General features: G+C 70.5%; 57 protein-coding genes, 1 tRNA gene and 1 other RNA gene (1 of these 59 running past the window's edge). 31 read left to right on the forward strand and 28 right to left on the reverse strand.

Annotated elements, in window-relative coordinates; all coding sequences use genetic code 11:
* Positions 1-38: 38 nt before the first annotated feature.
* Genes AC5Y43_RS20340 through AC5Y43_RS20350 form a run of 3 tightly spaced genes read right to left on the reverse strand, consistent with a single transcriptional unit; the run spans position 39 to position 1,915 of the window.
* Positions 39-1,016, reverse strand: coding sequence for an SDR family NAD(P)-dependent oxidoreductase (locus AC5Y43_RS20340; RefSeq protein WP_499975404.1), 978 nt, complete (start codon positions 1,014-1,016; stop codon positions 39-41).
* 30 nt (positions 1,017-1,046) lie between these two features.
* Positions 1,047-1,745 carry a cutinase family protein gene (locus tag AC5Y43_RS20345; RefSeq protein WP_499975408.1) on the reverse strand — a complete coding sequence of 233 codons (699 nt, stop codon included), beginning with the start codon at positions 1,743-1,745 and terminating at the stop codon, positions 1,047-1,049.
* Positions 1,742-1,915, reverse strand: a complete 174-nt coding sequence (locus tag AC5Y43_RS20350) for a CsbD family protein (RefSeq protein WP_499975409.1) — start codon at positions 1,913-1,915, stop codon at positions 1,742-1,744. The genes AC5Y43_RS20345 and AC5Y43_RS20350 overlap by 4 nt, the downstream gene beginning before the upstream one ends.
* An 83-nt stretch (positions 1,916-1,998) precedes the next feature.
* Between AC5Y43_RS20350 and AC5Y43_RS20355 the strand changes: the two genes are divergently transcribed.
* Positions 1,999-2,151 (forward strand): hypothetical protein, encoded by a 153-nt coding sequence (locus tag AC5Y43_RS20355; protein WP_499975690.1) that lies wholly within the window; start codon positions 1,999-2,001, stop codon positions 2,149-2,151.
* 25 nt (positions 2,152-2,176) lie between these two features.
* Positions 2,177-3,442 (forward strand): esterase/beta-lactamase LipL, encoded by a 1,266-nt coding sequence (gene lipL, locus AC5Y43_RS20360; RefSeq protein ID WP_499975659.1) that lies wholly within the window; start codon positions 2,177-2,179, stop codon positions 3,440-3,442.
* A gap of 1 nt (position 3,443) precedes the next feature.
* Here the strand turns inward: lipL and AC5Y43_RS20365 are convergent, their stop codons facing one another.
* Genes AC5Y43_RS20365 through AC5Y43_RS20375 form a run of 3 tightly spaced genes read right to left on the reverse strand, consistent with a single transcriptional unit; the run spans position 3,444 to position 6,996 of the window.
* A complete protein-coding gene (locus tag AC5Y43_RS20365; RefSeq protein WP_499975411.1) occupies positions 3,444-4,499 on the reverse strand; it encodes an NAD(P)H-dependent amine dehydrogenase family protein in 1,056 nt (351 codons plus the stop codon).
* Between the two features lie 38 nt (positions 4,500-4,537).
* Complete coding sequence (locus AC5Y43_RS20370; RefSeq protein WP_499975412.1) at positions 4,538-5,680, reverse strand: hypothetical protein; 1,143 nt, start codon at positions 5,678-5,680, stop codon at positions 4,538-4,540.
* Positions 5,677-6,996, reverse strand: coding sequence for a hypothetical protein (locus AC5Y43_RS20375; protein ID WP_499975413.1), 1,320 nt, complete (start codon positions 6,994-6,996; stop codon positions 5,677-5,679). The genes AC5Y43_RS20370 and AC5Y43_RS20375 overlap by 4 nt, the downstream gene beginning before the upstream one ends.
* A gap of 83 nt (positions 6,997-7,079) precedes the next feature.
* Here AC5Y43_RS20375 and AC5Y43_RS20380 point away from each other — a divergent pair, with 83 nt between their 5' ends.
* Positions 7,080-7,400: a hypothetical protein gene (locus AC5Y43_RS20380; protein WP_499975415.1), complete on the forward strand. Its 321-nt coding sequence runs from the start codon at positions 7,080-7,082 to the stop codon at positions 7,398-7,400.
* Here the strand turns inward: AC5Y43_RS20380 and AC5Y43_RS20385 are convergent.
* From AC5Y43_RS20385 to AC5Y43_RS20395, 3 genes are all read right to left on the reverse strand, one after another.
* Positions 7,372-8,703 (reverse strand): CHAT domain-containing protein, encoded by a 1,332-nt coding sequence (locus AC5Y43_RS20385; RefSeq protein WP_499975417.1) that lies wholly within the window; start codon positions 8,701-8,703, stop codon positions 7,372-7,374. The two genes, AC5Y43_RS20380 and AC5Y43_RS20385, sit on opposite strands and share 29 nt — an antisense overlap.
* Positions 8,700-10,412 (reverse strand): ATP-binding protein, encoded by a 1,713-nt coding sequence (locus AC5Y43_RS20390; protein ID WP_499975418.1) that lies wholly within the window; start codon positions 10,410-10,412, stop codon positions 8,700-8,702. The genes AC5Y43_RS20385 and AC5Y43_RS20390 overlap by 4 nt, the downstream gene beginning before the upstream one ends.
* A 95-nt stretch (positions 10,413-10,507) precedes the next feature.
* Positions 10,508-10,987, reverse strand: coding sequence for a lipoprotein LpqH (locus tag AC5Y43_RS20395; protein WP_499975419.1), 480 nt, complete (start codon positions 10,985-10,987; stop codon positions 10,508-10,510).
* 129 nt (positions 10,988-11,116) lie between these two features.
* Between AC5Y43_RS20395 and AC5Y43_RS20400 the strand changes: the two genes are divergently transcribed.
* Positions 11,117-11,848 carry an enoyl-CoA hydratase/isomerase family protein gene (locus tag AC5Y43_RS20400; RefSeq protein ID WP_499975660.1) on the forward strand — a complete coding sequence of 244 codons (732 nt, stop codon included), beginning with the start codon at positions 11,117-11,119 and terminating at the stop codon, positions 11,846-11,848.
* 7 nt (positions 11,849-11,855) lie between these two features.
* Here the strand turns inward: AC5Y43_RS20400 and lucA are convergent, their stop codons facing one another.
* Positions 11,856-12,686: a lipid uptake coordinator LucA gene (gene lucA, locus AC5Y43_RS20405; RefSeq protein WP_499975420.1), complete on the reverse strand. Its 831-nt coding sequence runs from the start codon at positions 12,684-12,686 to the stop codon at positions 11,856-11,858.
* Positions 12,687-12,743: 57 nt separating this feature from the next.
* Positions 12,744-12,832 (reverse strand) — tRNA-Ser (locus tag AC5Y43_RS20410).
* Between the two features lie 53 nt (positions 12,833-12,885).
* Here AC5Y43_RS20410 and ffs point away from each other — a divergent pair.
* The 3 genes from ffs (at position 12,886) to AC5Y43_RS20425 (ending at position 16,257) form a co-directional block, all read left to right on the forward strand.
* An RNA gene (gene ffs, locus AC5Y43_RS20415) (signal recognition particle sRNA small type) lies at positions 12,886-12,980 on the forward strand.
* Between the two features lie 114 nt (positions 12,981-13,094).
* Entirely contained in the window at positions 13,095-14,393 is a 1,299-nt protein-coding gene (locus AC5Y43_RS20420; protein WP_499975422.1) for an aspartate aminotransferase type Ic, read from the forward strand.
* 100 nt (positions 14,394-14,493) lie between these two features.
* Positions 14,494-16,257, forward strand: a complete 1,764-nt coding sequence (locus tag AC5Y43_RS20425; RefSeq protein ID WP_499975423.1) for a DNA polymerase III subunits gamma/tau — start codon at positions 14,494-14,496, stop codon at positions 16,255-16,257.
* An 84-nt stretch (positions 16,258-16,341) separates the two neighbouring features.
* Here the strand turns inward: AC5Y43_RS20425 and AC5Y43_RS20430 are convergent, their stop codons facing one another.
* Both AC5Y43_RS20430 and AC5Y43_RS20435 read right to left on the reverse strand, forming a co-directional pair.
* Positions 16,342-17,661, reverse strand: a complete 1,320-nt coding sequence (locus AC5Y43_RS20430) for a class I SAM-dependent methyltransferase (protein WP_499975424.1) — start codon at positions 17,659-17,661, stop codon at positions 16,342-16,344.
* Positions 17,658-19,001, reverse strand: coding sequence for an FAD-binding oxidoreductase (locus AC5Y43_RS20435; protein WP_499975426.1), 1,344 nt, complete (start codon positions 18,999-19,001; stop codon positions 17,658-17,660). The genes AC5Y43_RS20430 and AC5Y43_RS20435 overlap by 4 nt, the downstream gene beginning before the upstream one ends.
* Before the next feature lie 127 nt (positions 19,002-19,128).
* Here AC5Y43_RS20435 and AC5Y43_RS20440 point away from each other — a divergent pair, with 127 nt between their 5' ends.
* On the forward strand, positions 19,129-19,566 hold the full coding sequence (locus AC5Y43_RS20440) for an SRPBCC family protein (RefSeq protein ID WP_499975427.1): 438 nt from the start codon (positions 19,129-19,131) through the stop codon (positions 19,564-19,566).
* Here the strand turns inward: AC5Y43_RS20440 and AC5Y43_RS20445 are convergent.
* On the reverse strand, positions 19,563-20,336 hold the full coding sequence (locus tag AC5Y43_RS20445; RefSeq protein ID WP_499975428.1) for an Rv3717 family N-acetylmuramoyl-L-alanine amidase: 774 nt from the start codon (positions 20,334-20,336) through the stop codon (positions 19,563-19,565). The genes AC5Y43_RS20440 and AC5Y43_RS20445 overlap by 4 nt on opposite strands.
* Before the next feature lie 98 nt (positions 20,337-20,434).
* Between AC5Y43_RS20445 and AC5Y43_RS20450 the strand changes: the two genes are divergently transcribed.
* Positions 20,435-20,788, forward strand: coding sequence for a YbaB/EbfC family nucleoid-associated protein (locus AC5Y43_RS20450; protein WP_499975429.1), 354 nt, complete (start codon positions 20,435-20,437; stop codon positions 20,786-20,788).
* Positions 20,789-20,801: 13 nt separating this feature from the next.
* Complete coding sequence (gene recR / locus AC5Y43_RS20455) at positions 20,802-21,413, forward strand: recombination mediator RecR (RefSeq protein ID WP_499975430.1); 612 nt, start codon at positions 20,802-20,804, stop codon at positions 21,411-21,413.
* Between the two features lie 6 nt (positions 21,414-21,419).
* On the opposite strand, the gene AC5Y43_RS20460 is transcribed toward recR, so the two are convergent.
* Genes AC5Y43_RS20460 through AC5Y43_RS20470 form a run of 3 tightly spaced genes read right to left on the reverse strand, consistent with a single transcriptional unit; the run spans position 21,420 to position 24,043 of the window.
* Positions 21,420-22,055, reverse strand: coding sequence for a C39 family peptidase (locus AC5Y43_RS20460; RefSeq protein ID WP_499975431.1), 636 nt, complete (start codon positions 22,053-22,055; stop codon positions 21,420-21,422).
* A 58-nt stretch (positions 22,056-22,113) separates the two neighbouring features.
* Positions 22,114-22,821: a type 1 glutamine amidotransferase gene (locus tag AC5Y43_RS20465; RefSeq protein WP_499975433.1), complete on the reverse strand. Its 708-nt coding sequence runs from the start codon at positions 22,819-22,821 to the stop codon at positions 22,114-22,116.
* Positions 22,814-24,043: a Mur ligase family protein gene (locus tag AC5Y43_RS20470; RefSeq protein WP_499975435.1), complete on the reverse strand. Its 1,230-nt coding sequence runs from the start codon at positions 24,041-24,043 to the stop codon at positions 22,814-22,816. Before AC5Y43_RS20470 ends, AC5Y43_RS20465 begins: the two co-directional genes overlap by 8 nt.
* Positions 24,044-24,130: 87 nt before the next feature.
* Here AC5Y43_RS20470 and AC5Y43_RS20475 point away from each other — a divergent pair, with 87 nt between their 5' ends.
* On the forward strand, positions 24,131-25,123 hold the full coding sequence (locus AC5Y43_RS20475) for a DEDDh family exonuclease (RefSeq protein ID WP_499975437.1): 993 nt from the start codon (positions 24,131-24,133) through the stop codon (positions 25,121-25,123).
* Between the two features lie 3 nt (positions 25,124-25,126).
* Here the strand turns inward: AC5Y43_RS20475 and leuA are convergent, their stop codons facing one another.
* Positions 25,127-26,926, reverse strand: coding sequence for a 2-isopropylmalate synthase (leuA, locus tag AC5Y43_RS20480; protein WP_499975663.1), 1,800 nt, complete (start codon positions 26,924-26,926; stop codon positions 25,127-25,129).
* Positions 26,927-27,267: 341 nt separating this feature from the next.
* Here leuA and AC5Y43_RS20485 point away from each other — a divergent pair, with 341 nt between their 5' ends.
* Genes AC5Y43_RS20485 through AC5Y43_RS20495 form a run of 3 tightly spaced genes read left to right on the forward strand, consistent with a single transcriptional unit; the run spans position 27,268 to position 30,704 of the window.
* Positions 27,268-28,533: an aspartate kinase gene (locus AC5Y43_RS20485; protein ID WP_499975438.1), complete on the forward strand. Its 1,266-nt coding sequence runs from the start codon at positions 27,268-27,270 to the stop codon at positions 28,531-28,533.
* Positions 28,534-29,565 (forward strand): aspartate-semialdehyde dehydrogenase, encoded by a 1,032-nt coding sequence (locus AC5Y43_RS20490; RefSeq protein ID WP_499975440.1) that lies wholly within the window; start codon positions 28,534-28,536, stop codon positions 29,563-29,565. It abuts the gene before it with no gap.
* 8 nt (positions 29,566-29,573) lie between these two features.
* Entirely contained in the window at positions 29,574-30,704 is a 1,131-nt protein-coding gene (locus AC5Y43_RS20495) for a DUF4185 domain-containing protein (protein WP_499975666.1), read from the forward strand.
* Here the strand turns inward: AC5Y43_RS20495 and AC5Y43_RS20500 are convergent.
* The gene (locus AC5Y43_RS20500) at positions 30,701-31,543 is read right to left on the reverse strand and encodes a class I SAM-dependent methyltransferase (protein ID WP_499975443.1); all 843 of its coding nucleotides are present in this window, start codon (positions 31,541-31,543) and stop codon (positions 30,701-30,703) included. The genes AC5Y43_RS20495 and AC5Y43_RS20500 overlap by 4 nt on opposite strands.
* Positions 31,544-32,080: 537 nt before the next feature.
* Between AC5Y43_RS20500 and AC5Y43_RS20505 the strand changes: the two genes are divergently transcribed.
* The 8 genes from AC5Y43_RS20505 (at position 32,081) to egtE (ending at position 39,397) form a co-directional block, all read left to right on the forward strand.
* Complete coding sequence (locus AC5Y43_RS20505; RefSeq protein ID WP_499975445.1) at positions 32,081-32,440, forward strand: hypothetical protein; 360 nt, start codon at positions 32,081-32,083, stop codon at positions 32,438-32,440.
* Positions 32,441-32,609: 169 nt separating this feature from the next.
* Positions 32,610-33,077 (forward strand): hypothetical protein, encoded by a 468-nt coding sequence (locus AC5Y43_RS20510; protein ID WP_499975447.1) that lies wholly within the window; start codon positions 32,610-32,612, stop codon positions 33,075-33,077.
* A gap of 74 nt (positions 33,078-33,151) precedes the next feature.
* Positions 33,152-33,799, forward strand: a complete 648-nt coding sequence (locus AC5Y43_RS20515; RefSeq protein WP_499975669.1) for a sensor domain-containing protein — start codon at positions 33,152-33,154, stop codon at positions 33,797-33,799.
* A 166-nt stretch (positions 33,800-33,965) separates the two neighbouring features.
* On the forward strand, positions 33,966-35,228 hold the full coding sequence (gene egtA, locus AC5Y43_RS20520) for an ergothioneine biosynthesis glutamate--cysteine ligase EgtA (RefSeq protein WP_499975448.1): 1,263 nt from the start codon (positions 33,966-33,968) through the stop codon (positions 35,226-35,228).
* Positions 35,229-35,272: 44 nt separating this feature from the next.
* The gene (gene egtB / locus AC5Y43_RS20525; protein WP_499975671.1) at positions 35,273-36,574 is read left to right on the forward strand and encodes an ergothioneine biosynthesis protein EgtB; all 1,302 of its coding nucleotides are present in this window, start codon (positions 35,273-35,275) and stop codon (positions 36,572-36,574) included.
* A complete protein-coding gene (gene egtC, locus AC5Y43_RS20530; RefSeq protein WP_499975450.1) occupies positions 36,574-37,275 on the forward strand; it encodes an ergothioneine biosynthesis protein EgtC in 702 nt (233 codons plus the stop codon). The genes egtB and egtC overlap by 1 nt, the downstream gene beginning before the upstream one ends.
* A gap of 17 nt (positions 37,276-37,292) precedes the next feature.
* On the forward strand, positions 37,293-38,258 hold the full coding sequence (egtD, locus tag AC5Y43_RS20535) for an L-histidine N(alpha)-methyltransferase (protein WP_499975452.1): 966 nt from the start codon (positions 37,293-37,295) through the stop codon (positions 38,256-38,258).
* Entirely contained in the window at positions 38,255-39,397 is a 1,143-nt protein-coding gene (gene egtE, locus AC5Y43_RS20540) for an ergothioneine biosynthesis PLP-dependent enzyme EgtE (RefSeq protein WP_499975454.1), read from the forward strand. Before egtD ends, egtE begins: the two co-directional genes overlap by 4 nt.
* On the opposite strand, the gene AC5Y43_RS20545 is transcribed toward egtE, so the two are convergent.
* Complete coding sequence (locus tag AC5Y43_RS20545; protein ID WP_499975456.1) at positions 39,394-40,080, reverse strand: class I SAM-dependent methyltransferase; 687 nt, start codon at positions 40,078-40,080, stop codon at positions 39,394-39,396. The two genes, egtE and AC5Y43_RS20545, sit on opposite strands and share 4 nt — an antisense overlap.
* 25 nt (positions 40,081-40,105) lie before the next feature.
* Positions 40,106-41,578, reverse strand: a complete 1,473-nt coding sequence (locus AC5Y43_RS20550) for a glutamate-cysteine ligase family protein (RefSeq protein ID WP_499975458.1) — start codon at positions 41,576-41,578, stop codon at positions 40,106-40,108.
* Between the two features lie 44 nt (positions 41,579-41,622).
* Between AC5Y43_RS20550 and glpK the strand changes: the two genes are divergently transcribed.
* On the forward strand, positions 41,623-43,182 hold the full coding sequence (gene glpK / locus AC5Y43_RS20555; RefSeq protein ID WP_499975674.1) for a glycerol kinase GlpK: 1,560 nt from the start codon (positions 41,623-41,625) through the stop codon (positions 43,180-43,182).
* A 73-nt stretch (positions 43,183-43,255) separates the two neighbouring features.
* Here the strand turns inward: glpK and AC5Y43_RS20560 are convergent, their stop codons facing one another.
* Entirely contained in the window at positions 43,256-43,993 is a 738-nt protein-coding gene (locus tag AC5Y43_RS20560) for a PadR family transcriptional regulator (protein WP_499975461.1), read from the reverse strand.
* Positions 43,994-44,181: 188 nt separating this feature from the next.
* Here AC5Y43_RS20560 and AC5Y43_RS20565 point away from each other — a divergent pair, with 188 nt between their 5' ends.
* On the forward strand, positions 44,182-44,586 hold the full coding sequence (locus tag AC5Y43_RS20565; protein WP_499975462.1) for a hypothetical protein: 405 nt from the start codon (positions 44,182-44,184) through the stop codon (positions 44,584-44,586).
* 19 nt (positions 44,587-44,605) lie between these two features.
* Here the strand turns inward: AC5Y43_RS20565 and AC5Y43_RS20570 are convergent, their stop codons facing one another.
* Complete coding sequence (locus AC5Y43_RS20570; protein ID WP_499975464.1) at positions 44,606-45,460, reverse strand: RDD family protein; 855 nt, start codon at positions 45,458-45,460, stop codon at positions 44,606-44,608.
* A gap of 50 nt (positions 45,461-45,510) precedes the next feature.
* On the opposite strand from AC5Y43_RS20570, the gene AC5Y43_RS20575 reads away from it, so the two are divergent.
* On the forward strand, positions 45,511-46,503 hold the full coding sequence (locus AC5Y43_RS20575) for a stage II sporulation protein M (RefSeq protein ID WP_499975466.1): 993 nt from the start codon (positions 45,511-45,513) through the stop codon (positions 46,501-46,503).
* A gap of 7 nt (positions 46,504-46,510) precedes the next feature.
* Here the strand turns inward: AC5Y43_RS20575 and AC5Y43_RS20580 are convergent, their stop codons facing one another.
* From AC5Y43_RS20580 to AC5Y43_RS20600, 5 genes are read right to left on the reverse strand one after another with little or no spacing between them, the layout of a single operon-like run.
* The gene (locus AC5Y43_RS20580) at positions 46,511-47,833 is read right to left on the reverse strand and encodes a DUF58 domain-containing protein (RefSeq protein WP_499975467.1); all 1,323 of its coding nucleotides are present in this window, start codon (positions 47,831-47,833) and stop codon (positions 46,511-46,513) included.
* Positions 47,833-48,810 (reverse strand): AAA family ATPase, encoded by a 978-nt coding sequence (locus tag AC5Y43_RS20585; RefSeq protein ID WP_499975469.1) that lies wholly within the window; start codon positions 48,808-48,810, stop codon positions 47,833-47,835. The genes AC5Y43_RS20580 and AC5Y43_RS20585 overlap by 1 nt, the downstream gene beginning before the upstream one ends.
* Positions 48,807-49,940 carry a DUF4350 domain-containing protein gene (locus AC5Y43_RS20590; RefSeq protein ID WP_499975677.1) on the reverse strand — a complete coding sequence of 378 codons (1,134 nt, stop codon included), beginning with the start codon at positions 49,938-49,940 and terminating at the stop codon, positions 48,807-48,809. Before AC5Y43_RS20590 ends, AC5Y43_RS20585 begins: the two co-directional genes overlap by 4 nt.
* Complete coding sequence (locus AC5Y43_RS20595) at positions 49,922-50,575, reverse strand: DUF4129 domain-containing protein (protein WP_499975471.1); 654 nt, start codon at positions 50,573-50,575, stop codon at positions 49,922-49,924. The genes AC5Y43_RS20590 and AC5Y43_RS20595 overlap by 19 nt, the downstream gene beginning before the upstream one ends.
* A 13-nt stretch (positions 50,576-50,588) precedes the next feature.
* Positions 50,589-51,728, reverse strand: a complete 1,140-nt coding sequence (locus tag AC5Y43_RS20600; RefSeq protein ID WP_499975472.1) for a DUF7847 domain-containing protein — start codon at positions 51,726-51,728, stop codon at positions 50,589-50,591.
* Positions 51,729-51,809: 81 nt separating this feature from the next.
* Between AC5Y43_RS20600 and AC5Y43_RS20605 the strand changes: the two genes are divergently transcribed.
* From AC5Y43_RS20605 to AC5Y43_RS20630, 6 genes are all read left to right on the forward strand, one after another.
* Complete coding sequence (locus tag AC5Y43_RS20605) at positions 51,810-52,274, forward strand: GatB/YqeY domain-containing protein (RefSeq protein ID WP_499975474.1); 465 nt, start codon at positions 51,810-51,812, stop codon at positions 52,272-52,274.
* 54 nt (positions 52,275-52,328) lie between these two features.
* On the forward strand, positions 52,329-53,315 hold the full coding sequence (locus AC5Y43_RS20610) for an LLM class F420-dependent oxidoreductase (protein ID WP_499975476.1): 987 nt from the start codon (positions 52,329-52,331) through the stop codon (positions 53,313-53,315).
* Between the two features lie 155 nt (positions 53,316-53,470).
* Positions 53,471-53,842, forward strand: a complete 372-nt coding sequence (locus AC5Y43_RS20615) for a malate dehydrogenase (protein ID WP_499975478.1) — start codon at positions 53,471-53,473, stop codon at positions 53,840-53,842.
* Positions 53,843-53,892: 50 nt separating this feature from the next.
* Positions 53,893-54,447: a type 1 glutamine amidotransferase domain-containing protein gene (locus AC5Y43_RS20620; RefSeq protein ID WP_499975481.1), complete on the forward strand. Its 555-nt coding sequence runs from the start codon at positions 53,893-53,895 to the stop codon at positions 54,445-54,447.
* Between the two features lie 101 nt (positions 54,448-54,548).
* Entirely contained in the window at positions 54,549-55,238 is a 690-nt protein-coding gene (locus AC5Y43_RS20625; protein ID WP_499975483.1) for a HemK2/MTQ2 family protein methyltransferase, read from the forward strand.
* Positions 55,235-55,325, forward strand: the 5' end (the start) of a protein-coding gene (locus AC5Y43_RS20630) for a CDGSH iron-sulfur domain-containing protein (RefSeq protein WP_499975485.1). It continues 152 nt past the right edge of the window; the window shows 91 of its 243 coding nt (coding positions 1-91); its start codon is at positions 55,235-55,237; the stop codon falls past the right edge of the window. Before AC5Y43_RS20625 ends, AC5Y43_RS20630 begins: the two co-directional genes overlap by 4 nt.

Below are 55,325 nucleotides of genomic sequence, written 5' to 3' on the forward strand. Positions count from 1 at the left end.
TCTCCCGAGTGGCGGCGTCGGCAGTTGCACTCTCGCGGCTAAAGATTGAGTGCCTCGAACGTGTCGGCCACGGTTTCGCGCGGGTCCCGATAGGTGATGCCGAGCTCGCGCTCGCTGGGCGAGTCGTCGGACGCCGGCATCTGCGTGTAGTACTGCATCCCCGCCGACGTGAACGGGGTGTCGAAGGGCAGGAATCGGCCCGCCCGGTCCAGCACCGCCCCCGCGACGCGCAGCGCGGTGTCGGGGATGGGCACCGCGACCATCGGCGTGCCGGCGACCTGGCCGAGCATGGTCGCGAGCTCGGCCGCGGGCACCCGGTGCCCGCCCGCGGTGTAGCGGCGCGGCCCGCGCCCCGGCTCCAGCAGCGCGGCGTGCAACGCGGCGAGGTCGCGGACGTCGACGACCAGCCATGCCGCGCTGCGCCCCGGGATCGCGTGCATCTGCAGCGCCGCCTTGACGCCCTCGCCGGCCTCCCCGAACTGGTCGCCGACCGGCGGGCCCAGCACCATGCCGGGGTAAGTGATGTTCACCGGCGCGCCCGCGTCCTGCAGGCCGCGGGCGTAGATCTCGACCTGCGCCTTGGACGTGCCGTACCCGTCGGCCCCGCCGACCACCGGCAGATCCGCCGTCAGCGTCTCGAGACCCGGGTGGAACAGCGCCGTGAAGCTCGACACGTGAACGATCGGGTCCAGGCCCAGCTCGACGGACTGCCCGAGGACGTTCTGCGCACCCTGCATGTTGGTGGTCAGCATCTCGTTGGTCTGGCGGGGGTCGACGGCGACCAGGGCGGCGCTGTGCACCACCGCGTCGCAGCCGCGCAGGGCCTCGCGCACCGACACGCGGTCCGTGATGTCGCCGACGGCGAAGTCGGAGACGTCGACGCCCAGCTTGGCCACGGAGGTCTGCAGCCGATCGGGATTTCGGACCAGAAACCGGATGGAGTGCCCGGCGTCGGCGATGGCCTTCGCGGTCCATCCGCCGACGAACCCGGTGCCACCCGTGACGAGAACGCGCATGCTGCGATTCTGCTGTATTTCGCCGAAGGACTACAGGTGGGTCGCCGCGTAGGTCGCGGCCTCGCCGGTCATGCCGTTGGCGACGTACGCGGTGTGCGCGGCGGGATTGCCGCCGTCACCGCAGATCGGGTCGCCGGCGGCGCACAGCTCAAGGGTCTTGGGCTGATACAGCGGGCCGATGACGAGCTGGGGCGCGTGGTATTTGTCTAGAAAATCACCCGACGGCGTCCCGAACAGCGTGACCGCGGCGACATGCTTCGCGACATCCGCCGGCATGGGCGGGGGCACCGCCGATGCGGGCACGCCCGGCGGTATCGACGCCGAGGTGACGAAGCCGGCCACGGCCGCGCCCTGCGAGTAGCCGCCGAGCACCTCCTTGGTGTTCGGGCAGTTCGCCGCCATGGATTCGATGTGATTGCCGGCGTCGCGGATGCCGTCGATGACGGTGACCGGGAAGTCCGGATTCTGGAAGTCGGCGCTGGCTTGATAGCTGACCGGATACACGCTCAGCGACCGGCCGCCGAGCTGCTCGCGCAACGCGTCGACGAACGCTCCGCCGATGCCGCCGACGCCGGGCGGCTCGCCGGTGCCGCGGGCGAACACCACCTCGACGTCGGGGCACGGCTCGGCGGACGCCGCGGGCACGCCGAATGGGGCGGCGGTGCACAACGTCCCCGTCACCGCCGCCGCCAATGCCGTCGCGAGCCGGCGCACCCCGTGCAGCCTCACTTCTTGAACGCGTCCTTCACCTTCTCGCCTGCGTCCTTGAGGCTGGACTTCGCCTGGTCCGCCCGGCCCTCGTTGCGGGTATCGGCGTCGCCGGTGGTCTTGCCGATGGCCTCCTTGGCCCGGCCGCCGAGGTCCTCGATCTTGTTCTTCACCTTGTCCGTGCCGCTCATGGCTCCTACCCTCCTGCCGGTTTGGTGTGCTGGATGTAACTACCCTCCGGCGGGCGATCGCGAAACCAGCCATGATGGATCCCGTGAGCACCGCGATTGTGGTGGCGGTAGTGGTGGTGCTGATGCTGCTGGGCCTGGCCATGGTGGCCAACCAGCTCATTCGGCTGAGGAAGTGGCTCAACGCCGCGCCCCCGGACCCGGCGCCCGGCGACGACGTCCCGCGGCCGCCGGACTGATAACTTCACTGTCGTGGCACCGAACATGCTGGTCACCGACGACGGCTTGCCACGCGGTGTGTCCGGGGCCGCCGACCCGCGGTTCGCCAACGTCGTCCGGCTGTTCTCGCGGCTGTTCCCCGGCCGCCGGTTCGGCGGCGGGGCGCTGAGCGTCTACATCGACGGCGTGCCCGTCGTCGATGTCTGGACTGGGTGGTCGGACCGCTCCGGCGCCCAGCGCTGGACCGCCGACACCGGCGCGATGGTGTTCTCGGCGACCAAGGGTGTCGCGTCGACGGTGATCCACCGGCTGGCCGATCGTGGCCTGCTGTCCTACGACGAACCGGTCGCCGCGTACTGGCCGGAATTCGCGGCCAACGGCAAGGAAGAGATCACGGTTCGCGACGTCCTGCGGCACCGATCGGGGTTGTCGCACCTGAAGGGCGTCACCAAGGCGGAGCTGATGGACCACCTCCTCATGGAGGAGCGCCTGGCCGCCGCGCCCGTCGACCACCTGCGCGGGGTGCAGGCCTATCACGCGCTGACCTACGGCTGGCTGCTGTCCGGGCTGGCCCGGGCGGTGACGGGCAAGGGCATGCGGGAGCTGATCCGTCAGGAAATCGCGCGCCCGCTGGGCACCGACGGCCTGCACCTGGGTCGTCCGCCCGAAGGCGCGCCGACGCGGGCGGCGCAGATCCTGATACCGCAGGGGAAGCTGCGCGCCCCGGTGTTCAACTTCATCGCGCCGAAGCTGGCCGGCCTGCCCTTCTCGGGCGCGATCGGGGCGATGTACTTCCCGGGCGTCATATCGCTCGTCAAGGGGGAGACCCCGTTTTTGGACGGCGAGGTGCCCGCGGCCAACGGCGTGGTGACCGGCCGCGGCCTGGCCAAGATGTATGCCGTGCTGGCCAACGGGGGCCGCATCGACGGCAAGAAGTATCTGTCGCCGGAGCTGGCCCGCGGGCTGACCGGGGAACCGCGACGCAAGTGGCCCGACGCAAACATGGTGGTGCCCATGCCTTTTCATCTGGGCTACCACGAGTCGCCGGTCCCGGGTCTGCTCAAGGGTTTCGGGCACGTCGGCCTGGGCGGCACCCTCGGCTGGGCCGATCCCGAAACCGGCAGCGCCTTCGGGTTCGTCCACAACCGGCTGCTGACCCCGCTGCTGTTCGACATGGGATCGTTCGCCGGCTTGGCCGGTCCGCTGCGCAACGCCATCGAGGCCGCCCGTCACCAGGGTCCGCTCGAGGTGCCGCGACTGGGCGCGCCGTATGCAAAACCCGCTCGGCGCGCCGCGCCCGCGCGGGGTTAGCTCACGTCTTGACGAAGCCGCGCGAGATCGTCAGCGGCAGATCGGCGTAGGTGGCGATGCCGGGCGCCGCGGCGACGACGGCCGGGATCGCGTTGATGGGCGGTATCGCCGTCATGATGTGACCGAGGTCCATGAACTCCTCGATCGTGGTGGCCTCGAAATACGGCGGCGGCAGGAAGCCGACCTTGGTGGTCACCGTGGGCTGCCCGTCGACCTGGATGACCCAGCCGTCCTGTTCGATCTTCCAGTCGGGGTCGAGCGTCTGCCCCTTGCGCCAACGGACATTGAGGTCGATGACGGTCTTGTCGCCGACGATTCCCTGCCAGCTGATGTAGGTGCCGGCCACGCAGCCCGCGGGGATGGTCCAGGACGCCATCTCGAGATCCGCGGTGGTTTGGGCGAACTCGGCCACGCACCGCACGTCGTCGAGCTCGACGCCCAGCGCGTCGGCCACCAGCCGGACGGCCTCGCCGAAGATCGCCGTCCCCTTGGCGGCCATCTGCGGCAGCTCGGGGTGGTCGATCGGCTGGCCGAAGCCGACGGGCTTCTCGGTTTCCGGTGAATCGTAGAAGGTGGTGTCGGCGGCCTCATTGACGGTGACCTTGTCGATCCGGTTGCACACCATGGCGGACACGATCGCCAGCAGCTCGGCGAAGCCGGGGCTGACGCCGGATCCGAAGATCGTCGAGCCGCCCTTCTGGCAGGCCTCGAGGATGCGGTCGCGGCCCTCGCCGAGGTTGTGTCCGGTGATGAACGACGCCGTGGTCACCACGTTGACGCCGGCGGACAGGATGCGCACCAGCTCGTCGACGTCGATCCACATCGGGTTGTAGACCACGCAGTCGGGTTTGAGGCCGAGCAGCTCGTCGACGTCGTTGGTCGCCGCCACCCCGGTGGGCGCGATCCCGACGAGCTCGCCGGCATCACGGCCGACCTTGTCGGGCGACCACGCGAAACATCCCACCAGTTCGAGGGTGGGGTTGGCGACGATCGATTTGAGGGAGCTCTTGCCGACGTTCCCGGTGTTCCACTGAACTACGCGATAGCTGTTTGGCACTCGCTCAGCATAGGGAATGACGCGGGTTCTTAGTAGGCCTAATAGGCAGATTCTGAGGCGAGGATCTCGGCCAGGAACGCGTCGTCGGCCGGGCGGTCCAGACGGGAGCGCGCCCACCGGCGGATCCGCCCCCGCGTTTCGCGGGCCTCGGAGGCCGGAGACGTTTGAGCGCCGACGACCACCTCGCAGGCCGCCGACCAATCGTGGTTCCACGCCGCCGCTTCCGTCACGGGCCGCTGCTGGCCGTCGACCAGGGGCAGGGTCGCGCGACCGTCGGAGTCCAGGGGGCCGGCGCCGCTGATGGCTCCGGCGCGCAGGCGCACCGCGACGCCGGTGGCCGGGTCGGGCCCGATGATCGCAACCCGCACGACGGCGGCGACCGCAGTGCCCGTCTTCTCGATGCTCCAGTCGACGGTGTCCTCAGCCGCGTCGAAGATGCCCGGCGGCACGGTGCTCCAGTCGATGGACGCGGTGCCCCGCGCGATCGGGACGGCGCCCCCGGGGTTCGCCGGCCCGCCGGCGGCCAGCGCGTAGTCGTCGCGCCGTCCGCCCGGGCGGGCCAGTTCGGTGACGTTTGCCGAATCGTCCACGGCCGCATGCAATTCCGGCCAGCCGGCGGCGTCCACACCGGCCTCGTCGGCGAGCCCGGCGCCGGCGCGCACCAGCTCGAGGACCCGGGGATCGGCGTCCCGCAGGTGCGCGGCCAGGGCTGCGGCGTGCGGCGCCAGCAGCTCTACCACGTCCGAATCCAGGGTGTCGTCGGTGAAATAGACCTGCGCGCCCGAGGTCAGCAGCGCGACCTCGGTGTCGAGCAGCGCAGGGTCCAGTCCCGCGATCCCGTCGCGCAGGCTGGCCGGCCACCACCGCCGCAGCCAGTGGCCGACGGCCAGCCGCCGCAGCGGACCGATCGCGTCCGGCACGATGTCGACGCCGGCGAGCTCGACGGCGCGTGGCGGTTCGGCTGCGAGCGCGGAGGTCAGCGCCACGTGGCCGGCTTCGCCGAACACACGCCAGAGCCAGTCCGCGCGTGCGTGATCGGTGAAGGTGATCGTGGGTGGGCCCGGTGGCTCGTCGATCGCCCAAGACAGCACGGCGCCGCTGACTTCCAGCACCGCGGCCAGCGGCGTCTCGGCGGCGGCGGGTCCGGTGGTCCAGAGTCCGGAGTCGGCGGCCAACCTCATCCGGCCACCTTCAATTCCAGCATCGACTTGATGCGTTGCCGGTGATCGAGGCTCACCGACCGCGCCACGCCCTCGAGCAGGGAGCGCACCTCGTCGACGTCGTCGCACGGCTCCTGCCAGACGTCGCGCCCGTGCAGCCGCGCCCACAGCCGGCTCAGGTAGGGCTGCGCGTATGCGGCGAGGTCGTCGACCACCTGCCGCTGGCGCGGGTGGACGGGCCCGCCGTCGGCCAGATAGCGCCGGGCATGCAGCACGTAGGCCTCCTTACGCAGCCGGGCCTGGATCTGCGCGGCCAGCGCGTAGCGGCTGGACGCGGTCGGGTCGAGCGGCGCGAGCTCGACGGCCACCTCGATGCCGGCCACCAGGGTGGCCTGTTTGTCCTCGCTCAGCAGACCCCAGGGCGCGGCGCAGCGGTCGACCTCCTCCTCGCAGAGCATCGGGATGTCGGGCAGCGCGTCACGGTCCAGCGCGCGCCGCAGCGTCGCGCGCACCCGGTCCACCACGCTGCGGTCCAGCGGGCGATCGCCGTCGGATCCGCCGGCGATGCCCGGCTGCCGTTGCGGTTCAACCGAACTCAGACCCAGGTGCATGATCGACCACGGCAGCCCGGCGGCCTGCATGCGTGCCGCCGCGCCCAGGTTGTACGGGGCCGCGTCGGCGACCGCGGCCGACCAGGCCCGCTGCCGGGCCACGGCGGCGCGATGGCCGTTGGCGGTCCCGAGCACCGTGGCGAGCTCGGTCAGGAAGGGGGCGGTGTCGGTCGTCCGGGCCGTCACGTCGCGCCAGCTGCGGTCGAGCTGGTCGGCCAGCCGGCCGACGACGTCCCGGCTCGCCACGTACCGGTGCAACACCTCGATCGCGGTGCGGTCGCGGCCTTGGTGGACGTCCGCGAGCACCGCGGCCGCCGTCTCGCTATCCTGTGGCGCCGGAGGGCCTTTCGTCACCGCGAGCTCGAAGCACACCGGGAAGTACAACTCCTGGGCGTTGCCGCTGCGGATCCGCTGCCTGCGGCGTTCGAGCTTGAGCGTGTCGAACCATGCTGCGGCGGAACGCAGTTCGTGCGCGCTCCCGACGATCAGGTCGCGCATCGCCGCCGCCGTCTCCGGTGCGACGACGGGCGCCGAATATTGCGGGTTGGATCGCAGCCGCAGCACCAGCGGGTCGATAATCCGTTTGACGGTGCGGGTCAAGGGGCCGCCGTCGTCACTGCTGAGCACCTCGACGCCGGGACCGATCGCGCGCCACGCCCGGTCGATCACCAGCCGGCGCGGGTGACCCACCGTTACGGCCGTCGCCACCTGCGAATCCGCGCTCATCGGGACAGAATAGGGGCATCGCCGGTAAATCGGGAGCCGAAAAGTTGGGTTCGGTAGCCGGTCCGCGGTTGCAGCCTGGTGGCATGAAGAAGCTCATCAAGCTGGCGTCGGGGGCCTCATTCGGGCGGCGTCAGGTCCCGGCCGGCCCGGCCGTCGGGGTCGGTACGGTGCGCACCGCCGGCACCGGGCGTCAGGTTGTCGTCGAGGTGGTCGCCGTCTCGGGCGAGACCTTCATCGGGAAACTGTCGCGTTTCGAGGACGATCCGGACGTGCCGCTACTGCGGCCCGGGCTCGTCGTCCTGGTGGTATTCGATCCCGCTGCCCCCGAGGAACTCTCGCTGCCCAGAGACGAGGAGGCCGTGCCGGCGGCGAGCGCTATCGCGCCCCGTCTACCGCGAAACTGACCAGGGCGCCCCAATACAGGGGACTGGCGGCGGCGTCACCGTCGCGCCAGCGCCGCAATTGGGCGCGCTGCCACCGATTCACCGCGCGTCCAGCGTCGGCGCCGTCGTGCGCGTCGTCCACGGCGACAACGACATCGGACATCGGATCGGCCTGGTCGCCCGCGAACCGGCCGTAGGCCGCCGCGGTGGGCAGCGACCACAGGGTGGCGGTCACCAGTTGCGCGCCGCCCAGGATCATCGCCGCCACCAGGCCGGTCGCCTCGTCGAATTGATAGTCACCGCCCGACCCGCACGCTAGCAGGGCGACCCGCGGCGGGATGGGCCATTGCGACGCCATCAGGTCCGACGCGGTCAGCGGGCGGTGATCGCCGAGCGCCTCGGGGATGCCCGGAATTCCGGCCGTGCAGGCCAGGTGCAGCGCGGCCCGGTCGGCCCGGCCGTGCGCGGAGCTGGCGTGCCCGACGTACAGCAGCCGGCTCGGGGCCTGCGCCAGCTGCTCGGCCAGCCAGATGCGGTCGGCATCGGCGCGGCGGAACAACTCGACCGCGTCACCGACCTGCGGCAGCACCGTGCGGCGCTCCATCAGCGCGCCGAAGTGCAGCGCCAATTGCGTTTGCGGGGAAGGCCTGCCGAGGACCGAGCCCAGCGCGGAGTCCGGGCGCTGGCCCGGCACCCGGGGGTCGAGGACCAGCACCGGTGGTCCGTCGCGGCGGGTCTCCCAGCTTGCGGGCGCGCGGCGGGAGTTCACGATATTGGCCGGCGCGACCATCAGCACGTCGACGAGTTCCATCAGCCGATGGCCGTCGGTCAACTCGCCCATATCGCCCAGCCGCCAGGGGATTTGGGCCGCCGCCCGGCCGCTGGCGGTGATCGCGTCCTGGCGGGCGCGCACCAGTTCCTCTTTGCTCGGACCGGATTTAGGCATCGCCAGCAGCCCCCACGGCACCCGCGCCAGCCGCGCGCTGGGCGAGACGAACAGCGACGCGCGCGGTGACGACGTGAACTCCGCCAGCAGCTGCCACCCGCGGGTGTCGATCAGCAGGACGCCGAGGATGTAGGCGATCGTGAGTTCGCTGTCCGGCGCCGCGAAAGGTCCTGTGGCCAAGGCGCGTTCGATGGCGTCACGCGGACTCTCCGAGCCGTGGGGCTCGGGCAGGGACGCCGCGAGTTCCTGCAGGGCGGCGAGTAGGATCGGCTCCTCTATCACCCAGTTGACGGTCTTCGACGGTTGGCCGACCACCCGCAGGCTGGCGTAGGTTGCGATGCCCAGGTCGGCGTACCGCAGCACCAAGGTCTCGGTCATGGCCAGGTGCGCCAGGCGGGTTCGGGGGAGGTGACGGCACGGCCGTAGCGTTCGAATGCCAGTTCGCGGTAGTGGCTCATGATGGGCGGGCTGTCGGGCTGCATCTGCAACGGCGGCAGCGGACCGAGCCGGGTCAGCGAACCGCCGGCGCGCGCCGGCGGGCCGCCCGCCGCCAGGGCCGGGGCCGGCTCTGTGGCCGGTTGCGAGTCGGCGTCGATGAGCACGGCCGCCGGGGCCGCGGACGCCCATTCGCCGATCGCGGGCCGCTGCAGCTCGGTGTCGAAAGTCCCGCGCGCGCTGTGGTATTCGACCAGCTCGCTGATCAGTTGGGTGTTCTCCCATTCCCACGCGACGGCGAAGGCACCGGCCAAGATCGGCGCCGAAATGCTTTTCGCCCACCGCGATCTCGCGTCGGCGTCGGCGATCGAATACCGCACCGAGTCGACCGCCAGCGCGGCCGGCACCTTGAGCTCGGCGGCCTGCTCGAGCTTGGTCATCGCGCGCCGGTACTCGGGCGTGCCGACCTCGCCGGTCAGGATGCCGAGCCCCTCCGCCTGCCGCGCCTCGGTTTCCTGCAGCGTCTCTTCGGGATCGCCCGAACTGTCGAAGCCGAGGTCCGCCAGGGCATCCGCGCGCCAGACGGTGCCGAGATGGCTGTCGAGCTGCGCGTACTGCAGCCAGCTGCTGCGCGGCGACGAGTCGAGGAGTTCCCGGGCCTGGGCGATCAGCTCGACGGCTTCGGCAAAGCGACTCCAAAATATCGCTATCCAGCTGCGCTGCAACAGTATCCGGTGCAGCGGCAACGGCTTGCCCAGCTCGCGCCAGAGCCGCTCGGCATGCTCCCAACACTCGTCGGCGGCTTCCAGCGCACCGGATCCCAGCCGGGTGAGTCCCAGAAACAGCCAGCAGCGAGCGGTGTCGTGCGCGCGGGCGTAGGCCGCGATGACGGGCTGGGCCTCGGACACCAGCTGCTCGGTCGTCGCGTGGTCGCCGACCGACCAGCACGCCGCCGCGCGCTCCAATTGCGTTCTCGCGTTTGCCAATTCCCAGCCCCGCGCCTGCGCCCTGGCCCCGGCGCGGCGCAACCAGAGGTCGGCCTCGGGCAATCGCCCGGTCTCGACGCAGAACCTGCCGTACGCGGTGCCCGCCGTCACCAGGAGGTGATCGGCGAGTTCGCCGCCTTGCCGGAACCGGTCCAGCCCGGCAAGCGCCTGCTCCCACAACGGGACCGAGTTGACGTGCAGGTCGTCGTCGCAGAGCGCGCTCGCGCACAAGACGCGGGCGGAGCCGCACAAATATGCGTGCTCGTCGGCGAGGTCGCCGGGCGCCGTGTCGGATTCGGCGTCGCACAATGCCGTCAGCGCGGCCGCGGCGCCCTCGTGATCGCCCAGCGCCGCGGCCAGGCCCACCTGGAGAAACTGTGCGCGTCGCGAGAATCGGTGGGTCATGTGCGCCGTGTCGGGGTCGGACACCATGCCCGCGTAGCGCTCCACGCAGTCGCGGATACGCCGGATGGATTCGCGCACCCCGTCGTACTGCCCGCGCGCGAGATAGATCTCGCCAAGCTGCGCAAGGACTTCCAGCATCAAGTCGTCGCGGTCTTCGCGCTCGATGCGCGGCACCAGCGACAGCAGCAGATCCCGGGCGTGCGCCTCGTCGGCGGCGAAAGCCAGCCGCCGGGCGTTGTCCAATTCGCCGGGGATCGACACGGCTGCATCATAAGTCGGCTGTCGTGCAGACGGAGACGAACCGCGGCGGCGGACGCGTGAGTGAAGGCACGCCCGCCGCCCCGGCGTTCGGTCGATCAACCGCAAGTCACCTTGATGTTGAAGTCCTTGGTGACCATTCCGGCCATCGGGTTCTTCAGGTCGGCGCCCTGCGCCTGGCCGGTGATGGTGTAGGTCTTGCCGTCCACCGTCACGTCGGCCGAACCGACTTTCGCGCCCATGCCGTTGCTGACCGACAAGGCGTTGCCGTCGACCACCAGGGCCAGCGACTCGACCTTCGGGGTGGGCTCGTCGGTCATGACCACGGCCAGCGCCTGCTGGGGTCCCGCGGCGCCGCTGCCGATGTCGATCTTGCCGCCGGTGCGGACGCAGGTCACCGAGGAGGGGTTCAGGCCCGCCAGGTCGTTGCCGCCCACCTTGACCTGCGCCGCCGTGCCACCCGCGGCGCTGGGCGCCGGGCTCGAAGCCGGGGCGGCCGTGTGGCCCCCGCTCGAGCAGCCCACCAGCGCCGCGGCGCAGCCGAGGGTTCCTATCGCACCCGCGAGGAGACGTTTCACTGCAGTTCCTTCCTTCATGCGCCGCCCCGGTGGCGCCGCCATGGGCGCAAGTACAGACCCGCCGCGCCGCTACCGATCCCAAACTTCGGCCAGCTCGGGTGGGGTCGTTATCGTGTCAGCGTGATCGAGATGGAGGCCGTCGGCGCGGTGCGGGTGCTGACACTGTCGTCCGGGCGCGTCAACGCCATGGATGTCGAGCTGTTGACCGAGCTGACCGACGCGATCGGCGAGCTGCGTCGCTCCGGGGCCGGCCCGCTCGTCGTCACCGGCGCCGGCCGCGCGTTGAGCGCGGGCGTGGAACTCAACCGCGTCGTCGACGGGGGCGCGGACTACACCGACCGGCTGGTGCCCGCGCTGTCCGCGGCGTTCGAGGCGGTGTTCACCTACCCGGGGCCGACGGTGGCCGCGATCAACGGGGCGGCCGTCGCGGGCGGCTGCGTGCTGGCCTGCGCCTGCGATCGGCGGCTGATCGGCGCCGAGGCGCAGATCGGGGCGTCGGAGGTCCGCGTCGGCGTGGCGTTTCCGGTCGCCGCGCTCGAGGTGATGCGCCACGCCTGCGGCGACCGCGCCGAGGAGGTGTTGCTGGGCGGCCGCCTCTACCGCGGGGACGAGGCGATCGCCCACGGGCTCGCCCACCGCGTCGTCGCCGACGACCTGGTAGGGGCGGCGGTGGCGGAGGCGGCCGACCTCGGGGGCATCCCGGCCGACGCGTATCGGCACACCAAAGGACAGCTGCGCGCCCCCGCGCTGGCGCGGATCCGCGAGGGCGGCACCATCGACGACGAGGTGCGCCGGCTGTGGGGTGCGGCCGAGACGCAGCGGCGCATCGCCGACTACGTCGAAAGCCTGCGGCGCCGCTGAATCCGGGTCACTCGTCGAGCGCGACGCCGCCTCGGGTGCGCCTGCGCCGCATCCGGTGTGAGCCCTTGCCCGTCGGGCGGCGGTTTTGCAGGCCGCCCCGGGCCTCGTCGGCGGCTTCGGTCGCCTCGGCGTCTTCTTCCGAGCTCGCCGTCGGCGCCTCTTCGGTCGGCGCCTCGGGCTCGGGCTCTTCCGCGACGACGGTCTCTCCGGTCTCTTCAGTCTCTTCGGGAGACTCTTCAGTCTCTTCGGGAGACTCTTCGGATTCCTCGGTCTTTTCTTCGGCCGCGGCGCCTTCCGGGGCCTCTTCGGCCGCGACTTCTTCGGCTTCTTCGCCCTCGTCGCCCTTCTTGCCGCGCAGGCCGCGCCGCTTGGGCTGTTTTTCCTTCTTCGGCTTGATCGGTTTCGGCGGCGGCGGGGGCAACTCGGCGACGAACGACAGATAAAACGCGAAGAACCCGAGCAGCCCGATCGCGGCGGCGGCGCCGTAGACGCCGAACAACCACTGCCCGAAGGTGTCCAGGCTGAGCCACAGCTCGCTGATCGCGGTGCCGATGATCAGCACCCCGGAAAGCACGTGGGCCACGATCGACCAGACCCGCATCGACAGGGCCAGCTGCGGGGTGCCCAGCTCGGGCTTGCGGGTGCGCAGCAGCGTGAACACCACGGGCAGCGCGGCCAGGCTCAGCAGCGCGCCCGCCACGATCCGCAGCGTCGTCCCCAACGAATGCTTGGTGTCACCCATCAGCTCAGGCCAGCGGGGCAACACGAACAAGAAGTAGAGGAAACCGGCGGCGATCGAGAACAACGCGTGCCAAGGTATGGCGACCTTGCGCCCCATACGCCTCCTCATGCTGGTGGTGAGCTGCCCGACGCGAGCCCGAACAAGCCCCCTGCTTGGCGGAGGATGCGGGATTTGAACCCGCGAGGGCTATTAACCCAACCCGCGTTCCAGGCGAGCGCCATAGGCCACTAGGCGAATCCTCCGTGGCCATGGTAACCGAGTGTCCAGCCGGCGCCGCCGGTTGCCGTACACTCGCCATGGACCCCGCGCGGCGTCTATCCTGTGAACTCCCCCAGGGCCGGAAGGCAGCAAGGGTCAATGGGCTCTGTCGGGTGCGCGGGGTCCCCTAGGTTGGATGGGTGGCGACCCGTTGCGCCCGGCACCGCCGGGCTTGCGATCGCCACCAGGTTAGGTTGGGGCCAGGCCGGCCCGGAATTCCGCAAACGTTCGACAGCGAGAGGGCCCATGGCGTCGTTCGATTCCCTCAGCCCGGACGAGCTGGCCGTGGCGCACGCCCGCAACCAGCAGGGCTACGCGGAGCTGCAATCCAAGAAGCTGGCGCTGGATCTGACTCGCGGCAAACCGGCCCCCGAACAGCTGGACCTGTCCAACGCGCTGCTGAGCCTGCCCGGCGACGCCTACCGCGACGCCGAGGGCACCGACACCCGCAACTACGGCGGCCTGCACGGCCTGCCGGAACTGCGGGCGATCTTCGGGGAGCTGCTGGGGATTCCGGTGCAAAACCTGATCGCCGGCAACAACTCCAGTCTCGAGCTGATGCACGATCTCGTCGTCTTCTCGCTGCTGTACGGCGGGGTGGACTCGCCGCGGCCCTGGAAAGACGAACCGACCGTCAAGTTCCTGTGCCCGGTGCCCGGCTACGACCGCCACTTCGCCATCACCGAGACGATGGGCATCGAGATGATCCCGGTCCCGACGCTGCCCGACGGGCCGGACGTCGACCTGATCGAAGAGCTCGTCGCCGCCGACCCGGCGATCAAGGGCATGTGGTCGGTGCCGGTGTTCGGCAACCCGACCGGCATCACCTACTCCTGGGAGACGACCCGCCGGCTCATGCAGATGCGGACCGCGGCGCCCGACTTCCGGCTGTTCTGGGACAACGCCTACGCGGTGCACACCCTGACGCACGACTTCATCCGCCAGGTCGACGTGCTCGGGCTGGCGGCCACGGCCGGCAACCCCAACCGGCCCTACATCCTCGCGTCCACCTCCAAAATCACCTTCGCCGGCGCGGGCGTCAGCTTCTTCGGCGGGTCGCTGGGCAACATCGCCTGGTACCTGCAATACGCGGCGAAGAAGTCGATCGGCCCGGACAAGGTCAACCAGCTGCGGCACCTGCGTTTGTTCGGCGACGCTGACGGGGTGCGCCTGCACATGCAGCGCCACCAGCAGATCCTGGCACCGAAGTTCGCGCTGACGGCCGAGATTCTGGACCAGCGGCTCGGCGACTCCAAGATCGCGTCGTGGACCGAGCCCAAGGGCGGCTACTTCATCAGCCTCGACGTGCTGCCCGGCACGGCGCGCCGGACCGTCGCTTTGGCCAAGGACGCCGGCATCGCGGTGACCGAGGCCGGCGCGACGTTCCCGTACCGAAAAGACCCGGACGACAAGAACATCCGGATCGCGCCCACCTTCCCGTCGCTGCCGGATCTGCGTGACGCGGTCGACGGGCTGGCGACCTGCGCGCTGCTCGCGGCATCGGAGTCGCTGCTGGCGTCCCCGGCGGCCGACGTTCGGGTTTGACTCTGCCCTGGTGGCGCGAAAGTGCGAGTGGCCCGCGCCCTGAGCGCAGAGTGAACGCCAGCCGCGCTCTCGTCACCGGTGCTGGGTAGCCTGGCTGACCGTGGCCCTCTACCGCAAATACCGACCGGCAACCTTCGCCGAGGTGGTGGGGCAGGAGCACGTCACCGAGCCGCTGTCGATCGCCCTGGAAGCCGGGCGGATCAACCACGCCTACCTGTTTTCCGGGCCCCGCGGCTGCGGGAAGACCTCGTCGGCGCGGATTCTGGCCCGCTCGCTGAACTGTGCGCAGGGGCCGACGGCCAGCCCGTGCGGGGTCTGCGAGTCCTGCGTCGCGCTGGCGCCCAACGCGCCCGGCAGCATCGACGTGGTGGAGCTCGACGCCGCCAGCCACGGCGGCGTGGACGACACCCGCGAGCTGCGCGACCGGGCGTTCTACGCGCCCGCGCAGTCGCGCTACCGGGTGTTCATCGTCGACGAGGCGCACATGGTGACCACCGCGGGGTTCAACGCGCTGCTCAAGATCGTCGAGGAACCGCCCGAGCACCTGATCTTCATCTTCGCCACCACCGAACCGGAGAAGGTGCTGCCGACGATCCGGTCGCGCACTCATCACTACCCGTTCCGGCTGCTGCCGCCGCGCACCATGCGGGCGCTGATCGGGCGCATCTGCGAGCAGGAGGGCGTCGACGTCGACGACGCGGTGTACCCGCTGGTGATCCGCGCCGGCGGGGGATCACCGCGCGACACCCTCTCGGTGCTGGACCAGCTGCTGGCCGGCTCCGAGGGCGGGCACGTGACCTACCAGCGCGCGCTGGGCCTGTTGGGCGCCACCGACGTCGCGCTGATCGACGACGCCGTCGACGCGCTGGCCGCATCGGATGCCGCAGCGTTGTTCGGTGCGATCGAATCGGTGATCGACGCCGGCCACGACCCACGGCGCTTCGCCACCGATCTGCTGGAGCGGTTCCGCGATCTCATTGTGCTGCAAGCGGTTCCGGATGCGGTGAGCCGCGGCGTGGTGGATGCGCCCGAGGACGTGCTGGACCGGATGCGCGAGCAGGCCGCGCGCATCGGCGCGGCCACGCTGACCCGCTACGCCGAGGTGGTGCAGGCGGGGCTGGGCGAGATGCGGGGCGCGACGGCGCCGCGCCTGCTGCTCGAAGTGGTCTGCGCGCGACTGTTGTTGCCGTCGGCCAGCGACGCCGAGTCGGCGCTGCTGCAGCGCGTCGAGCGGATCGAGGCCCGGCTGGGCGTGTCCCTCCCCGATAGCGACGCGCCCCCGCCACGGCCGGCCGCGGCCCCCGTGCGGCCCCGCCGCGAGGTGGCACCTAAGGTCGCCGAGCCCGAGCCCGAGCCCGAGCCCGCGCCCGCGCCGGAACCCGAAACGCCCGCTGCGCCAGGGGAACTCAACGCCGCGTCGGTTCGGAGCATGTGGCCGACCGTGCGCGACAAGGTGCGCCAGCGCAGCCGCACCACCGAGGTGATGCTGGCCGGCGCCACGGTCCGCGCGATCGACGGCGACACGCTGGTGCTGACCCACGCGTCGGCTCCGCTGGCCAAGCGGCTGTGCGAACAGCGCAACGCCGACGTCATCGCCGAGGCGCTCAAGGACGCGCTGGGGGTGAACTGGCGGGTGCGCTGTGAGGTCGGCGCGGGTGAGCCCGCCCCGATTACCCCGGCACCCGCCCGGCAGGAGGCGCCCCCGGACGAGCCGGCCGCCGACTCGGCTCGGCGGGACGAAGAGGAACACATGCTTGCCGAGGCCGGGCGCACCGAGGCGTCGGCTCCGCGGCGCGATCCCGAAGAGGTCGCACTCGAGCTGTTGCAGAACGAGTTGGGCGCGCGCCGTATCGACGGAGCCTGACCGGCCGCCGCGAGAGTGCATCTGCCGACGGCGCTTCTCGGGATACGTGTTGCCAGTTGCACTTTCGCGAATAGCCGGGCAGACCTACGGCGTCCACCACGGCCGCAGGGGCAGGCCGTCGTCGCCGCGGACGTCGACGTTCGCCGCCAGCACGTGATGCAGCTGCAGGTTGTTCTTCTCGAACGCCACCCGCGAGGCCGCCATGTACAAGCCCCACACCTTGGCCGTCGCCAGGCCGACCTCGCCGACCGCTTCCTCCCAGTGCTCGACCAGGTTGCGGCACCAGTCGCGCAGGGTCATCGCGTAGTGATGGCGGAAGTTCTCCTCGTGCAGCACCTCGAAACCGGCGTCCTGGATGTCGGTGACGATGCGGCCCGAGCCCGTCAGCTCCCCGTCCGGGAACACGTAGCGGTCGGTGAACCCGCCGGCGAACGGGGTCGACTTGTTGTCGTGGCGCGTGATGCAGTGGTTGAGCAGCAGGCCGCCGGTGCGCAGCTTGGACTTCAGGAAGCCGAAGTACCCCGGGTAGTTCTTGACGCCGATGTGCTCGGTCAGGCCGATGGAGGACACGGCGTCGAAGTCGGCCTCCGCGATGTCGCGATAGTCGGAGTGCCGCACCTCGGCAAGGCCGGTCAGTCCGTCGTCGGCGATCGCTTGGCGCGCCCAGGCCGCCTGCTCGGCCGACAGGGTGGCGCCGATCGCGCGGACGCCGCGCCGGGCCGCGTAACGCACCATGCCTCCCCAGCCGCAGCCGACGTCGAGCAGCCGGTCGCCGGGCTGCAGCCGCAGCTTGTCGAAGATCAGCCGGTACTTGTTCTCCTGGGCCTGCTCGAGGGTCGCTTCGGCGTCGGGATAGACCGCGCAGGTGTAGGTCATCGACGGGCCGAGCACCCATTCGTAGAAGGTGTTGGAGACGTCGTAGTGGTGGTGGATGGCCTCGGCGTCGCGGGTCTTGCTGTGCACGACGCCCGCGGCAACGCGCCGCCACCGCGGCGGGGCCTCCTCCGGGGGCGGGGCGACGGGCAGCAGATGCTCGAGGCCGATGGAGCGGACCACGCTGGCGAGCATCCGCGCCGACGGCCGCTTGAACTCGACCCGGTCGGTCAGCGTCTTGAGCAGCGGGTAGGGGTCGCCGGGGTGGACGCCGTACGTCTGCAGGTCACCCGAGACGTACGCGCGGGCCAGGCCGAGTTCGCCGGGTGCCGTGGCCAGGTAGGTGGCGCCGCGGGGGCTGCGCAGGTCCAGGCCCAGCGCGGCGTCCTCGCTGCCCGCGCAGCTGCCGTCGTATGCGGTGAACTTCAGCGGTTGCCGTCCGGTCGCGGTGAACAGCTCCAGGATCTCCGCCATACTCAACTTGCCGCCGGGGCGGGACGTCGCGTGATGGGGCTCTTTTACTACTGTCATCGCCGTTGCACCGCCTTCGCATAGAGGTCGAGGAGCCGAGAATCCGGGTCGTAGGTCTTCTTGGCCGTCTTGTAAGCCTCCCCGCCGTAGAGCTCGTCAAACTCCTCGCGGGTGTAGAAGGAGTCCGAGTACAGCGACTTGTGCCCGTCGAGTTCGCTCACCTTCGCCTCGATCGCCCGATTCGTGACGCCCTCAGAGCTACCCGCCGGCACCGATGACCAAAACCCGATGTTGACGTAGGTGTGGTCCGGACGCATCGGATACAGCGGCCAGCCGTCGTGATCGCGCAGCCGCAACGGGCACAACCAGATGGGTGTGATGGGCACGTTGTCCAGGAACCACTCCAAAAACGCGCAGGTCCGCTCGACCGGCACCTCGACGTCCTGGACTACCCTTTCGCGCGGCGGGCGGCCGTTCCGCTTCTCGATCCGGTCGGCGATGCCGAAACGGTGGTCGAGGGCGACGAGCTTCCAGTAGACGCTGCTGCGCCGGTAGCGGCGCGGCCACCAGCGCCGCAGCCGCGGGTCCTGCGCGCCGAACGCGCGCGAGCACCAAAACCAGTCGGTGTCCCAGCGCCACAGGTAGTCGTGGATCGTCAGCCGGTCGTCCTTGGCGGCCTCCGTGGCTTTCGGCCCGGCCGCCTCGTGCCGGATGGATTGGTAGTAAATGTTTTTCCCGGTGTAATCGCTGACCGGGCCCGGGTTGGCGGTGCGCCGGCCCACGCACAGGTAGCTTTCGTCGGCGCTGAACACCACGCCGTCCAGATAATCCACCGGGGTTCCGCCGTGCCCGCCGGTATCGATGATGCGCTCGGCCGCCGCAACCAGCTCGGGCACCGAATGGAACCGGACGTGGCGCAGTGCCACGAACGGCGCGACGGGCTCTAGCTCGATCCGAAGCCGCGTCGAATACCCCAGCGTCCCATAGGAATTGGGAAACGCACGGAACAGTTCGGGGTGCTCGGTGCGTGAGGCGGTGAGCAATTCCCCTGCGCCGGTGAGGATGTCCATCTCCAGCACCGACTCGTGTGGCAGGCCGTTGCGGAACGACGCCGACTCGATACCCAGGCCACTGACCGCACCGCCGAGCGTGATGGTCTTCAGCTGCGGGACCACCAACGGCGACAGGCCGTAGGGAAGGGTCGCGGCGACCAGGTCCTCGTAGGTGCACATGCCGGCGACGTCGGCGGTGCGCGCGTCGGGATCCACCGAGAGGACACCGGTCAGTCCGGACGTATCCAGCCCGCGCGCATCGTGTTTGGCGCGGGCGCGGAACAGGTTTGAGGTCGGCTTGGCGAGGCGAACGGCGGACGTTGCCGGAATGGATCGATAGCTCGCCATCAACCGGTCAACGCCCGCTGCATGAGCGGAGAGTGCAGATCCAGGGACAGGCACCACATATACCCTAGTCTTCGAAAACAGCCCGTGCACCCGCGCGCGGGGGGATCAACACGAGGAGTCGCGCCCGATGGGCCAGGTGAGCGCAGCCAGCACGATCTTGATCAACGCCGAGCCCGAGGCCACGCTCGCCGCGGTCGCGGACTATCAGCGCGTGCGCCCGAAGATCCTGTCCCAGCAGTACAGCGAGTACCAGGTGGTGCAGGGCGGGCAGGGGGCCGGGACGGTCGCCCGGTGGAAGCTGCAGGCCACCAAGTCGCGGGTGCGCGACGTGCGCGTCGACGTGGACGTGGCCGGCCACACCGTCATCGAAAAGGACGCGAACTCGTCCATGGTCACCAACTGGACCGTCGCGCCCGCCGGACCGGGCTCCAGCGTCACGGTGAAGACCACCTGGGCCGGGGCGGGCGGAGTCAAGGGCTTCTTCGAAAAGACCTTTGCGCCCTTGGGGCTGAAGAAGATTCAGTCCGAGGTGTTGGCGAACCTGAAGCAGGAACTGGAAAGTTAGCGCGCCTGGCCCTGGGTGGCCAGGAAGCCCGCGACGCCGCGGACGAGGGCGTCGGCGTATTTCTGCCGGCCCTCGGGTGACTCCATCAGCGCCGAGTCCGCGGGGTTCTTCATGTTGCCGCACTCGACGAGGACCGACGGATACTGTGCGAGGTTCAACCCGGCGAGGTCCGAACGGCCGTACAGGCCGCTCTGGCCGATGTAGTTGGCGGGCGGGATGCCCGAGGCCTGCATCTGGTCACGCATGATCCGGGCGTACTGCACCGAGGGTCCGGCCTGCGCCTGGTTGAGCGGTGGCGCCGAGTAGTTGACGTGGAATCCCCGCCCCGACGCCGGCCCGCCGTCGGCGTGGATGCTCAGGATCGCGTTGGGGCGCATCGCGTTGGCGGCGTTGGCGCGCGCGTCCACGCACGGCCCCAGCCCGGTGTCGTTGCCGCGCGCCATGGCGGTCCGCACGCCCAGGGCGTTCAGCTCGGCGCGGACCCGCAGGGCGGTGTCCCAGGTGAACGTGTGCTCGGGGTATCCGGCGTTGCTCGTCGTCCCGCTGGCCTGGCAGTCCTTGGTGCCGCCGCGCCCGGTGGGCACCTGACGGTTGATCGAGGCGTCGTTGGCGCCGTTGTGGCCGGGGTCGATGAACACGACCATGCCGGCGATGTTGGACGGGACCGCCCACGCTGCCGGGGCCGGCGTCGGCGCGATTGCCGTGGCAGCGGCGACCAGCGCACCGACCGCCAATTTGATTCCGACACGCGTGCTCGCTCGTAGGTCCACGGCGCAAAGGTAACGTCGCGCGGTCTACGCTGGGGGTTTCGAATCGCCCGGCACACACAGGCGAAACCAACTCGAGACCGAGATGCAAGGGGATTGTCATGCAACCCGGAGGCGACATGTCGGCGCTGCTCGCCCAGGCGCAGCAGATGCAGCAGAAGCTACTGGAAGCCCAGCACCAGCTCGCCAACTCCGAGGTTCATGGACAGGCCGGTGGCGGCCTGGTGGAGGTCGTCGTCAAGGGCAGCGGCGAGGTGGTCGCGGTGAAGATCGATCCCAAGGTCGTCGACCCCGGGGACATCGAAACGTTGCAGGACTTGATCGTCGGCGCCATGGGCGACGCGTCGTCGCAGGTCACGAAGATGGCGCAGGAGCGCCTCGGCGCCCTGGCCGGTGGCATGGGCGGCCCGCCGGCCCCACCGCCGGCGCCCCCGACGCAGATGCCGGGGCTGTAAACGTCAGGCCGACATGTTCGAGGGACCTGTCCAGGATCTGATCGACGAGCTCGGCAAGCTGCCGGGCATCGGACCCAAGAGCGCGCAGCGGATCGCGTTTCACTTGCTGTCGGTCGAGCCGCCCGACATCGACCGGCTGACCGCGGTGCTGGCGAAGGTCCGCGACGGCGTGCGGTTCTGCGCGGTGTGCGGCAACGTCTCCGACGACGAGCGGTGCCGCATCTGCGCCGATCCGCGCCGGGACGGGTCGTTGGTGTGTGTCGTCGAGGAGCCGAAGGACATCCAGGCCGTCGAGCGCACCCGCGAATTCCGCGGCCGCTACCACGTGCTGGGCGGCGCGCTGGACCCGCTGTCGGGGGTGGGTCCCGAACAGTTGCGCATCCGTGAACTGCTGAGCCGCATCGGTGAGCGCGTCGACGACGTGGACATCACCGAGGTCATCATCGCCACCGACCCCAACACCGAGGGCGAGGCGACCGCCACCTACCTGGTCCGGATGCTGCGCGACATCCCCGGGCTGACCGTGACCCGGATCGCGTCCGGGCTGCCGATGGGCGGCGACCTGGAATTCGCCGACGAGCTGACCCTGGGCCGAGCGCTGACCGGCCGCCGGGCGATGGTCTGACGCTCGTCACCGCGTCACCCTGGTTATCACGGCGAAGTTGTCGCTGGTTTTCCACGCCGCTTCGAAGGTGTCGATCCGAACCTGCTCGTCGCGGCCGGCCCTGATGCCGCTGTCGTTGAGGTGCACCACGCCGGCTCGGGCGTCGATGCCGATGACGACCACGAAGTGGTTCTCCCGGGAGCGGTCGCCGGGCTCGTCCCAGATGGTCTTGTCGTTGAGCCCGACGATCACCTTGCGCCCCTGGTCCAGATCCTGCGCGAGGGCGTCGAGGGTGGTGTGCACCCCGGCGGCAGCGACGCCGTAATGCGCGAGCAGCACCGGCAGGTCGGCGTTCTTGGTGTTGCCGGCGGGCCGGTAGATCGGCCCGGGGTGGCTCACGCTCGGGATGCCGGCAGCCACGCCGGTGATCTCCTCCTCGGTGGGCTCGTGGCCGGTGACCTGGCCGACGACATCGGCCACCGCCATCTCCCCGCAGTCCTTGTCCTGCTGTTGGTAGCGCCAAAACGGCGCGGCGGCGGCCGGGTCGCCGTGCATCCCGACGGCCGCGTCGGCCGTCGCCGCGAATCCCACCGCCGAGCCGACGGCCGCGCTCAGGAGCGCCGCGAGTCCCGCCGCGGCGACGATCGTTCTGCAATTGCCCATGGGCCAAAGGCTGGGCCCAGGCCCTCTGCGGATCCTTGACGAAACCTTGGCGCGCAGCTCAGCGGGCGGCGAGGCGCTCGCGGCGCAGTTGGTCCACCTCGGGCAGCTCCAGCGGCGGCAGCTCGCCGGCCACCTTGGCCAGCAGCAGGTCGGCCAGTTCCGGGTTGCGGGCCAGGCACGGGCCGTGCATGTAGGTCGCGACCACGCTGCCCTGCACCACGCCGTCGAATCCGTCCCCGGCCCGGTTGCCCGCGCCCTTGACCACCGCACTCAACGGCGCCGCCGCGGCTCCCAAAACGGTTCCGCCCCGGTGGTTTTCGAAGCCGGTGAGCCGCTGGGTCAGGCCGGGCAACAGCGGCTGGCCGACCAGCTCGCCGATGGCCCGCGCGTCCTGCGGGGACGTCGTCGCGTCCAGTATGCCGACGCCGTCGACGCGTTCCCCCGACGACGTCTCGTACCAGAGCCCCAGCACCTGTACGGCCGCGCAGATCGCCAGCACGGGCGCGCCGCGGTTCGCGGCGCGCTGCAGGCCAGGGTGGCGGATCAGGTGTCGGGTGGCCAGCCGCTGGGCGTAGTCCTCGGCCCCGCCCAGCGTGTACAGATCCAGCGACTCGGGCACCGGATCGGCCAGCGTGATCTCGACGATCTCGGCCGCGATGCCGCGCAGGCGCAGCCGTTGGCGCAGCACCACGGCGTTGCCGCCGTCGCCGTAGGTGCCCATCACGTCGGGCAACACCAGCCCGATCCGCACTGCCGACTCAGCCATGGCGCGCCAATGCCCGCTGCAACTGCAAAAACGCGGTGTAGTTGGCGACGACCTCCACCCGCCCGGGCGGGCACGACGCGATGGCCGCGACGGTGTCGTGCACCAGGGCGTGCTCGACTCCCGCGTAGCCGAGGCGCACCGCCAGGTCGGTGCCGCGCTCGCCGGCGGCCACCACGGTCGTGCCTTCGAAGTGCTCGAAGCGCACGTCCCACAGCCAGGACAGGTCCTCGCCGTCGGGCACCTGCCCGTTGACCGCGATGACCACCCCGGCCGCATCCTTGTTCACCATCGACAGCGCCTCGTGCCAGCCGGCCGGGTTCTTGGCCAGCAGGATCCGGGCCTCGTGCTGGCCCACGCGGACGCTGCGGTAGCGCCCCGCGACCTCGTCGACGCTGGACACGGCCGCCACGGCTTTCACCGGGTCCGCGCCGAGCGCGACGGCGGCGGCCACGGCCTGCGCGGCGTTGCCGCGGTTCACCGCGCCCGGCAGCGCCAGCCGCATCGGCAGGGCCAGCCCATCAGGCCCATACAGCGTGCGATCGTCGAACCACCACTGCGGGCTGGGCCGCTTGAAATCCGCGCCGGTGGAATACCAATGCTCCTGCTCGCGGACGATGACCTCGCCGCTGCGCGGGCAGCTGACCGAGTCGTTGGCCCAGGCGCCGCCCGCGGCCACCCACACCACGTGGGCGCTGTCGTAGGCGGCGGAGGTCATCAGAATGTCGTCGCAGTTGGCGACGACGACCGCGTTCGGATGCCGGGCCAGGCCGGCCCGCAGCGTGCGTTCGATGATGTTGATCTCGCCGACCCGGTCCAGCTGATCGCGCGACAGGTTGAGCAGGACGAGCACGCGGGGTTCGACGGCATCGGAGACGTGCGGCACGTGCATCTCGTCGACCTCCAGGGCCGCCAGATCGGCGCGCCGGCCGGCGGCCAGCGCGGCAACCAGGCCGGCGTCCATGTTGGCGCCCTCGGCGTTGGTCGCCACCGGTCCGAGCGTGCTCAGTGCGGCCGCGGTCATGCGGGTCGTGGTCGACTTGCCGTTGGTGCCGGTGACGATGACGGTGCGCCGGCCCGCCCCGAGCTGCCGAAGGACCGAGCGGTCCAGGGTCATCGCGACCAGCCCGCCGATCATCGCCCCGGCGCCGCGCCCGGTGACCCGCGACGCCCAGCGCGCGCTCGCGCCGGCGGCGAGTGCCAGACGCGCCCGGGTGGTAACCACCCGCGCAGTTTAAGGGGCATCGGGTTAAGTCCCGACACGACGCCGCAGCGACCCGGCGATGTCGGTCCGGCATGCCATCCTCAGCGTATGAACGCGGTGTCCTGGGGTCGTCCGGCCACCGAGCCGGGCGCGGGCTGGGCCGTCATCGACGTCGAGACCTCGGGCTTTCGCCCGGGCCAGGCCCGGATCATCAGCGTCGCGGCGCTCGGCCTCGACGCCAACGGCCGGGTCGAGCAGTCCGTGGTCAGCCTGCTCAACCCGGGCGTCGACCCCGGCCCCACCCACGTACACGGCCTGACCGCGGCCATGCTCGAGGATCAGCCGCAGTTCGCCGACATCGTCGACGACCTGGTCGAAGTGCTGCGCGGCCGCACGCTGGTGGCGCACAACGTCTCCTTCGACTACGCGTTTTTGGCCGCGGAGGCCGAGCTCGCCGAGGCCGTGCTGCCCATCGACGACGTGATGTGCACCGTCGAGCTGGCGCGGCGCCTGGACCTCGGGGTCGACAACCTGCGGCTCGAAACGCTCGCCGCACACTGGGGCGTGATCCAGGAGCGCCCGCACGACGCCTTCGACGACGCGCTCGTGCTGACCGGCGTGCTGGAGTCGGCGCTGCAGCGGGCGCGCGAGCGCGACATCTGGCTACCGGTGCATCCGGTGACGCGGCGCCAGTGGCCCAACGGGCGGATCACGCACGACGAGCTGCGCCCGCTGAAGGTGCTGGCCTCGCGGATGCCGTGCCCCTACCTCAACCCGGGGCCCTACGTCCGGGGCCGGCCGCTGATCCAGGGCATGCGGGTGGCGCTGGCCGCCGAGGTGCGGCGCACCCACGAGGAGCTCGTCGAGCGGATCCTGCACGCGGGGCTGGCCTACAGCGACGTCGTGGACGGCGAGACCTCGCTGGTGGTCTGCAACGAGTCCGCCCCCGGGCAGGGCAAGGGCTATCACGCCCTGCGGCTGGGGGTGCCGGTGGTCTCCGACGCGCAGTTCATGGACGGCGTCGGCACCGTCGCCGGCGGCACCAGCATGGAGGAATTCGCCGACGCAACGGCGGCGGACCAGCAGCTGGCGCTGTTCTGACCGCTATCGGGAGGCCCGGTTGACCGCCGACACCACCGCCCGCAGCGACGCGGCCGTGATCGACGGCGCGATGCCGACGCCCCATACCGTGCGCCCGCCGACCGACGCTTCGATGTAGGCCGCCGCCTGCGCGTCGTCGCCGGCGCTCATCGCGTGCTCGGAGTAATCCAGGACGGCGACCTCGAAGCCGACGTGGCCCAGCGCGTCGACGAACGCGGCGAGCGGGCCGTTGCCGGCGCCGCTGATTTCCGTCTCCGCGCCGTCGATCTTGACGGTCGCGGCGATGGTCGTGACGCCGTCGTCGTCCGAGGCGTCGACGCGCTGCTTGATCCGCTCGAGCGGGCGCACCGGGGCCAGGTACTCCTCGGAGAACGCGTCCCACATCTCCTTCGGCGAGACCTCGCCGCCCTCACCATCGGCGATCTTCTGGATCACCTGGGAGAACTCGATCTGCAGCCGTCGCGGCAGCGCCAGGCCGTGGTCGGCCTTCATGATGTAGGCCACCCCGCCCTTGCCCGACTGCGAGTTGACCCGGATCACCGCCTCGTAGGTGCGCCCGACGTCCTTGGGGTCGATCGGCAGGTACGGCACCTGCCAGAGCATGTCGTCCATGTCGGTGTCGGCGGCGTCGGCGTCGAACTTCATCGCGTCGAGGCCCTTGTTGATGGCGTCCTGGTGGCTGCCGGAGAACGCCGTGTAGACCAGGTCGCCGCCGTAGGGGTGACGCTCGGGCACCGGCAGCTGGTTGCAGTACTCGACGGTGCGGCGGATCTCGTCGATGTTGGAGAAGTCGATCTGGGGGTCCACGCCGCGGGAGAACAGGTTGAGCCCCAATGTCACCAGGCAGACGTTGCCGGTGCGCTCCCCGTTGCCGAACAGGCAGCCCTCGATCCGGTCGGCGCCGGCCTGGTAGCCCAATTCGGCTGCGGCGACAGCGGTTCCGCGGTCGTTGTGCGGGTGCAGGCTCAGGATGACCGACTCCCGGTTCGCCAGGTTGCGGCTCATCCATTCGATGGAGTCGGCGTAGACGTTGGGCGTCGCCATCTCCACGGTGGCGGGCAGGTTGAAGATGATCGGGTTGTCCGGGGTGGGCCCGATGATGTCGCCGACCGCGTCGCACACCTGCTTGGCGTATTCGAGTTCGGTGCCGGTGTAGGACTCCGGCGAATATTCGAACCGCCAGCGCGTGCCGGGGTGTTTGGCGGCCTCCTCGACGCACTTGTGCGCGCCGTCGGTCGCGATGGCCTGCACCGCGGCCCGGTCGGCGCGGAACACCACGCGGCGCTGCAGGATCGACGTCGAGTTATAGAAGTGCACGATGGCCCGCGGCGCGCCGTCGCACGCCTCGAAGGTGCGCTCGATCAGTTCTGGCCGGCACTGGGTCAGCACCTGGATGGTGACGTCGTCGGGAATGGCGCCGTCGGCGATGATCTCGCGGACGAAGTCGAAGTCGGTCTGGCTGGCCGACGGGAATCCGACCTCGATCTCCTTGTAGCCCATCCGGACCAGCAGGTCGAACATGCGGCGCTTGCGGGCCGGGCTCATGGGGTCGATCAGCGCCTGGTTGCCGTCGCGCAGGTCCACCGCGCACCACAGCGGCGCGCGGGTGGTGACCCGGTCGGGCCAGGTGCGGTCGGCGACCCGGACGGGCTCGACCTCCTCGGCGAACGGCCGGTACCGGTGGACCGGCATCGACGAGCCCCGCTGGGGATTCCACGCGGGCTGGCCGGGCCCGAGCGGTCCGGCGGGCTTCACAACGGCGCGCGCTGACGTATAGGCGTCGGGGCTGAAAGACTCAGGAATGGTGTTCACGGTAGTTGCTCCGGGGGTTTAGAAGGAACCTCAGACCGGCGCATCGCGACTCCCGCGACGGGAAGCCGGTCTGGATCAGGCCCCGTCGCGGCGTCCGAGGAGGAGCACCCGCTGCACGGCCTGAACTCTACCGCGATCTGCGCCGGGACCAAAACGTGCGACCCGCGCCACCGACCGTGGGGCCTACGGACGGAACCGGCGCGGTTTTCCTGCGTAAGGCCCACGGTCGGTGGCCCCGGCCGCGCGGAAAATCCGGATGCGGCGGGCCGTATTCTGTTGAGGACTCAACGCGCCGTGTGGCGCTGCCAAATCCGAGACAGAAGAGAGCAACAGTGGCGCTCGTCGTGCAAAAGTACGGCGGATCATCCGTGGCGGACGCCGACCGCATCCGCCGCGTGGCGGAGCGCATCGTCGCCACCAAGAAGCAGGGCAACGACGTGGTCGTCGTGGTGTCGGCGATGGGTGACACCACCGACGACCTGCTGGATCTGGCCCAGCAGGTCTGCCCGGCCCCGCCGCCCCGCGAACTCGACATGCTGCTGACCGCCGGCGAACGCATCTCCAATGCCCTGGTGGCCATGGCGATCGAATCGCTCGGCGCGCAGGCGCGGTCGTTCACCGGCTCACAGGCCGGCGTGCTCACCACCGGCACCCACGGCAACGCGAAGATCATCGAGGTGACGCCGGGACGGCTCCGGGAAGCGCTCGACGAAGGGCGCATCGTCCTCGTCGCCGGGTTCCAGGGGGTCAGCCAGGACACCCGCGACGTCACCACGCTGGGTCGCGGCGGCTCGGACACCACCGCGGTCGCGCTGGCCGCGGCGCTCGGCGCCGACGTCTGCGAGATCTACACCGACGTCGACGGCATCTTCAGCGCGGACCCGCGCATCGTGCACAACGCTCGCAGGCTGGACACGGTCACGTTCGAGGAGATGCTCGAGATGGCGGCCTGCGGCGCCAAAGTGCTGATGCTGCGCTGCGTCGAATACGCTCGCCGCTACGACATGCCGGTGCACGTCCGGTCGTCGTACTCGGACAAACCAGGCACCCTCGTCAAGGGATCGATCAAGGAAACGCCCATGGAAGACCCCATCCTCACCGGAGTCGCGCACGACCGCAGCGAGGCCAAGGTGACCGTCGTCGGGATTCCCGACATCCCCGGCTACGCGGCGAAGGTCTTCCGCGGCCTCGCCGACGCCGACGTGAACATCGACATGGTGCTGCAGAACGTGTCCAAGGTCGAGGACGGCAAGACCGACATCACCTTCACCTGCTCGCGCGACAGCGGACCGACCGCGGTGGCCAAGCTGGACGGGTTGCAGGCCGAGATCGGGTTCACCCAGCTGCTCTACGACGACCACATCGGCAAGGTGTCGCTGATCGGGGCGGGCATGCGCAGCCACCCCGGCGTCACCGCCACCTTCTGTGAGGCGCTGGCCCAGGTCGGCGTCAACATCGAGCTGATCTCCACCTCCGAAATCCGGATCTCGGTGCTGTGCCGCGACACCGAACTGGACAAGGCGGTCGTGGCGCTGCACGAGGCGTTCGGACTCGGCGGCGACGAGTCGGCCACGGTGTACGCGGGGACGGGCAGATAGATGGTTGCCCTTGGTGTTGTCGGCGCCACCGGCCAGGTGGGCCAGGTGATGCGCGCATTGCTCGACGAGCGGGACTTTCCCGCGAGCTCGGTGCGGTTCTTTGCCTCCGCGCGCTCGCAGGGCCGCAAGTTGGCCTTCCGCGGACAGGAGATCGAGGTCGAGGACGCCGCGACCGCAGACCCGACCGGCCTGGACATCGCGGTGTTCTCGGCCGGCAAGACGATGTCGCTGGTGCAGGCGCCGCGCTTCGCCGCCGCCGGCGTGACCGTGATCGACAACTCCTCGGCCTGGCGCAAGGACCCCGACGTGCCCCTGGTTGTGTCCGAGGTCAACTTCGCGGCCGCGCGCAACCGGCCCAAGGGCATCATCGCCAACCCGAACTGCACGACCATGGCGGCCATGCCGGTGCTCAAGGCGCTGCACGACGAGGCGCAGCTGGTGCGCCTGGTGGTCTCGAGCTACCAGGCGGTGTCCGGCAGCGGCCTCGCCGGTGTCGAGGAGCTGGCCGGCCAGTCCCGCGCCGTCATCGACGGCGCCGAGCGGCTGGTGTACGACGGCGGCGCCTGCGAGTTCCCCGAGCCCAAGACCTACCTGGCGCCGATCGCGTTCAACGTGGTGCCGGTGGCCGGGTCGCTGGTCGACGACGGCTCCGGCGAGACCGACGAGGACCAGAAACTGCGCTTCGAGAGCCGCAAGATCCTCGACATCCCCGACCTGCTGGTCAGCGGCACCTGCGTGCGGGTTCCGGTGTTCACCGGGCACTCGCTGTCGATCAACGCCGAGTTCGCGCGGCCGTTGGCGGCGCAGCGCGCCCGGCAGCTGCTCGACGGCGCCCCCGGCGTCAAGGTGGTCGACGTGCCCACGCCGTTGGCCGCCGCTGGTGCCGACGAATCGCTGGTCGGCCGCATCCGGCAGGACCCGGGAGTACCCGACGGGCGCGGCCTGGCGCTGTTCGTCTCGGGGGACAACCTGCGCAAGGGCGCGGCGCTCAATACCATCCAGATCGCCGAGCTGCTGGCGTCCGAGTTGTGAGTTCGCGGGTGCGCTCCGCCCGCCTGCTCTGCACCGCCCTGCTGGCGTGTTCGCTTGTGCCACAGTCTGTTTGGCCTGCACGCGCCGACCCTCCCGCGCCGGTACCCGAACCCGTGCTGCAGCCGTTGGCGCCAGGCCAGGTGCTGCGCATCGGCCCGACCGCCGGCACCGGAACCCCCACCGGCGACTACGGGATCGGCGCGACCGACCTGTGTGAGTTCGTCGAGTTCCCCACCGAACTGCTGCAGGTGTGCGGCGACAGCTTCGCCGGCCAGGGCGTCGGGTTCGGCGGCTGGTATTCGCCGGTGGCGCTGCACGTCGACACCGCGTCGGTCGACGACCCCGCCGGGGTGCGCTACACGGGCGTCACCGGCATCGGCAAACCGCTGCTGGCCGACCCCACGCCGGCGGGGGACTCGCAGCTGCCCGCCGGGGTGGTGGAAATCAACCGACGCAACTACCTGATGGTCACCACCACCCGCAACCTGGCGCCGGTGAGCTCGCGCCTCGTCGCCCCCGAGGCGGCGCGCGGCGGCTGGCCGACCGTGGCGGGGTCCCGGCGTGACGCGTCCTACCAGGGCGGGTCGCAGACGCAGATCAGCGGTTACTACGACCCGATCCCCACCCCAGATTCGCCGACGGGGTGGGTGTACGTCGTGGCCAACAGCTTCACGCGGCGCGATCCGGTGGTGCTGTACCGGGCGACGCCGCAGACGTTCACCGACCGGTCGCGGTGGCAGGGCTGGGCGGCGGGCCCCGACGGCGGGTGGAACAAGGCGCCGACGCCGCTGTGGCCGGACCAGGTGGGCGAGATGTGCATCAGGCAGATCGACGGCAAGGCGGTGCTGTCGTACTTCAACGCCAGCACGGGAAACATGGAGGTCCGCGTGGCCGATGACCCCACGTCGCTGGGCGCCGCGCCGGTGACGACGGTGGTCCAGCACGACGAGTGGCCCGAGCCGGCGGAAAGCCTGCCGCCGCCGTACGACAACCGGCTTGCCCAGCCCTACGGCGGCTACATCTCGCCCGGCTCCACGCTTGACGAGCTGCGGATATTCGTCAGCCAGTGGGACACCCGGACCCGGGCGAGCGCGCCGTACCGGGTGATCCAGTTCGCGGTCAACCCGTTCAGGCCCTAGGCCGGCTTGCGACCCCACACGGCGACCACCAAGCCGCCCCGGTAGAGGAACGACGGGTCGTCGAAGGCCCGCCGCGCGCCGGCCGCGTCGGACGCCGGGATGACGTCGTTGGCGACCATGGTGTCATCGATCGGCCGGAAAGACCGCATCATCAACTGCGACATCGGACTGCGTCCGGACCCGACCATGGCGACCGCTTCGTTGCCCATGTCGGTCAGCCCCAACTCGGCCATGTGGGCCGGCAGGGTGCGCCCGTAGCGCAGGTCCATGACGCCGGCCGCCAGCAGGAACCGGATACGCGCCTGGGCGCAGAGGTCGAATGCCGCGGCGTCGGGGTGTGCGGGATTGGTCGCTTCGACTGTGCCGTTGTCGGTGTCTTCGATCATCAGCCAGCCGCCGGGGCGCAGCGCGGCGGTCAGGCGGTGTAGCACCGCGACCGGATCGCGCAGATGCGTCAGGACCGAGCGAGCGTGGACGAGGTCATACGATGCCGGCTCGAGGGGGTCCTGAGTGACGTCACACTGGCGGACCTCGACGTTCCGTGCGTCTGGGGCGCCTTGGGCGCCTTGGGTGCTGAAGCCGCCGAGAAATCGCACATCGAGGTCGGCGGCCACGACTTTGCCGTTGGCACCCACCCGTTGCGACAGCCAGCGCGTCACGGACCCGGCGCCGGCGCCCACCTCGAGGCACTGCCAACCGTCGGCGACGCCGATCGCGGCGAGCTGGCGAAAGGTCGACGGGTCGTTGAACCGCTCGATCAGCCGCAGGCGCGTCAGCTCGTCGTCCGCTTCGTGGTTGCTCCAGAAATACTCGCCGCTCTGCGTCTCTTGCTGGCTCAAAGCAAACCTCCCTGGTGTGGTTGGCTACGTTAACGCGCAAATCCGCGCACCGAGCCGTTTCGGCCAGCAAAGTCGCTGCGCCCGGCAGCGGCGGCGGGGCTACATCTCGCCCGGCTCCACGCTTGACGAGCTGCGGATATTCGTCAGCCAGTGGGACACCCGGACCCGGGCGAGCGCGCCGTACCGGGTGATCCAGTTCGCCGCAGCATCGGCGACGACTCACCAGACATAATCCGACCCACGATGACATCGCCACCCGACGACGTGGCACCGTCGCGGCCCGGCGTGACCGGCCGTAGCGGTAACAACGATGCAGGGCCCATGCCCTGGCAAACCCTCGCCCCACTGGCGCACGGTCAACCACATTGACGTGCCGCCGGCGGCTCGGGTCTGATCACCGAATGTGCGCGCACCGCGTGATTGCGCACTGGCGTCCGCTGCGCCGGGTTTCACCAGGTGAGGCCGGGTTTCGTCTCATAGCTGCTACATAAGTGGCGCATAGCCACAACTATTGGTAACGCCCGCATCATGTGTCTCATGAGTGAAACACCTGACACCCCAACCGTGCGGACCCCTACCGCACCTGCACCGGCGGCGGCAGAGCCCGTTGCTTACAAGGCCCCACGGGTCTTCATCGCCGCGGCCTGGGTCGCCATCGTCGCCGGCATCGTCTTCATCATCTCGGTCATCTTCTTCACGGGGATGGCGCTGGGGCATCACGGCGGCCACCACCACCATCACAAGCACCACCCGATGATGATGCATCCGCACCGCTTCGGCGGCCCCGGTGGTCCCGGCGGCGTCAACCAGGGTGGAGGCGGACCCGGTGCGGTCGCGCCCGGCGCGCCCGGACCCAGCCAGATTCCGTCGTCAGTCGCTCCGACCAGGACGCCGTAAGGCTCCACCGTCAAACCTGCAACCCTGTCAGCCCGGCGCTCGCACGAGCGCCGGGCTGTCGCATTGCGGCGTGCGACGAGATCGCGCGTGACAACCGATGGGCCAATTCACAGCAACATTTGGCGCGCGGGTCTGTTATGCGTCCCCGGGCCGGGGCACTATGCAAGGCATGACCCAAACACCTGAACCGTCAGCGCAGCCGACGCCCGCCACAGCAGGGGCCGCGGCCCCGCCCCCGGTGCACGAGCGCGTCAAGCCGCCCAAGCTCTATGTGGCCGCCGCGTGGGTGGTGATCGTCGCCGGGATCGTCTTCATCCTGTCCACCGTCTTCTTCGCCGGCGCCATGGTCATGGGCTTCGGTCACCACTGCCACCACAAACACCACCACGGCATGATGAACGGCCCGGGCGGACCGGGCGGCCCCGGCGGACCGGGCGGTGGGCCATGGCAGTTTGGGCCCGGTGGTCCGGGGATGGTCGGCCCGTTCGGCCCGCCGCCGCCGGCCTTCGGTCCGGGCGCCCCGTTCGGACCGCCGCCGCCGGGCTTCGGTCCGGGTGGCCCGGGCGGGCCGGGCGAGTCGCCGATGCCCAGTCCGCCGGCGCCGGCGCCCAACACCCCGGGCAATCCGCGCCCATAGAAAGCCCGCAGGAGGGCCCAGTCGTTAGGGCGAGCCGAGGAGCGGCCGTCCTGGCATGATCGAAAGCCATGACCATGCGGATCGTCGCCGCGGTGGTGACCGCCGGGGTCGCGGTCGGGGGAGCGGTAGGCATGCCGGTCGCGGCCGCTCACCCGTCGGAGCCGGGGGTGGTCAACTACGCGGTGCTCGGCAAGGGATCGGTCGGCAACATCGTCGGCGGGCCGATGGGCTGGGAGTCGGTGTTCACCCAGCCGGTCCAGAGCTTTTCGGTCGATGTGCCGGCGTGCAACAACTGGGCGGACATCGGGCTGCCCGAGGTGTTCGACGACCCTGACCTGGCGTCGTTCAACGGGGCGAGCACCCAGACGTCCCCCAGCGACCAGACCCACTTCGTCAAGCAGGCCGTCGGGGTTTTCGCCAACGACGACGCCGCGGGCAGGGCCTTCCATCGCGTCGTGGACCGGACCGTCGGCTGCTCGGGGCAGACGACCGCGATGCGCCTGGACAACGGGATCACCCAGGTCTGGTCCTTCGACGGCGGTCCGGCGACAGCCACCGATGCGAATTGGACCAAGCAGGAAGCGGGCACCGACCGGCGGTGTTTCGATCAAACCAGGCTGCGTGAAAACGTGTTGCTGCAGGCGAAGGTCTGCCAGTCTGGCAACGCCGGCCCCGCGGTCAGCGTCCTGGCCGGGGCGATGCAGAACGCGCTGGGCCAGTAGCGTGGATCCGGCTACTCGGGTGGGCCGTGCACGCGAAGTCCCGCAGGACGGGAATATGTCGGGGCGATCTGCAAGATGAAGTAGTGGCGATTATTTTTCGGTTAGCTGCGCAACAAGCGGTCCGCAGGCCACTTCGGGCACGGTCGGGCCCTGAAGGAGTCGTGATATGACGTCCGCCGGGGTCAGCGCCGCCCAAACGGAATTGGCCGACTCCGCCGCCGCAGCGGAATACATCGCCGAAGGCTGCCTGACGGACGGCGCGGTGCGGCGCGTCGGCCTGGAGCTGGAAGGACACTGCCACGACCCGGCCCACCCGTGCCGCAGGCCCAGCTGGGCCGAAATCAGCGGCGTCCTCGAGCGGCTCCCCGCCCTCCCCGGCGGCAGCAGGGTCACCGTAGAACCCGGCGGCGCCGTCGAACTGTCCGGGCCGCCCGCCGAGGGCGTGGTGGCCGCCGTCGAGGAGATGCGTGGCGATCAGGCCGTGCTGAGGGCGGGTTTCGCCGACGCCGGGCTGGGCCTGGTCTTCCTCGGGGCGGACCCGCTGCGGCCGCCGCAGCGCATCAACCCCGGCCCGCGCTACCGCGCCATGGAACAGTTCTTCGCCACCAGCCGGTCCGGGGAGGCGGGCGCGGCGATGATGACGTCCACCGCATCGATCCAGGTGAACCTGGACGCGGGGCCCCGGACCGGCTGGGCCGCGCGGGTCCGGCTGGCCCACGCCCTGGGTCCCACCATGATCGCGATCGCCGCCAACTCGCCGATGCTGCTCGGCGGGTTCACCGGCTGGGCCTCCACGCGGCAGCGGGTCTGGGGCGACATGGACTCGGCCCGCTGCGGGCCGATCCTGGGCGCCAGCGGCGACGACCCGGGCACCGACTGGGCGCGCTACGCGCTCAAGGCCCCGGTGATGCTGGTGCGAGACGCCTCGGAACTCACGGCGGTCACGCGGTGGGTGCCCTTCGCCGACTGGGTCGACGGCCGGGTGTTGCTCGGCGGCCGGCGCCCCACCGTCGCCGACCTGGAATACCACCTGACCACCCTGTTCCCGCCGGTGCGCCCGAGGCAGTGGCTGGAGATCCGCTACCTCGACAGCGTGCCGGAACCGCTGTGGCCCGCCGTGGTGTTCACGCTGGTCGCGCTCCTCGACGACCCGGTCGCCGCCGATCTCGCGGCCGCGGCCGTCGAGCCGGTGGCCACCGCCTGGGACACCGCGGCCCGCGCCGGCCTGCGCGACCGGCGCCTCTACGAGGCGGCCAACACGTGTGTGGCCGTCGCCGCCGAGCGGGCACCGGCCGAGCTGGCCGCGCCGATGCGGCTACTCGTCAGCGCCGTGGAGCAGGGCCGATGTCCCGGCGACGACTTCTCCGACCGGGTCATCGAGCACGGGCTCGCGCCCGTCGTTGCGCGGCTCGCGCAAGGTGGCCTGTGACTTCCGCTGATTATTCCGACCCGCAGCGCCCGGCTGCGCCGCGCTTGCGATCGTCATGCCGGCAGGGCCTCGCCGACGATCTGGTGCGGGCGCGGGACCGGACGCTGCGGTTGGTCGACTTCGACGACGCCGAACTGCGGCGGCAGTACGACCCGTTGATGAGCCCGCTGGTGTGGGACCTGGCGCACATCGGTCAGCAGGAGGAGTTCTGGCTGCTGCGCGGCGGTGATCCGACCCGCCCCGGCATGCTGCCCCCGGCCGTCGAGGGCCTCTACGACGCGTTCGAGCACTCCCGGGCCAGCCGGGTCGACCTGCCGCTGCTGTCCCCCGACCGGGCGCGGTCGTACTGCCGGACCGTGCGGTCGGCGGCGCTGGACGCCCTGGACGCGCTGCCCGACGACCCGGCCGGCGAGCGGGCGGAGTTCGCCTTCGGCATGGTGGTCAGCCACGAAAACCAGCACGACGAAACCATGTTGCAGGCCCTGAACCTGCGCACCGGCGCGCCGGTGCTGCGCGACGACCCGGCGCCGCCCCCCGGCCGGCCGGGGCTGGCGGGGACCTCGGTGCTGATCCCCGGGGGCCCGTTCGTCCTGGGCGTCGACGCATCGAGCGAACCGTACTCGCTCGACAACGAACGCCCCGCTCACGTCGTCGACGTCCCGGCCTTCCGGATCGGCCGGGTGCCCGTCACCAACGGCGAGTGGCAACAGTTCGTCGACGACGGGGGCTACGACGTTCCGCGCTGGTGGTCGCCGCGCGGCTGGCGGCACCGCCAGGGCGCGGCCCTGCGCGGACCGCATTTTTGGAGCGCCGACGCGCGCACCCGCTCCCGGTTCGGCCGCATCGAGGACATCCCCACCGACGAGCCCGTGCAGCACGTCAGCTACTTCGAGGCCGAGGCGTACGCGGCCTGGGCCGGCGCGCGGCTGCCCACCGAGATCGAATGGGAGAAGGCTTGCGCGTGGGACCCGGCGGCCGGCGCCCGGCGCCGTTACCCATGGGGGGCGCAGGATCCGTCGCCCGCGTTGGCCAACCTGGGCGGCGGCGCGTTGCGCCCCGCGCCCGTCGGGGCGTACCCGGCCGGTGCGTCGGCCTACGGCGTCGAGCAGATGCTGGGCGACGTGTGGGAGTGGACCGCCTCGCCGCTGCGCCCCTGGCCGGGTTTCGTCCCGATGATCTACGACCGCTACTCGCAGCCGTTCTTCGACGGCGACTACCGGGTGCTGCGCGGCGGGTCGTGGGCGGTGGAGCCCGGGATCCTGCGGCCCAGCTTCCGCAACTGGGATCATCCGGTGCGGCGCCAGATCTTCTCCGGAGTCCGCCTGGCGTGGGACGTGACCGACTGATGTGTCGCCACCTGGGCTGGCTCGGCGCCGACGTGAGCGTCTCCTCGCTGGTGCTGGACCCGCCGTGCGGTCTGCGGGTGCAGTCCTACGCCCCGCGCCGCCAGAAGCACGGCCTGATGAACGCCGACGGTTGGGGCGTCGGCTTTTTCCATCGCTCTTCGCAAGGCGACGTGCCGCGGCGGTGGCGCAGCCCCGCGCCGCTGTGGGGCGACGTGTCGTTCGCCTCGGTCGCGCCGGCGCTGCGCAGCCACTGCGTGGTGGCCGCGGTGCGCTCGGCGACCGTGGGTATGCCGATCGAGGCCAGCGCGACCGCCCCGTTCACCGACGGGCGATGGCTGTTGTCGCACAACGGCATCGTCGACCGCACAGTGTTGCCGGCCGCCGTGTCGGCCGAATCCGTGTGCGACAGCGCCATCCTCGCGGCCGTGGTCTTCGAGCGCGGACTCGACGCGCTGGGCGACACCATCGCCGAGGTCGGGACGGCCGACCCGCTGGCGCGGCTCAATGTGTTGGCCGCCAACGGTTCTCGGCTGCTCGCGACCACCTGGGGTGACACCCTGTCCATCCTGCGCCGCGACGACGGTGTGGTGCTGGCCAGCGAGCCCTACGACGACGCGCCGGGCTGGGACGACGTGCCCGACCGCCACCTCGTCGAGGTGGGCGCCGATGGTGTCTCGATAGTCCCGTTGAATTTGCCGTAGCACCGGAAAGGATTTCGATGACGCTGACGCTGTCCAACCACCTGGCCGCCGACTCGGCTGAACAGGCCTTGCGGCGCGACGTGCTCGACGGCCTGCAGCAGACGCCGAAGTCGTTGCCGCCCAAGTGGTTCTACGATTCGGTGGGCAGCGATCTGTTCGACCAGATCACCCGGTTGCCCGAGTACTACCCGACGCGCGCCGAGGCCGAGATCCTGCGCGAGCGGTCGGACGAAATCGCCTCGGCAAGCGAGGCCGACACGCTCGTCGAGCTGGGCGCCGGAACGTCGGAGAAGACCCGGCGCCTGCTGGACGCGCTGCGCGGCCGCGGCTCGCTGCGCGGATTCGTGCCGTTCGACGTCGACGCCAGCGTGTTATCGGCGACAGCGACCGCCGTCCAGCGCGAATACCCGGGCGTCCAAATCGACGCCGTCTGTGGGGATTTCGAGGAACACCTGACCGAGATCCCCGGCGGCGGGCGGCGGCTGTTCGTCTTCCTGGGGTCGACGATCGGTAACCTCACGCCCGCGCCGCGCGCGCAATTCCTCTCGACGCTGGCCAGCGTGATGCGGGCGGGCGACAGCCTGTTGCTGGGCACCGACCTGGTCAAGGACACCGGTCGGCTGGTCCGCGCCTACGACGACGCCGCCGGGGTGACGGCCCGGTTCAACCGCAACGTGCTCGCGGTCATCAACCGGCAACTCGGCGCCGACTTCGACGTCGAGGCGTACCAGCACGTCGCGCGCTGGAACGCCGACGAGGAACGCATCGAGATGTGGCTGCGGGCCGGCGGGCGCCAGCGGGTACGCGTCGGCGCGCTCGGCCTGGCCGTCGATTTCGCCGACGGCGAGGAGATGCTCACCGAGGTGTCGTGCAAGTTCCGCCCGGACGGCGTGAGCGCCGAGCTGGCCGCCGCGGGACTGCGCCGCCAGCGGTGGTGGACCGACCGCGCGGGCGACTTCGGCCTGTCGCTGGCCGTGAAGTGACCCTCGGCGGTTCGCTGGCCCGCCGGTGGCGCGCGGCCCGACCGCCGGTGGCGGGGCTGCACCTGGACAGCGCGGCGTGCTCGCGGCAGAGCCTCGCGGTCATCGACGCCGCCGCCCAGCACGCGCGCAACGAGGCCGAAATCGGCGGGTATGTCGCGGCCGAGGCGGCCGCGCCGATGCTCGACGCCGGGCGCGTCGCGGCCGCCGCCCTGAGCGGCGTGCCCGACGGCGAAGTGGTCTTCACCACCGGCTCGCTGAACGCGTTGGACCTGCTGCTGGGCGCCTGGCCGGCGGAGCAACGGACGCTGGCCTGCCTGCCCGGGGAATACGGCCCCAACCTGGCCGTGATGTCCGCCCACGGATTCGAGCGACGGCTGCTGCCGGCCATGGGCGACGGCCGGCTCGCGCTCGACGACGCCGCGTTCGCGCTGGAGAACGAGCCGCCCGATCTGGTGCACCTGACCGCCGTGGGCAGCCACAGCGGCGTCGTGCAACCGCTGCCGATGCTCGCCGAACTGTGCCGCCAACTGGGCGTGCCGCTGGTCGTGGACGCCGCCCAGGCGCTGGGACACGTGGACTGCGCAGTGGGCGCCGACGTCACCTATGCCTCGTCGCGCAAGTGGATCGCCGGCCCGCGCGGGGTCGGCTTCCTCGCGGCGCGCCCGGAGCTGCTGGAACGGTTGCGGCCGCGGCTCGCGGCACCGGAGTGGATGGCGTCGGTGGCGGTGGCCCGGCAACTCGAGTTCGGTGAGGCCAATATCGCTGCACGCGTGGGGTTTTCGCTGGCGCTGGGTGAGTACCTGGCGTACGGATCCGAGGCGGTGCGCGCGCGCCTGGCCGAGCTGGGCGGTCTCAGCCGCGCCACGTTGGCCGACGTGCCCGGCTGGGCGGTGGTCGAAGAGGTCGACGAGCCGAGCGCGATCACCACGCTGGCGCCGGTCGACGGCGCCGATCCGCAGGCGGTGCGGGACTGGCTGCTCGCCGAGCGACGGATCGTGACCACCTTCGTCGGGCCGCCGCGGGCGCCGCTGGAACTGACGGGCCCGCTGCTGCGGATCTCGCCCCACGTCGACACCACCGCCGGTGACCTGGAGACCTTTGCCGAGGCGTTGATCGCCGCCACGGCCGCGACGAGCTAGGCCTTGCGCGCCGTGAGCAGGTAGGCCGGCAACTTCATCCGGCCCTTGTCGTCGCGGTCGTGTTGCGGAAATTCGAACGGCGCATCTGCAACCGGGGGAATGTTCGCGTGGATGAACGCGGGCCGGATCTCGTCGATCTCCCAGTACTTGCCCACCGCGGCGCGCAGCTCGTCCTCGTCGACCTCGTTCGGCTTGGTGTCCCACTCCGCGGGGAACGCACCCTTGGCGAACACCAGCACGAAGTAGTCGGCCCCGGGGGCCGCCGCGCGGTGGATCGAGCGCAGGTAGCCGTCGCGGCCCTCCACCGGCAGCGAATGGAACAGCGTGCTGTCGACCACGGTGTTGAATCGGCCGTCGGATCCCGTTGGGTAGGCGTCGAAATCGGTGATGTCGGCCTGCGCGAAGCCGGCCGTGGTCAGGCCGCGCTCGGCGGCCGCCCGCGTCGCGGCCGCGACGGCCGTCGGCGTGAGATCGATGCCGACCACGGTGTAGCCCTGCGCGGCGAGCGCCAGTGACAGCTCGGCGAACCCGCATCCGGCGTCCAGGACATCGCTGCGGAACTTGCCGTCGGCGATCAGCGCCGCCAATTCCGGCTGCGGCTCACCGATGTTCCACGGCGGCGGGCCCTCGAACTCGCCCTCTTCGCGGTAGGCGCTGTCCCAGTCCATGATTTCGGGCGGCAATTCGGGTCCTCGCTCCCTTTCGCTGTCACCGATCCCAGGTGTGCACCGGTTCGTTGGTGTGCATGTGTTCGCAGTACCGGCGCAGCATCTCGGCCAGCGCCGCGGGACGGCTCATGCCGCCGTCCTCCAGCGTACGCACGGTGGACACCTGCCAGCTGGCGCCGTTGCGGCCGGCCCTGGCGCGGCCCTCGATGACACCGAGGAAGCGCTCGCGCACCTCGGCGTCGACGCCCCAGCGGCGTAGGCCGTCCTCGGCGATCGGCAGCAGCGTGTCGAGGACCAGTTCCCGGGCCGCCACCTCACCCAACCCGGGCCAATGCAGCCGGGCCTCGATGCCATGGCGGGCGGCCTCGAGGAAATTCGCCTCCGCCACAACGAAATCCATCCTGTTCCATAGCGGGTGCTGCTGCTCGGACAGGCTGCGCAGCACGCCGTAGTAGAAGGCGGCATTCGCCAGCATGTCGATGACCGTCGGCCCGGCGGGCAGCACCCGGTTCTCCAGCCGCAGGTGTGGGCGGTCGTCGAACACGTCGTACACCGGCCGGTTCCACCGGTACACCGTGCCGTTGTGCAGGCGCAGCTCGGCGAGCTGCGGCGTGCGCCCGGCGGCCAGCTCGGCGGCGGGGTCTTCGTCGGATACCTCGGGCAGCAGGGACGGGAAGTAGCGGAGGTTCTCCGTGAACAGGTCGAGCACGGACGTGATCCAGCGCTCGCCGAACCAGACCCGCGGCCGCACGCCCTGGGTCTTGAGTTCCTCGGGGCGGGTGTCGGTGGATTGCGCGAACAGCTCGATACGGGTCTCCGCCCACAGCCGATGGCCGAAGAAGTACGGGGAGTTGGCGGCCAGCGCCAACTGCGGGCCCGCGAACACCTGGGCCGCGTTCCAGTTGGCGGCGAACTCCGCGGGCGCGAGCTGCAGGTGCAATTGCATGCTGGTGCAGGCGGATTCGGGTGCGATCGTTGCGGCGTGCCAACTCAGCGGCTCCGGGCCGGTGATGTTGATCGGGATGTCCTCGCCGCGAGCGGAAAAGATCGAGTCGTTGAGGGCGGCATACCGCGTCGACTCGCTCATCCAGCCGTCGTCGAGATCCTCGGGCATCAGTGTCGGCAGGATGCCGATCATCACGATGTGGGACCCGCCGGAATTGGCCTTGGTCTCGGCGTCGTTCAGGCTGGCGCGCACCTCGGCCTCCAGGTCCAGCCCGGTGTGCCCGGGCAGCGGGCGGGGCGGCACGTTGAATTCGATGTTGTAGGCGCCTAATTCGGTCTGGTAGGCGGGGTCGGCAATGGCCTCGAGCACCGAGCGGTTCGATTTGGCCGGCCGGTAGTCGGAGTCGACGAGGTTGCATTCGATCTCCATGCCGGTGAGCGGCCGGTCGGAATCGAAGCGTGACTGGGCGAGCATCGTCTCGAAGACGTCCAGGCACAGCCGCACCTTGCGCCGGTATTCCTGCCGCTGCGCGCGGTCGTACGTGGTGCGCTTGACTTCTTCGCCCACAACGCCGATGGAACAGGGTTACGGTCGGTTGTGCAAGTGCGACGATTGTCCGCAGCGCCGGACGTCACCTCCGAGGAGAGCAGTTGGCCCCCGAATTCGTAGCAGCGATCGACCAGGGCACCACCAGCACCCGCTGCATGATTTTCGATCACGACGGCGCCGAAGTGGCCCGCCATCAGCTCGAGCACGAGCAGATCCTGCCCCGCGCCGGCTGGGTCGAACATGACCCGGTCGAAATCTGGGAGCGCACCTCCTCGGTGCTGACCTCCGTGCTGAACCGGGCGAGGCTGTCGTCGAAAGACCTTGCCGGCCTGGGTATCACGAACCAGCGAGAAACCACGCTGGTGTGGGACAAGCGCACCGGCCGGCCGTATTACAACGCGATCGTGTGGCAGGACACCCGCACCGACCGGATCGCCTCGGCGCTCGACCGCGACGGCCGCGGCGAGGTGATCCGCCGCAAGGCCGGGCTCCCGCCGGCCACCTACTTCTCCGGCGGCAAGCTGCAGTGGATCCTCGACAACGTCGAGGGGGTGCGCGAGGCCGCCGACAGCGGCGACGCCCTGTTCGGCACCGCCGACACCTGGGTCGTGTGGAATCTCACGGGTGGCCCGCGCGGCGGCGCACACGTCACCGACGTCACCAACGCCAGCCGGACCATGCTGATGAACCTGGAAACGCTGGACTGGGACGACGAGCTCCTGTCGTTTTTCTCCGTCCCGCGCGCGATGTTGCCGGCGATCGCGTCGTCGTCGCCTGTGCAGCCCTACGGGGTGACGCGGGAGACCGGGCCGCTGAGCGGCGAGGTGCCGATCACCGGCGTCCTGGGCGATCAGCACGCGGCGATGGTCGGCCAGGTGTGCCTGGCCGAGGGGGAAGCCAAAAACACCTACGGCACCGGCAATTTCCTGCTACTCAATACCGGCGAGAGCATCGTGCGGTCGGACAACGGCCTGCTGACCACCGTGTGTTATCAGTTCGGCGACGCCAAACCCGTGTACGCGCTCGAGGGTTCGATCGCGGTCACCGGTTCGGCGGTGCAGTGGTTGCGCGATCAGCTGGGCATCATCAGCGGCGCCGCGCAAAGCGAGTCGCTGGCCCGCCAGGTCGCCGACAACGGCGGGGTGTATTTCGTCCCGGCGTTTTCCGGGTTGTTCGCGCCGTACTGGCGATCCGACGCCCGCGGCGCGATCGTGGGGCTGTCGCGGTTCAACACCAACGCACACCTGGCGCGCGCAACGCTGGAGGCGATCTGTTACCAGAGCCGCGATGTGGTGGACGCGATGAAGGCAGATTCCGGTGTGCGCCTTGAGATTCTGAAGGTCGACGGCGGAATCACCGGCAATGATCTGTGTATGCAGATCCAGGCCGACGTGCTGGGCGTGGACGTGGTCCGGCCGGTGGTCGCCGAGACCACCGCCCTCGGCGCGGCCTACGCGGCGGGTTTGGCGGTGGGGTTCTGGACGGATCCGTCCGAGCTGCGGGCCAACTGGAAAGAGGACAAGCGCTGGACGCCGACCTGGGACGACGACCAGCGCGCCGCGGGATACGCCGGCTGGCGCAAGGCGGTGCAGCGGACCCTGGACTGGGTGGATACCTCTTAGCCGCGAGCGTCCGTGTTTGTGCATAGACACGCCGATGCGGCTGTACATTTGCGGGCGCTCGCGGCCGGCAAGGTCAGTCCTCGCCGAGGATGCCGTAGACCTCGCGGCGGGCGTTGTTGAGGATCTCGACGATGCGCTGCTGCTGCTCGGCGGTGGCGGTGTGCGCGGATTGCGCGACGGCACCGAACAATTGGCCCATGGACGCTCGCAGACTGACGTGCCCGGGGTCGGCGCCCTCGGCGATCTCGTCCCACGGTGGGGTCTCGATCTTCTCGGCCGCCGCGCGGCCCTCGTCAGTGAGCTCGAAAAGCTTTTTGCTGCCTGCGGTTTCGCCCGCGACGATCAGGCCTTCGTCGTCGAGCAGCTGCAGCGTCGGATACACCGACCCGGGACTGGGCCGCCAGATCCCGTTGCTGCGCTCGGAGATCTGCTGAATCATTTCGTAGCCGTGCATCGGCCGCTCGGCCAGCAGCGCCAGGATGGCCGCCCGCACGTCGCCGCGGCGTCCGCGGCCGGGACCGCCACGGCGCCATCCGCCGCGACGACCGCCCGGGCCGAAGCCGAATCCCGGGCCGAAGCCGGGACCGAAACCCGGTCCGAAACCGGGGCCGAAACCGGCACCGAAGTGCTCGCCGGCGTGGTCGCGAAGGTGCTCGCGGAATTCCCGCCGGGCCTGGCGCCTGGCCTCGTGCAGCGCGCGCCGGCCACCGAAGGCGGGCCCCGGCCCCACCGCGGGGCCGGGGGCGAAATTGAATCCGAAACCGGGGCTGCCACCGAATGGCCCCTCGGGAGAAGTGAATGGGTTGGTCATTTTCTGTCCTTAAGCTTGCCGACCAATACGAGGTATCACGATATATCGGAACCTAACGCGATGCAACGAGAACTACCGTCAACGGCCGCCATTAGCGCAGCGGCACCCGTCTGACCTGCGGAAAGAGAATCCCGTCACGGCGCGGCGGCGCGGTTTGCATCCGCCGGGCGGCGGGTAGGAAGAGAGGGATGAACGCGAACAACAACCTGGCGGTCGGCGGCGGAGCCCACGGCGTGGCCGGGCCCGCCCGCGGCGACAACGGCGGCGATGGCGACAATAGCCGCGGCCGCAACGTCTGGCCGTGGGTCAACTGGGGGTTGGCGCTGGCGACGGTTCCCGCCGCTGCCATCGTGATGCTTTTCGCGCTCGGCGCCGTGATGAGCACCGACGGGTGCAGCGGTGGCGGTTGCCCCGACCTGGGCCGCGGCGGCATCGACTTCGGCGTCGCGTTCTACGGGGCGCCCGTGGTGGCGTTCGTCGTCATAGTCATCTCGTTCTTCACCGCCAAGCGCCGCGGCGGGATCGCGGTTCCTGCGATCGGCTGGGCGCTGCTGGTCGCCGACGTCGTCCTCATGGCGGCCGCCGTTTCGTAGGCCCCGTCAGCAGCCCCGATCAGCTCGGCGGGGCGAACCCGCCGGCGGGCGGTTCAGGCCGCGGCTGCGGCCACTCGGGGCGGGGTTCCGGCCGCGGGAGGGGCTGTGGCGGCCACGGCGCGGGCGCGGGTGGTATGGGGCGCATGCGCGCCAGTTCTCGCCGGTGGCGTTCGGCGAGCACCGCGGCCAGCACCAGCTCCGGCGGGGCACCGGGAGGGGGCGGCGGGGCGACACGGGACACCACGTCACCGGCGATCCGGTACGCCATCTGTTGGCGCAGCCCCGGATCGAGTTGCGCTGCCCGGCAGAGAAATTGGCGTGCGACCTCGGCCTGGGCCGGGTCCAGTCCGGAGAGCTGCAGCGAGGACGCCCACCACGCCAGCGACGGCGGCATCACCGGAGGCGGGTTCGCGCGGGGTCCCCGCTCGCTGATCACGACGGTTCCTGCGAAGACGTCGCCGATACGTTTGGCCTTGGGCGACAACATGCTGCAGATGACCGCGGGGCTGCCGGCGAGCATCCAGATCTCGACCACCGACGCCAGCGCGCGAAACAGCGCCTGGCGGAAGCGTTCCGGTCCCCCGTCTTCGGAAACCACGCGCAGGCCCATCACGATCTTGCCCACCGACCGCCCGCGCGTCGCGGTTTCGAACGCCAGCGGGTACCCGACGATCACCAGCACCGTGAAGACGAGCAGGACGGCCGCGCTCAGCGCGCTGTCGAACTGGGTCAGGGTGGCCGCCCACAGCATCAGGCCGACGAGGTAGCCGATGGCGATCACCGCGATATCGATCAGCGCGCCCACCGCCCGCACCGGCAACTGGGCGATCTGCACGTCGAGCACCACGGCGTCGCCGGTCACCACCTCCGACATAACACCGAACGGTACAGGGTGCGGCGGTCGCGCCGATTAGGCTGCGCAGGGTGGACGTCGACGCATTCGTGCTGACCCATGGCGGGACGTGGGACCGGCTCGACCGGTTGGTAAAGCGGCGCCGATCGCTGACCGGCGCCGAGGTCGACGAACTCGTCGAGCTCTACCAGCGGGTCTCCACCCACCTGTCGATGCTGAGGTCGGCGTCCTCGGATTCGCTGCTGATAGGCCGGCTCTCGAGCCTGGTCGCGCGGGCCCGGTCCGTGGTGACCGGCGCTCACGCGCCGCTGAGCAGGGCGTTCGTCCGCTTCTGGACGGTGTCGTTTCCGGTCGTCGCGTACCGCGGTTGGCGGTGGTGGGCGGGTACGGCGGCCGCATTTCTCGCCGTCGTCGTGGTCATCGCGATGTGGGTGGCCGGCAATCCGGAGGTACAGTCGGCGATCGGAACACCAAGTGACATCGACGAATTGGTCAACCACGATGTCGCGTCGTACTACAGCGAACACCCGGCAGCGGCGTTCGCCCTGAAAATCTGGATCAACAACTCGTGGGTGTCCGCACAATGCATCGCCATGTCGGTCCTGCTCGGACTGCCGATCCCGATCATCCTATTCAACAACGCCGCCAATCTCGGGTTGATCGCCGGGCTGATGTTTCAGGCCGGCAAGGGCGGCATCCTGCTGGGCCTGCTGGCCCCGCACGGGCTGCTGGAGCTCACGGCGGTATTCCTCGCCGGCGCAACGGGGATGCGGCTGGGATGGTCGGTGATCGCGCCCGGGGATCGGCCCCGGGGTCAGGTGCTGGCCGAACAGGGCCGCGGCGTCGTGTCCGTCGCGGTGGGTCTGGTGGGTGTGCTGTTGGTTTCCGGGTTGATCGAGGCAGTGGTGACCCCGTCCCCATTGCCGACGTTCATGCGGGTGGGAATCGGGGTCGTCGCCGAGGCCGCGTTCTTGTGCTACGTCGTGTACTTCGGTCGCCGCGCGGCGAAGGCCGGCGAGACCGGCGACATCGACGACGCGCCCGACGTGGTTCCGACGGGATGAGCGAAAGTCACAGCCGCCCGCTGGCTTTCATCGCAAGGTAGTGGTCGGCGAGGGCGGGCGCGACGTCGCCGGGCGGGGCGTCGACGACTTCGACCCCGTTGCGGCGCAGCCGCGCCGCAATCGCGCGCCGGTCGTTGCGGGATCGTTCGGCGGCCGCCGCGTCGTAGACGGCCGCGGCGTCCGAGCGCCCGGCGGCCATGTGGTCGACGCGGGGGTCGCCGACGGCGCCGATCATCACGTGGTGCTTGGCCGACAGCTGCGGCAGCACCGGCAGCAGGCCCTCCTCCAGCGCGGCCGCGTTGAGGTCGGTCAGCAGCACCACCAGCGACCGCCGCCGGGTCCGCCGCGCGATGGCGGCAACCATTGCGCGCCAGTCGGATTCGATGAGCGCGGGTTGCAGCGGGGCCATGGCACCGACCAGCTGGGCGAGGATCTCGGTGCGAGACGCGCCGAAGACAGCGGCGTGGCTCACCCGATCATGGGCGAGAAAGTCGACGTGGTCACCGGCCCGCGACGCGAGCGCGGCCAGCAGCAGCGCGGCGTCCATCGCCCAGTCCAGCCGGGGCCAGCCCGTCGGATCGGCGGCGGTAGGGTCGACGCCCACGCGGCCCGCCGCCGTGCGCCCGGTGTCGAGCACGATCACCACGCGCCGGTCGCGTTCGGGCCGCCAGGTGCGGACCACGACATCGGCGCGGCGCGCCGATGCGCGCCAGTCGATCGACCGCACGTCGTCGCCGACGACATACTCGCGCAGCGAATCGAATTCGGTTCCCTGCCCGCGGATCAGCGTCGGCAGCAGGCCGTCGATCTCCCGCAGCTTGGCGAGCCGCGACGGCAGGTGCTTGCGCGACAGAAACGGCGGCAGCACCCGGACCTGACCCGGCACCGCCTGGGAACCCTGCCGCCCGGCCAACCCCAGCGGCCCGATCGACCGGGCGGTGACCGTGGCCGCGCGCTGATCCCCGCGACGCACCGGCCGCAGCCGGGTCTGGATGTGCTGGTGCTGCCGCGCGCCGATCGTGACGTCGTGGCTGCGCGGCTCGGCGCGCGCGCTGGGCGGCCAGGCGTCGCGGACGCGGCCGCGAAACCGGCGGGCGCCGTCGTTGTGAATCAGCAGGCCGACGTCCACCGGCTGGGCCAGCCGCGCCGAGCAGTCCGGTGACCGGACATAGCGCAACCCGCGGGTGCTGGCCGCCAACGCGGCGTCGACGGCCACCAGCATCGACAGTGCCACCAGCAAGAGCACGAAAGTCATTGCCGGCCATGGTGATACCGCGATGGGCAGGACGCAGATGAGCGCCAGCAGCCCGGCGCGTCCGGTGAGGATCACTAGCGGGGCACCGCAACCGAGGCCAGGATCCCGTCGAGCACGCCGTCGGGGGTTGCCCCTTCGAGCTCGGCCTCCGGGCGCAGCAGCACGCGGTGCCGCAGCGTCGGGCGGGCCATGGCCTTCACGTCGTCGGGGGTGACGTAGTTGCGCCCGGACAGCCATGCCCAGGACCGCGCGGTGCCCAGCAGCGCCGTCGCCCCGCGCGGCGACACTCCCAGCTGCAGCGCCGGGGACGAGCGGGTGGCCCCCACGATGTCGACGATGTAGCCCAGCACCTCGTCGGCGATCAGCACCTGTTGCACCGCTTGGCGTCCCGCCGCGAGCTCGGCGGCCCCGGCGACCGGCTTGATCGCCGACAGGTCGCGGGGATCGAAGCCGTGCGCGTGCCGGCCCAGAATGGCGATCTCGGCGTCGCGCGACGGCAGCGCCACGTTCAGCTTGAGCAGGAACCGGTCCAGTTGTGCCTCGGGCAGCTGGTAGGTGCCCTCGTACTCGATCGGGTTCTGGGTCGCGGCGACGATGAACGGGTCGGGCAGCGGCTTGGCCTCGCCCTCGACGCTGACCTGACGCTCCTCCATCGCCTCGAGCAGGGCGGCCTGGGTCTTGGGCGGCGTGCGGTTGATCTCGTCGGCCAGCAGCAGGTTGGTGAACACCGGTCCCGGCCGGAACACGAACGCGGCGGTGCGCGCGTCGTACACCAACGAGCCCGTCACGTCGCCCGGCATCAGGTCGGGGGTGAACTGGACCCGTTTGAACTCCAGCTGCAGGGCCGCGGCCAGCGCCCGCACCAGCAGCGTCTTCGCCACTCCCGGAACGCCTTCCAGCAGCACGTGGCCGCGGCAAAGCAGCGCGATCACCAGGCCGCTGACGACGCCCTCCTGCCCGACGACGGCCTTGGCGAGCTCGCCGCGCAACGCCAGCAGCGCTTCTCGCGCGGATTCGGCACCAGTGGTCTCGGTGGGGGATGGTTGCGTCACGTGTGCGTGGCCTGCCTTTCGATGTCGTCGAGCGCACGGGCGAGGTGTAACAGGTCAGCGTCGGTCGCCGGCGGTGGCCCGAACAGATGGTAGGAAACGAATCCCGGGTCGGCGCCGCTCCGTTGGGCCACGGTGCTCACTACCGCCGGCGCCGGCGCGCCCGGCCCGAGGCCCAGCCGGGGCAGCAGCCGCTGCACGGTCGCGGTGCGCAACGCGGCTGCGGCGCGATCCCGGGCGCGGCGGGACCGGTAGAGCCGGCCGCGGCCCTCGACGGTCTCCGAGGCGCGCACCACGACGGGCAGCTCCTCGGCCACCAGCGGGCCCGGCCGGCGGCCCTTCCACACTGCGAGCAGCACCACGACCATGCACAGCTGCCACACGATCCAGCTGACGTTCTCCGGGATCAGGTCGGAAATCGAAGCGGGGGCCCATGTTTCACCCTCGGTGTGGTGGGGCGCGTACCAGACGAGCCGGGGCCGATCGCCCGCGAGGTTCATCGCCAGCGCGGCGTTGCCGGCCTGCATCAGGCTTCCGTTGGTCATGAAGTCGGTGCTGCCGACGACCGTGACGGTGCGGCCGTGCTCGCGGTAGCGGATCAGGGTGCCGTCGTAGCAGCTGGTGACGTCCCGGCGGTCCCCGGCGTGGTAGGTGTCGCTGCGCCCGAAACGCACCGTTCCCGCCCGATTGGCCTCGCGCAGCGTGCAATTCGGGCTGCTGTCGAAGGTGGCGGTGGCGCTCGACCTGCGGACGTCGGGCAGCAGCGCCTCGCGGGCGCGCGCCGTCGGCTCCATCAACAGGAGATCGCCGGGGACTTGGGCCAGCCGGTCCAGCACCGAGAGGGTCAGATATTGCGTCTGCGCCACCAGGATCTGCGTGTCGGGCCGTGCCGCCCGTTCGACGTCGGCGACGGTGTCGGCCACCACCACCTCGACGCCGCCGTCGCGCAGCAACGCCACCAGCGCGTGCGCCCCGCCGGGATCGGTCGATTGGGGATCCATCCGGGCGCCGGGGCGCGGGGCGGTCAGGTAGGCGCCGGCGGCGGCGACGACGACCAGCGCGACGACGGCGAGGATCGCCCACCGCCACGATCGCCACCGCGCGCCGACGGTGCTCACCGGACCCGCGCCCAGGATTCGCTGGCCGCGGTCAGACCGGCCGCCGGCGAGAGGGCCGGTGACCGTGACCGCAGACGGTCGTCGAGGGCGACGATCATCCGGTAGGCGGCCTCGGTTCCGGGCTGTTCGCCGTAGGTCACGTCGTTGAATGCCGTTGCCGCCTCGGACAATTCGTCTGCCAGGTGGGGAAGCGCCGCGCCGGCGTCGGTGGCCAGCTCGTTGGCGGTGCGGCCGGGCGCGGGCTCCACGACGCCGGTCTCCTCGAGGTGACGCGCGACGGCACGCAGCCGGTGGCGAATTGCGGCCGACCAATCTTCTTGCGCGGCATAGTTTTCGGCGGCGGCACGGTGCTGGGCGGCGGTGAGCTGGGCGGCCTCAAACAACAGGTAGTCGCCGCCGCGGTCGGTGCGCATGGTGCGCCTGACGACATGGACGGCGACCACCAGCGCGATGGCCAGCAGGATCAGCAGCACGGTGGTGGTCAACCATCCGCCGGGAACCGAGGAGAGCTTGATCAGCAGCCGGTAGACCTGTTCATTGACCCACTCGGCGAACTGCTGGGTCGCGGAACCCTTGGAGTAGATCGGCTTGCCCAGCTCTATCTCCGCGGCCTGGCGGGCGGCATCGCGGTCGATGTCGATGGAAGGCACGGTCAGCGGGTCCTTAAACCGGGCGGGTCAGCCAGAGGCCGTCGGTTGACGCGACGGCGTAGGGGCCGCCGGCGGCGCCGCTCTGCAGCACCAGGTCGAACGCCTCGGCGCGCATCCGGCGATCGGTGTAGAGCAGCACGATGACGCCGGCGTTGAACGGCGCGGTGATGATCTGGCCGATCGCCGACCCGACGGCGGCGATCGCGGCGCTCAGCAGCAGCGCCGCGGTGGACGGGGTCCCCCCGGCGATCACGACCTGGCCGGCGATGCTGAACGGCAACGCGACGGCATTGCCGATGAAGGACGCCACGATGAACGTCAGCGCCCGGATCCCCAGCACCCGCCAGAAGCCGTTGCGCACCAGCGCGAATGACCGGGCGATCGCGTCGGTGACGGGCAGCCTTTCCAAGACGATCAGCACCGGCGCGAACAGCACCACGGTGTACAGGTAGACGATCGCCGCGAGCACCGCGAGCACCAACGGCAGGCCCATCAGGACCGCGGGCACCGCGCCGCCGACCGCCGCCAACAGCGCGATGATCCCCACGGCCAGCGCGAGGATGGTCGCCAGCGCGGCGGCTTCCAGCAGCGCCAGGCCCAGCAACGGCAGCAGCCGGCCCCGGATCTTGGCCCAGGTTTCGCCGATGGTGATCGGCGATCCGAACACCGCCCGCCCGACGATGACGGTGAGCATGCCGGACAGCAGGGTGCCGCCGAGCCAGGTGACAAGCAGACCGGCCGCCATCGACCCCATCCAGGCACCCGCGATCCCGCCGCTGAGCTCGTCGGAACGCGCCACCGTGATCCGGCCGTAGGCGGCCAACGGACCGACCGTCGCGGCCAACGAGACGATCTGCATGAGCACGACCAGGATCGCGGTCAGCCCGAGCGTCGCCCTGGGGTTGGTGCGGATGTAGCCGACCGCGCCGTTGAAGATGTCGCTGAGGGTCAGCGGTCGCAGCGGGATGATGCCGGGCTTGGCGGCCCCGGGGACGTAGTGCGGCGGACCGTACCCGGGCGGCGGGGGCGCGTACCCCGGCGGCGGGGGATAGTAGCCCGGCGGCGGGGCGTAGTACCCGGGCGGCGGGGCACCATATCCCGGTGGCGGATAACCGGCCGGCGCGTGCCCACCCGGCGGCCAGGCGTTCGTCATGGGCTCCATCCTGTCGGCGGGCCGGGCATTTCACAATCTGCACCGGCCTTCACCGGGGTTCGGTCGCGTAGCGTCTCAGGCATGGCGGAACTCAAATCCCGGTTGCGGGCCGACCTCACCAAGGCGATGAAGGCCCGGGACAAGCTGCGAACGGCGACCCTGCGGATGCTGCTCGCGGCAATTCAGAGCGAGGAGGTCGCCGGCAAGCAGGCGCGCGAGCTCTCCGACGAGGAGGTCCTCAAGGTGCTGGCCAAAGAGTCGCGCAAGCGCGGGGAGGCCGCCGAGATCTACACCCAGAACGGGCGCGGCGAGCTGGCCGCCAACGAGCACGCCGAGGCGCGGGTCATCGACGAGTACCTGCCCACCCCCCTTACCGAGGCGGAGGTGGCCGACGTCGCCGACACCGCGATCGCCCAGGTCGCCGAGGAAATCGGGGAACGCCCGGGGATGAAGCAGATGGGCCTGGTGATGAAGGCGGCCACCGCGATCGCCGCCGGAAAGGCCGACGGCGCCCGGCTGTCGGCGGCGGTCAAAGAACGCCTCTAGCGGCGCACCTCAAGCTCCGGTTTGCGCGGCAAGCGCCCGGGTAACCCTGCCGGCATGACGAATTTCGGCTACACTCTGATGACCGAACAGAGTGGCCCCAAAGACCTTGTGCGACATGCTATTTCGGCCGAAGAGCGCGGCTTCGACTTCGAGGTGTGCAGCGACCACTTCTCCCCCTGGCTGGCCTCGCAGGGGCATGCGCCCAACGCGTGGGCGGTGCTGGGCGCCGTGGCACACGCCACCGAGCGGGTGGACCTGTACTCCTACGTGACCTGCCCGACGATGCGGTACCACCCCGCGATCGTCGCGCAACAGGCCGCCACCGTGCAGATCCTGTCCGACGGCCGGTTCACCCTCGGCTTGGGCAGTGGCGAGAACCTCAACGAACACGTCGTCGGCAAAGGCTGGCCGGCCGTCGAACGCCGGCAGGACATGCTGCGCGAAGCGATCAAGATCATCCGCGAGCTGTTCGGCGGCCACCTGGTCAGTTGGCGCGGCGACTACTTCCAGGTCGATTCCGCGCGGCTGTGGGACGTGCCCGATTTCCCCGTCGGCATCGCGGTCGCGATGGCGGGCACCAAGGCGGTCGACAAGTTGGCCAGGCTGGCCGACCACTTCGTGGCGGTGGAACCTGACGGGGAGCTCGTCGACGCCTGGCACGCCGCCCGTCAGGCCGCCAATCTCGCCGGGGGCGGACGGGTGGTGGGCCAGATCCCGGTGTCCTGGGATCCCGACCGCGACACCGCCGTGCAGCGTGCCCACGACCAATTCCGCTGGTTCGCCGGCGGCTGGAAGGTCAACGCCGACCTGCCCACCCCGGCCGGCTTCGCCGGCGCGACCCAATTCGTGCGACCCGACGACGTCGCCGACGCCATGCCCTGCGGCCCGGACCTCGACGCGATCGTCGACGCTGTCCGCCCGTACTGGGAAGCCGGATTCACCGATATCGCGCTGGTCCAGATCGGCGGTGAGGCGCAGGATCTCTTCCTCAAGGAGGCCGCGCAACCTTTGCTGGAGGCGCTGCGCGACGCGTCCGGCTGATTTCACGTTTGGGCGGTGCCTGCCGGGGTACCCGAACGCCACTGTGGGCATCGGGCGCTCCCGCTGGCAAGGCCGAAAAGTTTGGCGGCTGCCGACGTTGGTTGCGCGACAGCGAAATTGCGCCAGCCCGTGCCCGGTACGGCAAGGAGTCGACGTTGAGTGATCGATCCGGCAACACCACAGCACCCCTGGTGAAGGCGCTCGCCGGCGCCAGCTTCGGCTTGGGTTTGAGCGAGCTGGTCGCGCCCGGGAAGGTTGCTACGCTCGCCGGAGTGGACGACACGCGCCGATCGCGCCGAGTGATCCGCGCACTCGGTGCCCGCGAATGTGGCCACGGGGCGGCGTTGTTGGCCGGTCCCGACAGGCTGGTCTGGACGCGGGTGGCGGGCGACGTCCTGGACGTGACACTGCTGCTGGCCGGGGTGGCCGCGCGCGGCCGCGGTCGCCGGCGGCGGGGCATGATCTCGGCCGCAGCCCTCGGCGGAATCGGCGCCGCCGACCTGTATGCGTCGATGCGCTACTCGTGACGGTGAACACAACCACATGAAATTCAGCGAAGGAAAGGGAGGTCGCCGCGATGTCAAATGAGTTGCAAGGCATGAAAGTTGCGATCCTGGCGGCCGACGGCGTGGAGAAGGTCGAACTCGAGCAGCCGCGCGCGGCCCTCGAGCAAGCCGGCGCTGTGGTCGAGTTGTTGTCGGTGAAATCCGGCGAGATTCAGGCCCGCAACCACGACCTCGAGCCCGCGGGAACCTTCGACGTGGACCGCGCGGTATCGGACGCGTCGGTGGGCGAATTCGCCGGCCTGGTCCTGCCCGGCGGCACGGTGAACCCGGACAAGCTGCGGCTCGACGATGCCGCAGTGTCCTTTGTGCGCGATTTCGTCGTCTCCGGAAAGCCGGTCGCCGCAATCTGTCACGGTCCCTGGACTCTGGTGGAGGCCGGAGTGGTCGTGGGGCGAACGCTGACCTCCTACCCGAGCATCCGCACCGACCTTCGCAACGCGGGCGCCCACGTCGTGGACGAAGAAGTGGTGGTCGACGGCAATTTGATCACCAGCCGCTCACCCAGGGATCTGCCGGCCTTTTGCGAGACCGTCGTCAAGCAATTCGCGCACGCACCCACGGGTTAGTCATCCGTTGATTGGACCGTTTTAACCGCGGAATTTGCGGGCATATACAGCCGAAGCCGTGACCGCCACGGCGATTTGACGGATCTGGTGAAAGGCCCACCTTGACAACCACCTATCCCGAACCCGCCATCTCGGTTGCGCACAACGTCTACCAGCCGCAGGAAGATTCCCGGTTGCTGGTCGACGCGATGCACCGGAGCGCGCTGATGCCGGGTCGGCGGGTCCTCGACATTTGCACGGGTAGCGGGTTCGTCGCGATCGCCGCAGCCGAGATGGGGTGTGCCGAGGTGACCGCCTTCGACATCTGCCCGCGCGCGGTGCGCTGCTCCCGCGACAACGCCGCCCTCGCGGGCCGGCATGTCGATGTGCGCGAGGGATCGTGGCCGGACGCTATCGACTGTGCGCCGTTCGACGTGGTGGTGGCGAATCCGCCCTATGTGCCGGCCCCGCCACGGGACGACTCCGACCAGATCTCTCCGAGCGCCGGCCCGTCATGGGCCTGGAACGCCGGCGGCGATGGCCGGCTGGTGCTCGATCCGCTGTGCGAAGCGGCACCGAAACTGCTGTGCGACGGCGGATCTCTGCTGCTCGTACACTCGGCGATCGCCGGCGCTCAACAATCGCTGGATCGGTTGAGTTGGGCCGGCATGCAGGCCGAAATCATTGCCTCGAAGTGGATTCCGTTCGGTCCGGTGATGACGGCGCGGGCGACGTGGCTCGAGGAAACCGGCCGGATCCCGCCGGGGCGCCGGGAAGAGGAGCTCGTCGTGATCCGCGCGGACAAGCGATGACCACCACCCGGGTCCAGGTGGTGCCCAACGGGCCGGTGCTGGTGTCCGGGCCGGTGCGCATCGAGATGCCCGGCGGCGACGTCGTCG

It is taken from the genome of Mycobacterium sp. NGS57 (assembly GCF_059812405.1).

Bases quoted from the DNA above. Each gene is read 5' to 3' on its own strand.
- AC5Y43_RS20340 (WP_499975404.1), bottom strand. From the start codon at position 1,016: ATGCGCGTTCTCGTCACGGGTGGCACCGGGTTCGTCGGCGGATGGACC.
- AC5Y43_RS20350 (WP_499975409.1), bottom strand. From the start codon at position 1,915: ATGAGCGGCACGGACAAGGTGAAGAACAAGATCGAGGACCTCGGCGGC.
- lipL (WP_499975659.1), top strand. From the start codon at position 2,177: ATGCTGGTCACCGACGACGGCTTGCCACGCGGTGTGTCCGGGGCCGCC.
- AC5Y43_RS20370 (WP_499975412.1), bottom strand. From the start codon at position 5,680: ATGAGGTTGGCCGCCGACTCCGGACTCTGGACCACCGGACCCGCCGCC.
- AC5Y43_RS20375 (WP_499975413.1), bottom strand. From the start codon at position 6,996: ATGAGCGCGGATTCGCAGGTGGCGACGGCCGTAACGGTGGGTCACCCG.
- AC5Y43_RS20380 (WP_499975415.1), top strand. From the start codon at position 7,080: ATGAAGAAGCTCATCAAGCTGGCGTCGGGGGCCTCATTCGGGCGGCGT.
- AC5Y43_RS20385 (WP_499975417.1), bottom strand. From the start codon at position 8,703: ATGACCGAGACCTTGGTGCTGCGGTACGCCGACCTGGGCATCGCAACC.
- AC5Y43_RS20400 (WP_499975660.1), top strand. From the start codon at position 11,117: ATGGAGGCCGTCGGCGCGGTGCGGGTGCTGACACTGTCGTCCGGGCGC.
- lucA (WP_499975420.1), bottom strand. From the start codon at position 12,686: ATGGGGCGCAAGGTCGCCATACCTTGGCACGCGTTGTTCTCGATCGCC.
- AC5Y43_RS20420 (WP_499975422.1), top strand. From the start codon at position 13,095: ATGGCGTCGTTCGATTCCCTCAGCCCGGACGAGCTGGCCGTGGCGCAC.
- AC5Y43_RS20430 (WP_499975424.1), bottom strand. From the start codon at position 17,661: ATGACAGTAGTAAAAGAGCCCCATCACGCGACGTCCCGCCCCGGCGGC.
- AC5Y43_RS20435 (WP_499975426.1), bottom strand. From the start codon at position 19,001: ATGGCGAGCTATCGATCCATTCCGGCAACGTCCGCCGTTCGCCTCGCC.
- AC5Y43_RS20440 (WP_499975427.1), top strand. From the start codon at position 19,129: ATGGGCCAGGTGAGCGCAGCCAGCACGATCTTGATCAACGCCGAGCCC.
- AC5Y43_RS20450 (WP_499975429.1), top strand. From the start codon at position 20,435: ATGCAACCCGGAGGCGACATGTCGGCGCTGCTCGCCCAGGCGCAGCAG.
- recR (WP_499975430.1), top strand. From the start codon at position 20,802: ATGTTCGAGGGACCTGTCCAGGATCTGATCGACGAGCTCGGCAAGCTG.
- AC5Y43_RS20460 (WP_499975431.1), bottom strand. From the start codon at position 22,055: ATGGGCAATTGCAGAACGATCGTCGCCGCGGCGGGACTCGCGGCGCTC.
- AC5Y43_RS20465 (WP_499975433.1), bottom strand. From the start codon at position 22,821: ATGGCTGAGTCGGCAGTGCGGATCGGGCTGGTGTTGCCCGACGTGATG.
- AC5Y43_RS20475 (WP_499975437.1), top strand. From the start codon at position 24,131: ATGAACGCGGTGTCCTGGGGTCGTCCGGCCACCGAGCCGGGCGCGGGC.
- AC5Y43_RS20490 (WP_499975440.1), top strand. From the start codon at position 28,534: ATGGTTGCCCTTGGTGTTGTCGGCGCCACCGGCCAGGTGGGCCAGGTG.
- AC5Y43_RS20505 (WP_499975445.1), top strand. From the start codon at position 32,081: ATGAGTGAAACACCTGACACCCCAACCGTGCGGACCCCTACCGCACCT.
- AC5Y43_RS20510 (WP_499975447.1), top strand. From the start codon at position 32,610: ATGACCCAAACACCTGAACCGTCAGCGCAGCCGACGCCCGCCACAGCA.
- AC5Y43_RS20515 (WP_499975669.1), top strand. From the start codon at position 33,152: ATGCGGATCGTCGCCGCGGTGGTGACCGCCGGGGTCGCGGTCGGGGGA.
- egtA (WP_499975448.1), top strand. From the start codon at position 33,966: ATGACGTCCGCCGGGGTCAGCGCCGCCCAAACGGAATTGGCCGACTCC.
- egtC (WP_499975450.1), top strand. From the start codon at position 36,574: ATGTGTCGCCACCTGGGCTGGCTCGGCGCCGACGTGAGCGTCTCCTCG.
- egtD (WP_499975452.1), top strand. From the start codon at position 37,293: ATGACGCTGACGCTGTCCAACCACCTGGCCGCCGACTCGGCTGAACAG.
- AC5Y43_RS20560 (WP_499975461.1), bottom strand. From the start codon at position 43,993: ATGACCAACCCATTCACTTCTCCCGAGGGGCCATTCGGTGGCAGCCCC.
- AC5Y43_RS20565 (WP_499975462.1), top strand. From the start codon at position 44,182: ATGAACGCGAACAACAACCTGGCGGTCGGCGGCGGAGCCCACGGCGTG.
- AC5Y43_RS20570 (WP_499975464.1), bottom strand. From the start codon at position 45,460: ATGTCGGAGGTGGTGACCGGCGACGCCGTGGTGCTCGACGTGCAGATC.
- AC5Y43_RS20600 (WP_499975472.1), bottom strand. From the start codon at position 51,728: ATGACGAACGCCTGGCCGCCGGGTGGGCACGCGCCGGCCGGTTATCCG.
- AC5Y43_RS20605 (WP_499975474.1), top strand. From the start codon at position 51,810: ATGGCGGAACTCAAATCCCGGTTGCGGGCCGACCTCACCAAGGCGATG.
- AC5Y43_RS20610 (WP_499975476.1), top strand. From the start codon at position 52,329: ATGACGAATTTCGGCTACACTCTGATGACCGAACAGAGTGGCCCCAAA.
- AC5Y43_RS20620 (WP_499975481.1), top strand. From the start codon at position 53,893: ATGTCAAATGAGTTGCAAGGCATGAAAGTTGCGATCCTGGCGGCCGAC.